This window comes from Vibrio genomosp. F10 str. ZF-129, assembly GCF_000287055.2.
Classification (GTDB): domain Bacteria; phylum Pseudomonadota; class Gammaproteobacteria; order Enterobacterales; family Vibrionaceae; genus Vibrio.
In genome coordinates this window covers 1-42,805 of the sequence record NZ_AJYQ02000114.1, presented here as the reverse complement: position 1 = coordinate 42,805, position 42,805 = coordinate 1, and the positions used below count along the sequence as shown (strand labels likewise).

At 41.7% G+C, this 42,805-nt stretch carries 29 protein-coding genes and 1 tRNA gene; 3 read left to right on the top strand and 27 right to left on the bottom strand.

Annotation, left to right across the window (positions count from 1 at the left end):
• Positions 1-173: 173 nt before the first annotated feature.
• The gene (locus A1QO_RS14660) at positions 174-956 is read left to right on the top strand and encodes a siderophore-interacting protein (RefSeq protein WP_017037095.1); all 783 of its coding nucleotides are present in this window, start codon (positions 174-176) and stop codon (positions 954-956) included.
• Positions 957-1,344: 388 nt separating this feature from the next.
• The gene (locus A1QO_RS14655; protein WP_017037096.1) at positions 1,345-2,088 is read left to right on the top strand and encodes a class I SAM-dependent DNA methyltransferase; all 744 of its coding nucleotides are present in this window, start codon (positions 1,345-1,347) and stop codon (positions 2,086-2,088) included.
• 490 nt (positions 2,089-2,578) lie between these two features.
• Here A1QO_RS14655 and A1QO_RS14650 read toward each other — a convergent pair whose 3' ends face one another.
• From A1QO_RS14650 to A1QO_RS14520, 26 genes are all read right to left on the bottom strand, one after another.
• Positions 2,579-4,429, bottom strand: coding sequence for a metallophosphoesterase (locus A1QO_RS14650; protein WP_017040495.1), 1,851 nt, complete (start codon positions 4,427-4,429; stop codon positions 2,579-2,581).
• 57 nt (positions 4,430-4,486) lie between these two features.
• Complete coding sequence (locus tag A1QO_RS14645; protein WP_017034450.1) at positions 4,487-4,858, bottom strand: DUF4236 domain-containing protein; 372 nt, start codon at positions 4,856-4,858, stop codon at positions 4,487-4,489.
• Between the two features lie 15 nt (positions 4,859-4,873).
• On the bottom strand, positions 4,874-5,185 hold the full coding sequence (locus A1QO_RS14640) for a hypothetical protein (RefSeq protein WP_017037099.1): 312 nt from the start codon (positions 5,183-5,185) through the stop codon (positions 4,874-4,876).
• Positions 5,186-5,285: 100 nt separating this feature from the next.
• Positions 5,286-6,578, bottom strand: a complete 1,293-nt coding sequence (locus A1QO_RS14635) for an McrC family protein (protein WP_017040497.1) — start codon at positions 6,576-6,578, stop codon at positions 5,286-5,288.
• A gap of 3 nt (positions 6,579-6,581) precedes the next feature.
• Positions 6,582-8,681, bottom strand: coding sequence for an McrB family protein (locus A1QO_RS14630; RefSeq protein ID WP_017040498.1), 2,100 nt, complete (start codon positions 8,679-8,681; stop codon positions 6,582-6,584).
• 84 nt (positions 8,682-8,765) lie between these two features.
• On the bottom strand, positions 8,766-9,104 hold the full coding sequence (locus A1QO_RS14625) for a DUF805 domain-containing protein (RefSeq protein ID WP_017040499.1): 339 nt from the start codon (positions 9,102-9,104) through the stop codon (positions 8,766-8,768).
• Positions 9,105-9,330: 226 nt separating this feature from the next.
• Entirely contained in the window at positions 9,331-9,681 is a 351-nt protein-coding gene (locus tag A1QO_RS14620; protein WP_017034445.1) for a hypothetical protein, read from the bottom strand.
• A 72-nt stretch (positions 9,682-9,753) separates the two neighbouring features.
• A complete protein-coding gene (locus A1QO_RS14615) occupies positions 9,754-10,167 on the bottom strand; it encodes a hypothetical protein (protein WP_017037103.1) in 414 nt (137 codons plus the stop codon).
• Positions 10,168-10,701: 534 nt separating this feature from the next.
• Positions 10,702-16,965 carry a DEAD/DEAH box helicase gene (locus A1QO_RS14610; protein ID WP_017041008.1) on the bottom strand — a complete coding sequence of 2,088 codons (6,264 nt, stop codon included), beginning with the start codon at positions 16,963-16,965 and terminating at the stop codon, positions 10,702-10,704.
• A gap of 9 nt (positions 16,966-16,974) precedes the next feature.
• Positions 16,975-20,529 carry an STY4851/ECs_5259 family protein gene (locus A1QO_RS14605; protein ID WP_241790468.1) on the bottom strand — a complete coding sequence of 1,185 codons (3,555 nt, stop codon included), beginning with the start codon at positions 20,527-20,529 and terminating at the stop codon, positions 16,975-16,977.
• A gap of 195 nt (positions 20,530-20,724) precedes the next feature.
• On the bottom strand, positions 20,725-21,072 hold the full coding sequence (locus A1QO_RS14595) for a hypothetical protein (protein ID WP_017041006.1): 348 nt from the start codon (positions 21,070-21,072) through the stop codon (positions 20,725-20,727).
• Between the two features lie 174 nt (positions 21,073-21,246).
• A complete protein-coding gene (locus tag A1QO_RS14590; protein ID WP_017039947.1) occupies positions 21,247-22,629 on the bottom strand; it encodes a restriction endonuclease subunit S in 1,383 nt (460 codons plus the stop codon).
• Positions 22,629-24,206, bottom strand: coding sequence for an N-6 DNA methylase (locus A1QO_RS14585; RefSeq protein ID WP_017039948.1), 1,578 nt, complete (start codon positions 24,204-24,206; stop codon positions 22,629-22,631). Before A1QO_RS14585 ends, A1QO_RS14590 begins: the two co-directional genes overlap by 1 nt.
• A gap of 134 nt (positions 24,207-24,340) precedes the next feature.
• Positions 24,341-27,913 (bottom strand): type I restriction-modification system endonuclease, encoded by a 3,573-nt coding sequence (gene hsdR, locus A1QO_RS14580; protein WP_017039949.1) that lies wholly within the window; start codon positions 27,911-27,913, stop codon positions 24,341-24,343.
• A gap of 118 nt (positions 27,914-28,031) precedes the next feature.
• Positions 28,032-29,150: a CRISPR-associated ring nuclease Csm6 gene (gene csm6 / locus A1QO_RS14575; protein WP_017039950.1), complete on the bottom strand. Its 1,119-nt coding sequence runs from the start codon at positions 29,148-29,150 to the stop codon at positions 28,032-28,034.
• Positions 29,151-29,353: 203 nt separating this feature from the next.
• Positions 29,354-29,920: a hypothetical protein gene (locus A1QO_RS14570; protein ID WP_017039951.1), complete on the bottom strand. Its 567-nt coding sequence runs from the start codon at positions 29,918-29,920 to the stop codon at positions 29,354-29,356.
• A 127-nt stretch (positions 29,921-30,047) separates the two neighbouring features.
• Positions 30,048-30,968, bottom strand: coding sequence for an OmpA family protein (locus A1QO_RS14565; RefSeq protein ID WP_017039953.1), 921 nt, complete (start codon positions 30,966-30,968; stop codon positions 30,048-30,050).
• A gap of 11 nt (positions 30,969-30,979) precedes the next feature.
• Positions 30,980-31,975, bottom strand: coding sequence for a hypothetical protein (locus A1QO_RS14560; RefSeq protein WP_017039954.1), 996 nt, complete (start codon positions 31,973-31,975; stop codon positions 30,980-30,982).
• Entirely contained in the window at positions 31,975-32,715 is a 741-nt protein-coding gene (locus tag A1QO_RS14555) for an OmpA/MotB family protein (RefSeq protein WP_241790466.1), read from the bottom strand. The genes A1QO_RS14560 and A1QO_RS14555 overlap by 1 nt, the downstream gene beginning before the upstream one ends.
• 38 nt (positions 32,716-32,753) lie before the next feature.
• Positions 32,754-34,586 carry a hypothetical protein gene (locus A1QO_RS14550; protein WP_017039956.1) on the bottom strand — a complete coding sequence of 611 codons (1,833 nt, stop codon included), beginning with the start codon at positions 34,584-34,586 and terminating at the stop codon, positions 32,754-32,756.
• A complete protein-coding gene (locus tag A1QO_RS14545; RefSeq protein WP_017039957.1) occupies positions 34,586-36,001 on the bottom strand; it encodes an EH signature domain-containing protein in 1,416 nt (471 codons plus the stop codon). The genes A1QO_RS14550 and A1QO_RS14545 overlap by 1 nt, the downstream gene beginning before the upstream one ends.
• Positions 36,001-36,654 carry an OmpA family protein gene (locus A1QO_RS14540; RefSeq protein WP_017039958.1) on the bottom strand — a complete coding sequence of 218 codons (654 nt, stop codon included), beginning with the start codon at positions 36,652-36,654 and terminating at the stop codon, positions 36,001-36,003. Before A1QO_RS14540 ends, A1QO_RS14545 begins: the two co-directional genes overlap by 1 nt.
• The gene (locus A1QO_RS14535) at positions 36,654-38,975 is read right to left on the bottom strand and encodes a MotA/TolQ/ExbB proton channel family protein (RefSeq protein ID WP_241790465.1); all 2,322 of its coding nucleotides are present in this window, start codon (positions 38,973-38,975) and stop codon (positions 36,654-36,656) included. Before A1QO_RS14535 ends, A1QO_RS14540 begins: the two co-directional genes overlap by 1 nt.
• 144 nt (positions 38,976-39,119) lie before the next feature.
• Entirely contained in the window at positions 39,120-39,470 is a 351-nt protein-coding gene (locus A1QO_RS14530) for a hypothetical protein (RefSeq protein WP_017039960.1), read from the bottom strand.
• 38 nt (positions 39,471-39,508) lie between these two features.
• Positions 39,509-39,676, bottom strand: a complete 168-nt coding sequence (locus A1QO_RS20100; protein WP_017039961.1) for a ribbon-helix-helix domain-containing protein — start codon at positions 39,674-39,676, stop codon at positions 39,509-39,511.
• Between the two features lie 671 nt (positions 39,677-40,347).
• Positions 40,348-41,334 carry a hypothetical protein gene (locus A1QO_RS14520; RefSeq protein ID WP_017041005.1) on the bottom strand — a complete coding sequence of 329 codons (987 nt, stop codon included), beginning with the start codon at positions 41,332-41,334 and terminating at the stop codon, positions 40,348-40,350.
• 115 nt (positions 41,335-41,449) lie between these two features.
• Between A1QO_RS14520 and A1QO_RS14510 the strand changes: the two genes are divergently transcribed.
• Positions 41,450-42,600, top strand: a protein-coding gene (locus tag A1QO_RS14510) for an IS3 family transposase (protein WP_139152148.1) whose coding sequence is annotated in 2 segments (ribosomal slippage) — positions 41,450-41,693 and positions 41,693-42,600 — 1,152 coding nt in all. Because the reading frame shifts where the segments join, the coding sequence is not laid out codon by codon here.
• A gap of 84 nt (positions 42,601-42,684) precedes the next feature.
• On the opposite strand, the gene A1QO_RS14505 is transcribed toward A1QO_RS14510, so the two are convergent.
• Positions 42,685-42,759: transfer RNA gene (locus A1QO_RS14505), tRNA-Gly, on the bottom strand.
• Positions 42,760-42,805 lie beyond the last annotated feature (46 nt).

The following is a 42,805-nucleotide window of genomic DNA, read 5'->3' as shown; positions in this document are numbered from 1 at the left end:
TACCCATCAAGTTGCTGCAAAAATCAGCTCAAAAGATCAACACGCCCTAATATAGGCGAAAGCATTCAAGTCACGTTGCATCTGTGTAAATAAAGGTAAATGATAACCATTAGCATTGATTGCACTGTGATTCAGGACTATGATGTGGAAATCAAAGTCTAAGAGAGCCTTATATGAGCAAGCCTAGCCCTATCACATTAACCGTTACTCAAACCTCAACAATTACACCGAATATGCAGCGTATAACGCTTAGTGGCGAAGGATTAAGTAAGTACCCAACAGAGTGTGCTGGCGGCTACATCAAGCTTTTGTTCTCGCCACTAGGCACGACTGACTTAAGCCAACTGAATGACGGTGAGCGCCCAACCATGCGCACTTACACCATTCGTCAATACAACCCAGTAGAAAAGTGGATTGAAGTTGATTTCGTACGCCACATAACTACAGATCTGCAATGTGGCTTCGCTGCAAGATGGGCGATGAACGCAAGAGTGGGTGACACAGTTTCAGTGGCTGGCCCAGGTTTAATTCAGGGGCTTAACTTAGAGTCAGACTGGTTCTTCTTAGTTGCAGACATGACGTCCCTACCTGCGCTTTCTGCAAAACTGAAAACGCTTCCAGAAACATCAATGGGTCACGCTGTCATTCAGATCAACTCAGCAGCAGACAAGCAACAACTTGAAGCACCCAAAGGCATCAAAGTCACTTGGCTAGTTGAAGAAGATACCTCAGAATCCCTGTCACAAACCGTTCGCAACACAGAATGGTTAAACGGTCAGGTTTCAGTGTGGACTGCATGTGAATTTGAAAGCATGCGCGAGCTAAGACAGTACTTCCGAAACGAGAAGGAAGTAGCCAAAGAGAGCATCTACATCAGCAGTTACTGGAAGCGTGGGGTCACAGAAGATGGTCACAAGGTGTTGAAACAACAGGATGCTCAAGCTTTAGCAAGTTAAGCCTGTTACTACATACATCTTTTTCTAGATAAATAGAAAGCGATCTTAACGACATCACGATCGTTAAGGACGTTTTTCTTGTTTGACGTGTTGTGATAGTTATGTGTGATATTACCGGTAATAGTGTATCCCACTGACTCGCATCGCCCATGTAACAGCCCGCAATAATAAAAACGACGCCGACACCGCGAGCCATGTGTTACTTTTCCTTTAAAAAGTAGATCCCCATCACTACACTTATGTAAATATAAGCAAAAATGCTAGGCATTGGCCGTTTGCTTGGTGCGTTTGCTATATTAATCACGGCTGCAGATAGTCATATCTGCTTCGTAATAGTTAGTATACAATGCGCCACCCAAAATATTTCAGCTCATGCCACCAGGATAACATGTCCGACAACGCCCTATATACCGACCTTTCAGGCTATTACGATTTAATGTGTGCAGACATCAACTACCAAGCTCAAAGCAACTGCATTCGCAGGCTACACCAACTTTTTGGTAACGATGGCAACACACACCTTGATTTGGCCTGTGGAACTGGTCCACATGTCCGTCATTTTATTGATTTCGGCTATCAAAGTAGTGGTCTTGATATTAATCAACCGATGCTTGATATAGCAACAGTTCGCTGTCCTGAGGCGCAATTTTCTTTGCAAGACATGAGTGCATTTAATGTAGTTGAACCACTGGATTTAATTACCTGTTTCTTATATTCCATCCACTACAGCGATGGGATTGGAAAATTAAGAGAATGCATCACAAGCGTACATCGCTCGTTAAAGTCTGGTGGGATTTTCTGCTTTAACGTGGTGGACAAAAACAAAATCGACAATAACTCATTTGTAAAGCACTCAGCGAAACAAGAAAACAATGTATTCACGTTCCGATCTGGCTGGAATTACTGCGGTCATGGTGATAAGCAGTCGCTAAAGCTCAGTATTGAAAAAGCAACCACTGAAGAAACCCAAATATGGAATGATGAGCATTCAATGGTTGCTTTCAGTTTTGATGAGTTGATAAAAATTCTTGAACCTTACTTCGAAGTCCATATCTTCGAGCATGATTATGAGAAAATAGTACCTTGGGATGAGGTCTCTGGAAACGCTATTTTAGCCTGTGTGAAGATTTAAACCCTGGTTTGTATCATTCAATGATTAGCGCACCTTGCATGATACAGCCACAAAACGTAAATTAGTCAGTGAGCAGTGCCTACTCCCTACACTGAACCATTGTACCAGAGCCACTTAAGCCAATTCACACCGAAAATGCCAAACGTCGGGAACCATTCTTGAACAATTTGTTAGACGTTTACTTGTGCTTACTATTTACTCAAGAGATAGCTGTTACTAGAGATATAGCTATTTCCCGCCTACTAAATAACGCCATTTAAGCACATTTTTCACCGAATTATGGTCGCATTTTTTGGCAGCTAAATTCGAACTAAAAAAGACAAGAAATTGTAGATTCGACAAATTTTCTGAGTTTTGATGTTGCATTAATGCTGCATTTCCAACCTTTAATTTAGAGCAGAAAACGCTCTAAATTTGAAAATGCAGCACTATGACGAACGAAGTATACACTCAAATAATCAGTATCACTTGTTCAAAACTGAGATTCACCTTAAAACAAAAAGTCATCTTCTTTCTCTTTCATACTGCTCCACTCAGCGATTAACTTGTATGCGACTTTAGCGCAGCGGTAATCAGCATCGTCTCTTTCAAGACCAATGACATTCTGTTCAGTAAGTTTTAGGTATGCAGCCGTTAACTCGATATCACCCGCCTGTGCAAATCGAGTGACACTTTCTTCATAGCCGCTGTACTCATCAGATAAATCTTTATCAAAATAATCTGGTTCATGAACTCCAATTGGATCCCACTCTTCTAACAGTACCTTAGATACATACGTTTCAAATTCACTGTTCTGAATGCGTTTAGGCAAGCTATTGACCTTATCATTCAGCATATTCATGATTCCTCGGCTAACTAAGTTGCTTGGAGCTGGTTCACCAACAAAGCAGAAGTCTGTATTTTCTTGAATATTTTCAGAGAAGTCACTCCACGTAGGAAGGCCAACCAATGGGTATCCGTTCTTAGCGGCATTGAAATCTACACAAACGACTTTGTCACTTAAAGTCTGAGGAAACTGTGTTGGCTCTAATGTGTAGTGACCGATAACAACAGGTACTAGTGGAGCCTGATTATACTTCATAGAATCATTTGCTAGCGCAACTGCCGGTATGCACTCTCTCTGCGCTTTCGATACGACGGCAAGATCTTGATAATTACCTACTGAGTAGGAATTCTTCCACCAAGCTACACGAACCTGGTTACGTTCAATACCATTCTTATCTAAAAATGAACTTCCCTCTGGTAGCGTTACTTCTGGCCCTTTTAACAAAACTTCAATAAGTTGGTATAACTCATGTTCACGATTGAACGCATCAGACCAATGCTCTTCTTTTAACGAATTATCAACGTTTAGATAAGGGCGCAATCGCTGAATAGATTCACTATGCCAGCAAGCATGAATAGTCGCCATATCACCAAAGTTTAAGAACAATGGTAACGTTTTAAACCACTCAATCCATTTCTCATGTTCAGCGCTGTCTTCACCAACTTGTTTAATAAACAGTTGGTGTTGTTTGATGTTGCCAGTCTTAGTGCGGTCACGACAATAGCTACCATCGTCCTTTTGTAAAGCCCATCCAATCGCATTGAACTCATGATTACCAAGAAGGCAAAACGCTTTCTTTTCATCCACCCACTTTTTTACTTTATTAAGAAGTGAACGATGGTCAGCATCACTCTCTAACGAGTTATCAATGAGATCACCTACAAACACCAGCTTCGCAGACTCATCATCCCAACCGTAATGAGAGAGCAATTCATCGAGCTTATTGACTTGCCCGTGGACATCCCCAATAAACAACAATTCGTCTATTTCATTCCTATGGCGAAATTCTAAACCTTCTTCTATTTGGCGGCAGCGATCTTTAATTGTTGGCAACATACTCAATTTCCAGCATTCTAAATTAAACCCGCCGCCGGACATGCCACCATGATTAAAAGCCTCTACATGAATATCATGTTCCACATCACCATTAGTGAGAAGAGTCTCTACAAACTCGTCTAACCAACTTAGCTCCATAATTTTGTTGTTACGGCAACCACCATCAAAATTATATAAGCCATGTAATGCTTCTAGTTTCCCTGTATATCCATATACTCCTATCACGTATTCATTAAGTGAATTGATACGCCTATCTTCAAACTCTGACCTCAAAGAAGCCACTACATGCTTCTTAGTAAAGTTATGTACCCAAGTAAAAAGACCGTCGCTCGTTAGATTTATCTCTACCTCACTTATCTCTTCCTTTAATAGCTGCCATAAGGCCGAATTGCCACGTAATCCATACTGCTTTAGATCTGTAAATATTAGGTCGATGTGTTTTGGTTCAATTAGTGCCATTGTTGGTGCTTCCGAATCGAGTTTACAAGGGACGGTTCTTATAGGTTTAGGTGGAGGCTATAAAGATGAGTGCTCGTTAGTTTCCAATTGAGCCTCTAATCTAGCGATTCTCTGGATTGCTTGTAAGTGCAAAGCTTCTAATTCTCGCCGGTTATACTTATGAGTACCAAAAGGACGAGCATCACATTTAGCCGATTGCTTATCAGTTAGTCCTTTGCTTGAGCGTGAGGTTTTACCGTTAGAAAGTGAAGTTGTTTTTCGATAGCTAAGCCCTTGAACAGGCGTATTGATGTTCTTTGTAATTTGACCTCTGCTATTCAATGTTGCCGTTGCTAACCCTTTTTTACCTAAGGTACACGACACTCCTCGTTTTGAAATGTTGAAGCGCAGCCATCTGCCACCAAACGAGCGAAAAAAACGAAATGACATATATCTCTTCTCTTTTTAGTTATCTACTGATTTTTGAAGCTTGTTTCGGCAATACTGCTGACTTGAGATTAGGCCTTCTACTTCACCCACACCCACACAACCCATGTACGGTTCTACGCCCATAGACTTACGGCGAAGATTCACTTCCTTTTGGTATTCTTCACTCATCGGGTTAATACCTTTTTCGCGTTGCTTAATTTCTACATTACTGTCGTAGTGAAAGTCATACTCTTCAGGGAATAGCTGTACATGAAGCTGATTAATTGGATCAATAGTCTCTTCATAACGCTTGAGAATAGCTTTGTTGGCACTCTTTTTATTACTCATCGCTTACTCCTAGGAAAATAATCAAATTTATAGAACACTTAGATCCAAATGGTATCCTAGCTACAGCTTTGTAATGATTTCATAAGCTTAAGAATTCTAATCAACAAGGGGACAATGACTCAGGCCAGATAACCCTGCATTTTCCATATACATCAATTTTAAATGGCACAACCCACAACTTTAACGACTCACTAAAGTCAAAGCTATGCTCAACCGGTTTTTCAAACTCATCATGAGCTGGGTAAATGAGGATTAAATCGCCCCCCTCTTTTGGTAGGTATTTATGACCATATGCAAACATCTGGTAAAAATCAGACTGAGATAACCCATAATTGTGTGCGTTCACATCGACCAACTTCCACTTGGTATCAAGCACGATTTGAACTTTGTCCGGCTTAGTGAAAATGAGATCTGGCTTTAACATGAACTGGGAGCGCTTGTTGTGTGAAACTAGGTACTCAGATCTTGCTTGCGTTGATAATTCAAACCCATCTGGAAGTGAATCACGAAGCACAGAGGCGACGTAACTCTCAAACACCGCTTCCATAGGAAAAAGCAGTGACAACGCCTCCGAATCACCTTTCATACTTAATGGAGAAAGACCATCTAGAATGATCTTGGACCATGCTAAAGGAGCTTGATAATAGCTCATACCCCGGTCCACTTTAATACGCATAAAATCCTGCTTTATTGAGGTACTAAAAGGAACATCTGCAAAAGTAAACTCTAGCTCTCTCAATAAACGTTGATTTTGCGACGCTAAGGTTAGAGAGCTGAGTTTTCGGAGGGCTGTTCGAATAAGCCGATTCGCGGGCCGGTCTTGTAAAAACTCATCATACTCAACATAAAACTTGTGCTTATTGACAACGTTATGACGTAATTGCTTAGAGACTAACAACTTACCCTTCTGGTACGCTAGGTTATCTTGAACTGATACATAGTCACTTTTTAATCCACGTTTAACGAGATCATTAACGGCACCTAAAAACTGAGCAATAAATACGTCAAGGAGAGGCATTTTTCGAGACTGAACACTCGAGTTCGACGACTCCAAAAATCGGAAATCGGCCAAGCGCTTTAACATTGTTAACAGCATATCTCGAGACTCGTCAACGCCCTTTACGATGCAGTCTGATCGCTTGCCTACCTTTGGTAAAACCTCAATTTGTTCTCCTGTTGGTGTATGTAATACACCAACATAGTTATTCACCTGTAAAACTTTCATTCCATGTCGAACACGAAGCTGTAAAAGCTGAGCTATCTCTCTTTCTTTGGGGCCAAGGCAAAGCTGTTCCAAATACTCGAAGCTCTCTGGGGAAATAAGGGTAAAACCATAAACCTTCCCTTCTGCTTCACTACACAAACAGCCATATTCAAATACAGTTGCATGCATGAGTTACATTTCACCTGAATCAGTAGAACTAGGCTCTTCATCGTTTTTTTCTAAAGTCTCTGAAACTAAAGAGTCTCCTTCATATACGCCGATATAGCTATTAGGCTGACTCCATACCGTTTCACCTGGTTTAGCAAGTAAATAGCGTTCTTGCGTTTGTCCATACTGATCTAGTTGGTGATTCTGACCAAACAAGTCATTTAAATCCGAATTCTTCAATTCAATTTTCTTCACAAACTGTAATTGTGGATGTGACTGTTTTTGGTTGTCGGCCAACACTAAACGAATTTTCTCCCAATCTTCAAAAAAGTACTCTTCTAGTAGTGGGATAATCTTGTTTTTAAATACTAATTCTAGGGCTTCAAATGCCTGCTCTTCGCCCTGCTCTTCAAGTGTTTTCTTTACTGGCATAAAGAAAGCATGCCCAAGCATGTGCTCACGATCGTAAAGTATTTCGATACGCTGGTTTAAAACAATCAAAAGTCGCTCTAGATTGATGCCTTTCACATCGCAGCCTTCAAGTAACTCCGGTTTTGGCATCATTTCAACAAAATCAAAACGACGGCGTAATGCTGTGTCCATCATCGCTAACGAACGGTCAGCTGTGTTCATAGTACCGATAATGTCAACGTTGGCAGGTACACTAAATTCTTTTCCGCTATAAGTCAGCTTAATAGACATTGCATTGTCACAGCCTGAGCGCTTATCAAGCTCAATTAGTGAAATAAGTTCACCAAAGATTTTAGAGATATTTCCTCGATTAATTTCATCAATAAAAATTGCATATCGGTGGTTAGGGTCTTTTTCGGCACGTTGGCATAGCTTAAGGAATACCCCAGGAGAAACAGAATAACTAATGTTACCGTTCTCATCTGTCTCAGCCTTTATCCCCTCAATAAACTCTTCATAACCATAACTCTGATGGAACGTTGTCATGCTATAACGTCTATTCAACGGCTCGTCGTGAGGAGTATCGCTGATATATGTTTTTTCTATCTGTTGTAAATGATAAGTTTTACCCGTTCCAGGTGGCCCATAAAGAATTTGATTCATTGGCAATAAAAGCTCATTTGCTATGCTATCCATGCGTTCAACCTCTCCGCTTTCTGTTTTCAAAGATAGTTCCTCTTGCCCATAATCAGATGGCCAATAACCAAGTCGTTCAGTTGGATTATCCTCTGAGAACTCAGACATCATTTGCTCTAAGTCTTCCATCAACGCTAGTGTGAGATTTTCTCTTCGCTCACCAATAGCAATTTTAATATTTCTCTTTGAGAAGTTGATAATGGCGAAAGAGGCAGTCGCTTTGTCTTGAATCGGCTTCTCTTGACGGCCAATTTTAAGTTGATCACTCTTTGCTGTTGGGTAGATATCAAGTGACAACTCGTTAGCAAGTTCAGTTAACTTATGAAGGAGCTCAAGCTTCTCATTGTTCATTCCTTCAAGAATATCCAATGTTAAATGCTCTTTTAATTGCTCAATAATTTCATTTTTCGGCGGTTGATTTGAATACCACACATGATAGCTATAACTTGCAGCATCAACGTTGTCAGGCTTTTTGGACATTAATTCGCGATTTGCTTGAGCTACCGTAACTGTTGAGCTTCTACATGCCCGCTGGAAAACTGCTTCCTTAAAGATAGCAAGCACACTAGGTGCACTTTGGTCTTGATATAAAAACGCTGTCTTCCATTTGATCGTATTAGGTAGCGGTGACTGCTGTATAACATCGAGGTCGCCAGACTTTACAGCTACTATTACCTCAATTAGCTGAGATTTAATACGCTGAAACACCTCCTCTTCACTATTCCCAAGGTTCTTTTTCCAGCTATATTCCTCTCCATGGATGATATGACTGCGCTCACCTTTTGGTTCGTTTTTTCGGCGATAAATACCGAATTTACTAGAGTCTCCACCTTTAATTGAGCCCAAGTTTGTTGTGCCAAATTCAATCCAATAACTAAACGAATTATTGCCCCCTGGGTTGCTATATTCCTCAAGGGTCATTGTTTTCACTCGTTCAAATGGCCAAGCTTCTAAGAATTCATTCCATGTTGCTTGGCTAGCTTTTAGTTCTTCAATATCAATTTCAGTATTTGGCATATATAACTTTCTTTTCTAATTCGTTGTTCGTTGTATTTAAAGAAGTCTCAACTCTAGATTTCTAACACATATTTCGATTAGTGTTTAGATATCACTCACTAATGTCTTTGAGTGAGACGGAACACACATCAAAATCAGAGTACCAACAACACCTGTAAAGCTATTTAAAGCAATAACAATAACAAAAATCACTACGCCCATGCCCGTGTTCTCAGTGATATCTCTAGATCGTTTCCACATAGCCATAATGCTAAGAACGGTTACAGCAATACCCACTGGAAGCCATAGAAGCAAGATACCCTCATTAACAATAACGAGTGATATAAACGCGACAGCAAGTAATATTAGGCTAAACAAGGTAAACAGGTTGTAGGTTGTACGGGTGATCGTTGAATCTTTCCAAATCGATTTAATGGTGTTCATATTGAATCTCTTTTGTAAAATTTTTGAGCTATGAAAATGACTCTAATTAACTGCTTTTTTATATGCTCTAGCAGTTTCACTAAAATAAAAGTCTAGTTCGTCATTATGTGCACATTTGTCATGGTAGATCATGTAGGCTAGCTACATATCATAACCTCTGCCTTGTACAAAGAACCCACAAACTACTGCAAAAATCATCTCGAAAGATCAACAGGGCCTAGTGACGTTACTTCTTAGCTGGTGCGAACAATAGGTACAAACCAAACAGAACATTAAAAAGCATGACCATGCCATTTAGTGCTTCGTGTCCATACCACAAGGCGTAGAATGTTATAGATGATACAATCGCCCCAAATAGCATGGTAGAAACGTTACGTTCCCCGTTAATAGAATTACATCTCCATAGGACATTCAAACCAGAGAAAGCACTCATCGCAGCACCCATAACAACGATAGATAATACTTGTCCCTGCATTTCATTCATTATGTAAAGCGAGCCAAAAGCTACTATAAATCCATCTACAAAACGTAGGCCAAGGTGGGCAAGACGATTAATTTTAAGGTCTAATATTTTCATTATGTTTTTCTCTTACTTAATTTCACATTGAATGTGACAGGCTTGTTAAAACAGTGAGTTTAAATTATCTGATTATTTACAGTTGGCGATGGTAAAGCTGTATTGCCCAAGAAACTCTCCTTGAACTGTTGAGTATGTGTACTTGGTAGCCATACCAAAAGTCAGTCCTTTTAGCACATCCGGGTTAGTGCAAGCATTCTTTAGATCAATTGCGTACATCTCAGGGACAAAGGTCTTGATTTGTTCAATAGTGTTACCGTAATAGTCCTTATCAATAACCATCTTATAGTGAATGGTATTGCTGGCCATAAATACTGCCCCTACAGTTGTTATCTCATCAATCTTCATACCGTTAAGTGATGACAATTGTAGTGTTACTTCACGTGCGACATCCGCTTGCTCTCTGGGCGTTAAATTGTCCCAATCTGATGCAAAGGCAGTAATAGATGTAAAGGAAATTAGCCCAGCTATTAACAGCTTTTTCATATTAGTTCTCTTTAATAATCAAGAGTGTCCGTACTCATTGTTCAAGAGCTCCTAACTCTTATTGGTTATCTAACCCCGAATTAATACTTTATTTCCTACATCCCTGTTCAATTAGCATCCCCTATAACTCCATAGGCAGAATTTATTACTAGAGCCCGTTTGGATTATCTAGCGCTGGACAATTAGACTCTCACCCACGCAGGTAGATACACACCTTGAATGAATAGGAACCAAGCAATCCGCTCAGGGAATATTGCCATTCCTATTCCTGGTTCTCTAGGAATATGGTTTATTCCAAACTAGATATTCCTTTCAGTACATATCTAATAGGGCTTCGTTAGTGAGGCGATAATAAACTCGAAAGAAACTGATATGAGGTTTATAAGCTTGTGATAAAGACGTACGAAATTCGATAAATGGCTACGATTGGCTTAAGCTCATCATATAACGGAACATCAGACGTTTGATTAATGAATTATTAATGAACTGACGAAGAAGTGCGCACCAGGTTGGTATGCGCACTAAAGAGTGAACTTATCTAATTTGATAAGTTACATCGGTAGACCAAGATTCGCTGTTTTTAACAATCAACGTCTTTTCTAAAGAATCGAGTGCTGCCAGCTGAGGAACTACATCAGAATGGAAATTATGTTTAACGGTAGAGAACTTTGAGTTTTCTTCACGTAATTGCCAATAGCCAACACCTTGATCAAGCTTAAATACCAGCTCTTTACCTGATTCTAATTCCAGCGTTAGCAATCGTCTATGAGCGATATCAGAACGCTTGTCATGGCAGGTAACCTTAGGCTTTATAGAGACTTTATGTTCGATCCACTTTTCGTAAGCTTCAATAAACTCATCTTTATCTTGCCAGTCATGGTGCAGGTAATTTCCCATCGTTTGCTTTTCATGATAGAGCGTCTCAATGACCAGTGACGTGATTGTTTTTGTTCCTTGGCAAATAAACCCTAACAGTTGAGTAATCATCAACATTGATGAAGGGCTTTGAATATAACGGTCGCTATATTTAACTGCCACTATCTCTTCATTAGATAAGAAGTTTCCTAGATCAAAATTACTACCCAGGATTCTCTTCCAAAAGGCAGCGCCAAATGAACTAAGCTTGCCATTGAATTGGCTTACTATTTCAATTGTATCGGCTAAATTCGATGCTACGCCAACAGAAGTGGACTCTAGTACGACTTTAAACGTTTCACTTGTTTCTAATGGCTCTTGTTTAGTCAAAACCACAATGCCATTCGCAGTATGCCATTGCTGACCTGGCTCAGAGTTTTCGATCTCTGAACTTGCGATGGTCACTATATTTTCGCCATTGTTCAATTGAGCAACAATTTGGGGCTTGGTTTGTTTGCCAATAGCAATTCGAGCACCAAGTGTTTGTAACGTCCACAAATCTTCTTTCGTTTCCTCTGCAATGTCTTCATGAGGAATAACTATCGTTACATTTAATTCATCTGAAGTTAGATAGGTAATGATCGAACGTTTGAAATTAGGATGGGTAAGATCCCACTCCGATTCATCTTCACTCAGCCATACAGTTAACCCATCTGCACCATGGTTGATTTGGTTTCTGATTGCAGCTGATACCGACGTGGGTTGATAAACCGCCCCTACAAAAGATCTTAACGCTTCTGGCACTTCATTGTGCAGAGTGAAATCGGTACCTAACCAATCTCTAGCTAACTGTGTATCTATATTGTCAATGTCATAACGGGTATCAGACTCTAAAAGGCAGTCACTACAACCACTTTCACAGTGATCACAATTTAACCCTTCGACCATTTTATTCAGAATCGCCTGAATATATTGATTAGCTGAGCTAGAAAAGCCTGCTCCACCTGATATCGAATCATACAGCTGTATGACAAGCGCTGAGGTACTTCCTTCAATAATAGCCGGCCTAATCGCATAACCTATTTCCGAAGTTGAAATCCCTAACTGATTAGCCAATGCCGAGCGAAGAGAGATTGCCAACGTTGTCGCGATTATGCGCCCTTCAGTGGTGTCGTCAATATACTCATTTCTTTCAGGGTGCGTTAACACAAGCTCGAAGACGTCCGTTTTTGAATGACACCCAAGATGAATACCTTTCATTACCGTAGCAGAGCCATCGCAGTTAATCTTCCCGTCCCCTTTCTTATCTTTCTTCACCGCTTTTAAAGGGCGATGAGGCTCGCTAGGATTGAGTAACTTCGGATAATCACCGTTTTTAGTGAGAGATTCAGCGCGCCCACACGTCATACAAAGAGCATACCCTTTACCCTGCTCTCCCGATGAATGGTTGAACACAGTACCATCAGCGGTGGAGGTCATATATCCCATTGCGCTATTAGGTAGATCGATATGATTGGCGTCTCCTGTCGATACCCATGCATCTTCAACTGGGATGTATTTTTGCATCGAAATATCATTTGAAGGCCCATGATAAAAGTCTGTTGCAAAACCTGTTGGCTGTAATACCTGCCTAATGTGCTTACTTTTTATCGGTGCGCCACACAAAGAGTTCGTACACTTCATATCTAAAGAAGAGGCTGACACCGTCTCTTCATAACCCGTTTGACCACAAGCATCACAACGCCACGCCATGTCAAATTTTTGCGCTTCATTGACGCCCGAATCAGAGGCATTATGCCAATGCAGTGTCACGCCTCCAGAACGGAACACGCGTCCATCTAATACAATTTCTGAACCTGGGGAGTATTCACGAATCGCAACAGCTAGGTTACGACTTGGTAAACCTCTAAATCGAGAAACGTTATCCTCACGCTCATTGCCTTTTTTCTCTTTTCTTTGCTTTTCTCGAATGAAGTCTTCAATATTATTATTATCAAAGTTCACCACATCCGTTGGGAAACCGTAACCTGGTAGAAATGCTTTTGAAGCAAGCTCTCTTAATAAGTACTCTTGCCCTAGTCTAACTTTTTCAATATTTAGGCGATAAGCGTAAGGGATATCACTATCAATGCCCTTCAACTCACTCGTAATATAGTTGTAATCAACAAACCATGTTTCTCTTAGCTTCTTGATAACCTCAGCGGCATTAGATCGTAAAATGCTAGGTTGAGTTCCCGCAAGCCCAGTCCCTCTAATCAAAGCCGATACGTCACTATCAAACAAAGCTCCATCGCTCTCTAGCCAAGTTAACAGCGCATCACAGATAGAACTTCCTTGTGGTAAGTAGAACCACTCCAAATTCAAGGATGTTGTCTCCTTAGTCGTTGAGCCTATTTGAGTTTTCAAAAACAGAGACAGTAATAATGAATTGACATGACGCTGTATCAATCGCTGAGAGTTAAACGCCACATATGGTGCTGGAATTTGCGTGACAAACGGCCAATCTGGTTGCTGAAACACTTGTTGGTCATGTGGATTTCCTTTACACAAAGTATAAGAAATTGCTCGTGACTCCTTGCTTCGGCCTGCACGCCCTGCTCGTTGCAAATAGTTTGCAGGATGGGGTGGTACGTTATTCATCACGACCGCACTAATACCGCCGATATCAACCCCCATCTCCATTGTGGTCGAACAGTTTAGAACGTTAATCTTCCCTAATTTAAATAACTTTTCGTACTCATTCAGGCGATCGGCACTTTGCTGCGCCGAGTGTTCAGCGGTTCGATAATACAGCCCGCCTTCTATTGCTCGGTCATTAATATCCGTCCACAAATTGTGTTCACGTAAATACTGAACCTTTGGGTCATCCGCTATAGTACTACGAATATGTTTTAAGCCTTTTTGGAAATCGAATTGCTTAGCATCGACTTCCCACACACAGGGAAAATCAACCTCAATACATTGGTACTGACTAATGTCTTCGACTTTACGAGGCAAGTATGGAGAGATGCCTTTGAACGTCGTGTCGATTAACTTGTTGGTAACGGGGCAAACAAACACTTTATCGATGAACGAGAAGGTGAATTTTTTACGATCCAGAGCAAATCGGTTGTTATCCGCCGACAAAATACGAGCATTAATGGTTAAGTCACGCCATACAGCGGTGAGCCATGCGTTAATGATGTCTCGACCCTTTGATGAGCTTGCATCAATCGTCGAAGTCGCGGTGAGCAGTTTAACCAGTCGATTATGATTAGCACTGCGGATCTGCGGCCATTTTTTCACACGGCCTTCATTCGCTTCATCTGAATCTGGATTGCGCAGCGCTTTCGAGGCAAAACGGCTCCCCACCCATTTAAGCCAGCCACCTTCTTCGAGTCGCAAGTAGTTATTTTCTCGAACAAAGAAATCGAGTGACACTTTCACAAAATCTAACCAATCTTCTAGCGTGTAGCCGTAGTCTTCCCAATGTGCCGGGCTGCTTTTGATCTTATCAAGACCAAAATAATTGACTTTAACCATGCCCTGAGTCTCTGAGTTATTTTGTCTTTTAGGGCGACGAGAAAACTCTCTAAAAAGCAGCATATCGGCAAGTTTGGTACTGCCATCAGAGGTCTTAAAGATTTCCGGTGATAGGTACTGGTTGTATTGGAACATCGCGCCATTGAAATCACTCATTTTGGCTAATTCGGTGACCATTTCATCCCAAGGAATTTCCACGAGTTTGAGCGCAGCCCCACCACTGCTAAGGGCCTTTGCTTTTAGCTCTAGTAACTCGGCTGGGTCATTCATACCCATTGCGCGAAGTGTCGCTGCTTGAGCAAGTAAATCTTCGCTTGTGACGCCTTCTGCAGGTTGGTCATTACTGACAGGCTGATCAAGTTGCCTTTCACGTAATACCTCTACCACAGAACCACGTAACTTTGAGCGTTCGGCCTCTTGCTGCATACGAACCGATAAACGCGCTGTGCCCTGCCTGCTGTCGGTAAACGTGATCAAACGTCGGCCTCGTGCAGGTAGTGACTGTGGCCCTTCAGCACCGGAAGTGGAAATATCTGGGCAGAACTCCAATAAGGTAGGAACAACGTTAGCAATGTAAAATGGTGCACCCAACATCGCTCTACGAAATGGAGAACCTTGGTTATAACCTTCAAAATTACAACCACAGCACGACTGCTGTTTAGCATAATCAAACATCAGAGAATAGCCAGGTTCTACTGACCCAATTACCCCATCTTTACTGATATTAATTGAGCTATAAAAACCCTCTTCATCTTGTTTAGAGCCAAACATCTCAGGAAAGCGAGCACTGTCATCAAGCTGCTGAATTTCAACATCCTGTTCTTCGGATAAGTCTTGCTGAAGAGAAAACTCATCACCCGCACTGCCGTTCCACTGTAGTAACTTACCTTTTTTGTCTAAGCCCATTAGGTGAGGCTCATTACACTCTAAGCAGAAGCTCAGCTCCAATACAGGCGCACCACAATCACACTTTTGCCTCTGTACTGAATACACATAACCAAACGGCCAGCCTTTTTCCAGCTCCGTACCTGTTTTGCAGCGACAATTACTATCAATGCAAGACCATAAGCCATTGGTCATACGCTGAAAAAAGTGTGCACGTAGCTTCAAGAACGCTTCAGACTTCGGGTCTTTTTTTGTTCCTGTAAGCAGATCGAGCCAACGTAATAATTCGTGCTGACTAATCGTTGGATTGCCCGACTTCTGTGCCGTTTTCTTATTGATTTCTAATAACGTTAAAGGTGATGCGCTACTGACGATGGTCTCACGAAGTGCATGAGCATACCGACTCCCTTGAAGCGCCAAATAACGATCTTTAGAGACTTCAGGATCGCGTTTTTTAGCCACTTCACCTTCAGGCTCCATCGCTTCAAGCTCGTTAAGCGTTAATGGCTCGTTTTCAACAAAATCAAGCTCTGGTATGACTCGACGACCACCGATCACCTTTATCTGCTCTTTCGGTACATCCGCAAGTTTTGATAAATACTCTTGAAGTTGTTCGTTTGCATTAGCATCAGCAATGGTCGCTGACGTGGCGACAAAGCGGACGTTTTTAGCTTCCACACCAAACGCTTGTAATACTCGGCGAAGTTGCAAAGATAACTCGGCAGCTTGTGAGCCCACATAAGTATGCGCTTCATCGAGCACTATCCAACGCAGTGATTTTTCCTGTTTTGAGCGCTCAATGATTGGCGCATCAATTTGCCTCACTAGCATGTACTCAAGCATTGTTCCGTTTGTTACGATAATCGGTGCAGGCTCTTTACGCATTAGCTCTCGAGAATGAACCTCATTGCCTCTTTCACTTTGCGCTTTACGCATCTTATTTTCGCTGTTCTCTGTATTGCCGTTATACAGACAATAGCGAATGTTGTTACCGAAGTGCTTCGTCCAAGCGTCTAAACGTTCTTGTTGAGAGTTAATCAGGGCATTTAAAGGATAAAGAAACAGCGCTCTTACCCCCACCAACGGAGCTTGCGTTCGCTGCTGTTCACGGTAGAGATCTTCCAGTACTGGCACCATAAAACACTCGGTTTTACCAGAGCCCGTACCTGAAGTTACAATGGCTGAGTGTGGTTTTTCATCAAGCAACGTTTGCCACGCGGTTAACTGGTGCTTGAAAGGGTTGAAACCAGCTTCAAAGCGGTAGCGATCATTGGATTTATCATCCAAAGCGTTAATGACCGCTTTTGACAATAAGCTTCCTTCTAGATCTTTGACTTTTGGTGTCGCATATTCCCAACCGAACGTGTGCTCAAACAATGGTGGAGCAAGAAACGCGTTCTCTTGCCCACACTCTGAAGACATAATCTCGCTTAAATGATTACGTAAAATAGGATCGGTAATGCCTAAAACGCTGAGGGTAGACTCTTTCGCTCGTGAGATAGACTGCTCTACCAAATCAGTAAAATAACGCGTCATAACAGATCCTTATTTAGCGAGATTAGAAAAAATAGTGACAAACAAACGGTATACTGGCTCAAACCAGTCACGATCAAAGTCGCGTAATTTTCGAAGATGAAACACCGCTTCCACAGGGAAATGCTCTAAAAGCTCTTTGGGTACTTTTCCACAAGCAATCGCTGCTGCAAAAATAGGCCAATAAACCACACCTGATTGAAACCCTGCATTGGGTTTAAAGTCAAATGGAAGCAGTTTTAAGTTCTGGCACCACATACTAAGCTCTTGTCCAAACTCCGTTGGCCACTCATCGTCTTCGCTGTGGGTATGCAATAGATCTTGATACCACCCCTGCAACATAATTTGAATGATTGGCGCAGGAATGTTGTTTACTTTGCCCGTGAGCAGTAGATCTTTAATTGAAGCATCATTTAAAATAGGAACGACATCGCCAAGCTTTTCTACTTGCTGCTTAACCAACTGCTCAACCATAGAAGTGTCAATACCAACCGCAGTCAGTGTCGATTTAGACAGCGAGATCGCATGCTGCCAATCTGCTATCGAAATCTGCTCCCACAACAGCGGCAACTCAGACTCTAGTTGCGATACCCACTTCTGATTAAATTCCAAACGGAACAGTGCGACAGCAAGGGCACGATAATCACGAACTAAATGACGCCACACCTCAAAGGTCGACATCGGTAAGTAGCCATAGTTTTTATTTGTGGCGTCGAGATAAGCCCAACCACTGTGTGTCCAGTCGTTCGCCATCTGCGTAATCACGTCAGCAATGACATTTGGCTCAAAGCGTGGGTGAAACAGCTGAGATGCTTTTTGAAGGGTGGTGACCTCGCCTACTCGTTCATTCGATTTACCCGCAAAAAACTTAGCGCGGAAGGCGACATCAGACGACCCGTCCACCGATTCATTCGGTATCACTAGCCACGGCCCCTGGTTATCCGGATCAGATAAAAGAGAGTCCGTTAATAGAAAATCAGGTAAATCAAATTCTCCTGTTTCTACCCCTTCACTCACTCGGCTTACCAAAGGCAATACCTTTTGTTCAGGGTTCGACAGCGACATAAGCACGGGGCTCACTTGGCTAGCATCGGTGACGACCGTTGAGCGAATTCCGACCGTATTTTCACCGCGATCATGCTCTAAGTTAGTAGAGAAATGGCTCACCACATAACTCAAGCTTCGCCCAGGCCCCGTGACTCTCAATTCCACTTCGCTGTCTAAACTTTCAGTCATTGAAAGCAGCTCTAATATCGACCCTTTGATGCTGTATAGGCTCACTTCAATAGGTTGATTTGTCACTTTGTAGTTCCAACGAAAATAAGGAGATAGCTGTCGATTTGCATTTCTGCGTCCTTTCGCGCTTAACACCGCTTCAAGCTGAAAAGTGGCTGGCATACCGTGCGTAGAGAATAAAAACAATCGGCTACCCAATAGATCATCAACCGCTAGCCTTGGTGCTAGAGAGCGGCCTGATTGGCTGTAAGCCACCGCCCCTTTTGCAGGGAAAGGCACTTCAATGACTATCGGTTTGGATAGCAAGCTGGCCTGTACTTCTAATTTTATTTTTGCGGGTGGTTTACCTGCCGCCATAACATGAAGCTCTTTCGCTCCATTTTTACTCTTCATTGATACAAGCTCAACGCCTTCACTCAGTAGCTTACAAGTACAAGGGGATACTGTATGTAATCGGATAAACCCTTCATTAGGTTTATCGCCATTTTGAATCTCGATATCAAAGTCTTTCGGTAAAATACCGATGCGCTTTTTCAGCTGTACTAAACCCGTGTTATCTTTAGCGGTCAGTAATTGGCGTCCATAGCACTCGCCCAAACTCATAGCGCTTAACGAGGCGTTATTGAGAAATATGTCTACTGTTGATTCACTGCATAATTCACTAAGTTCGTTAGCTTGCGTTCTGTTTGCAACCACAGATGGGACGCCCTTAAACACCAATGGCGGAACCGTTTTATATTTCAGCTGTTCGCCTCTTAGGGTGTGGTCTCCTGCATCAAAGTCGTTAGAGCTGGAGGTAAGAACATATCGCTCTGATTCACCAGAAACCACCTCACACTGGCCTTCAAACAAGTGCACAGGCAAAGTGCCAAAGGTAAATTCGGCTTGCTTTAACTGACCATACACTGAGGCGATCGTGGCTCCCTCAGGTAAGATGACCGCAAGATTTGATTTATTGGTGGTGAACGTCGATTGACTCAGTATCGCCCACTTATCTCCACTTTCAACCAAGGTTAACGGTGACTCACCAACATCGACAGAGCTGTTCGATAAGCGAATTTCACCTAATCGACAACCCGCCTGCATAGCAACGATATACAGTTCACTGCTTGGATTATTTCGGCGAATCTCAACCATAGGGTTACGCATGCGAACACGCATTCCGCGTTCTAACTCGTTCGCATCACCGCGTGCAGATTGACTATCACTTACATCAGAAAACTGAGCAAAGCCCGTTCCTAACGACGCTATCTGGTTGTCGCCTTCGTACACAGCAAGATCAACACGACTTGATGTCACGTTCTCTTTTGAAATATCGAAACGACATTGATGCGGTAACGTGATCCGAGAATAGATGGCTTGGTTAGCAAAAGAAGCAAAGTGATGACACTGTAGCTGCTTTCGAACACGGGCAACTTTGCTCACCTCTTTCGACGCTGTAGATAACAGTTGGCTTAAAAATGCCGAGCCAGTTTCATCTTCCAACGGCAGTGGAAAGCTCTCACGCCAACGAGGAAACTGCTCATCCAAATATTGCGCTGGGTTAGCTTGGCTGTCTAATTCAAATTGATACACCAATGCATCGAGCTTATCCGCCATGTTGGCGATGAGCGTGACTGTCGTATCCGATTGCAGGTTTTCTGGAAAACTGGTGATTCGGGTACGAATGAGACTATCAATAGCGCGTCGACCAAAGGACTTAACCTCTTGAAAACGCTCAAAAATAGTAAAGAAAGCATCTTGATAGTGATTAGATTGCTGGGAATAAACATCTAGTGAGAGCAAGTTGGATGGTAAGCCACCTTGCCTAAACACTGATCCAACATAATCGTTATGGTTAGCACCAAAGCGAGCCAACGGTTTTTTCCAATAAACCGTCACGCCCTTTGTTACCACATCACTCACTTGTGCCGGGGTCAGCTCAAAACCTAAGCTTTCAAAAATCGGCTGCCAACTCCAATCACGGGTATACTCGCGGCGAAACCACTCTGCGCCATACAATACAAAGGCGCCACACCACTCTTTTGAGAACGTATTTTTCACTGCAAAATTTGTACTGCTACTGAGCAGATCTTTTAGTGATACATACTCTTGGCCTGTCATGTGGTATTGGTACAACCCATCAGCAGAGTTAGGTGTTTGCAAATTAGCGCTGCGTTTCGATATAAAATCAGTCAGCCATCGGCCTACAGAGAGAGCACCACTTGAAGAGAAGGTGTCACTTGAAGAGAAGTTGCCTTTTGGGGAGAGCGCCTTTTTTGAAGAACGAGTGCTTTTTAAAGAAAGCGTTCCCTTGATTGACGAAGAGCGTGCGTGGTCTGATGGTGTCATAATTCTACCTATTGAAACAATGAGCTTACTTAAATAAGCGTCACTGAAATCCTACCTTAAGTCGGTAGTTCTAAACGGTTAATAAGCTTATAAAAATAGAGTTTATTGAGTTGCATTGAGAAAACGTGAAGACAAAACCTTTATATGGGCGGCTAGCGACTCTTTTTGAACCAAGAATTGCCAACAAAATCGCCACTAATCGCTGTTTAGCCCTACGTTAAATTGAGTCGCAAAGTTAAGGCACTCATTGCTAATGTTCTCTTGATTGCGTGCCGATTGCTCCCAACTTTTCACCTTTGCAGAGAAAAACTCAGAGTAGAGGAAACGACCATATTCTTGTTCACCATGCTCTAATAGAGCCTCAATCATAAATTCAGTGACGTAGAGGCCCCTTTCTTCACACACGCCAGACAATCCAATAAGAGCCGCCATAGCATTAATGGCGGAATTGTCTGGCCCAGTAATGCGCGATTCCGTCGGGTCTTCTGCCAAAGCTAACGTGCTGAACATAGCGATTAGGGCGGTGAATATTACTTTTTTCATTCATCATTTCCGATTTCAATATACGACGGCGCTAAGTATAAATAATCGTTATCTGAGTTTTGGAATAATCGTTATTACCATTGCTCCATGAATCGATTCTAAATGAGCGAGCATTGGATAAAACAACGGCTAAGGCAGTGAACCTACCTTAGCCGCTTATCAAGTTTTAAACGCTTAGCCTTTTGCTTTGGCTTTTTCAGCCTTCTTTCTCGCTGCCTCGGCTTTTTTGGCTGCCTTGGCTAGAGCTTCGGCCTCTTTACGGGCTTCGGCAATACGCGCTAGCAGTTTGTCGGCAGGCTCATCGGTTGGGTCTTGCGCCACCAGCTCACCACGGAAGGCTTTGGCCAAGATGCTTTGGGTGAGGTTATCTACCCTCGCCTGCGCTTTTTTTACTTGCGCTTCGATGGTGTCAGCGAAAGCGAAATATTGGTCGACGAGGCGGACGATTTCTTTTTGTTCTTCTATCTTAGGTAATTGTAACAAGCAATTTTTCACATCAGTTTGATTGATACTTGCCTGATTCACTGCCAATTTCGCATTTTTCCTCAGCTCTTGAAGACCAACAATACTTCTCAAAAAAGTAGTTGCGAATGCTGGTAAGGCTTTTTCTGTATCAATTGACATGCGCATAATGTTGCTTTCAAAAACAGCGTTTTCTGGTAACTCTCGCACTAAAGCGCACTTACCTAAATACTCGATACTATTTACACGGTTAACTAAAACATCATCAACATTAACTCTGTATTTATCAGCTTCTTGATCTTCTAGGTCGACACGCTTAATTGTTTCCCAATCAACTAGCTCTCCATCATAAAAACTATCAATTCGGAAGATTTTTGTACCGTTACCATAGAAACGAGAAGGTTTGTAAAGCCCATTTTGTGGGCCATCTTTCAATAACTCACCTAATTTCACCTGATTGCCGAAAGGCTCAGACCCGGCAACACGCCACTCTTCCGTCAACTTCCCCGACACCGCAGAAGCAAGTACCGATTGGCGGAAGCGTTTTAGCAAATCTGGGATGCCATCTAGGCGGGCTTTGATGGTGTCGACCTGTGCCAATACCTCATCGAGTTTTTCAACGATGCGTTTTTGCTCGGCTAGTGGGGCAAGTGGAAATTCTAGAGCATTGATGACTTCTAGCCTAACCCCTTTGACTGTAGTTCCAGTACCCAACGACTCAATTTTCAATCCTTGAGAACGGTACCAATATTCGAAATAGTAATCGTCTACTTCTCTATTAACGAACAAGGCCTTCAAATCTTGATTAATCGCAGAATCAAAACTTGCACGGACTATTTTCCCTAAACTCATACGAGTAGCAATAATCGGAGTTCCAGCAGGAATAACATTGGTACTACTATTATCGATAGCTTCTTGGGTAATATGATCGATGGTGTCCGTAAGATACGACTTGTTCATATCCTTCACTGTCATCCATGGGATATTACCTTCATAGTAAGAAGGAACCGATTTACTTGGTGTCCCTCCTCCTACAATCTTGTCTACTACTCCATTTAAAAGAGTTCCTCTCCAACCCTTCGGCAATTCACTCATTACTCTGCCTCCGGCTTTTCTGCCAAACCAAAGGCTTCTTCAAGTAACTGTTTTTGCCCTTCCGCTTCATCATTCGCGCCAAGTGCTTGCATTAACTGGTAAATTTCAGACATGGCTTCCGTCAGCTCTGCCATTGCTTCACCAGCTAGCACTTCTGGTTCTGGCAGGTTTTCTGCGCTGGTGGCTGCTAGGTCTTTTAACCAAGAGATATCTAGGCTGTCGCCTTTTTGGTCACGAATGTAGTCACGACTGAACTTGCGGAAGCGAGCGTTTTCGATTACGTGTTCTACCGCTTCTTCACCTTCGGCAAAGATGTTGCCCAGAGTCTCGTAAACACCTTCTTCACGAGCTGATTGGCCGTTTTTATCTGCGCCATAAGCATTGATGAATGCTTCAAAGTGCTTTTCGGTCAGTGGTGTGCGCTTACCAAAGCTGTTCATGTTGGTACGCATATCGAATACCCACGTCTCTTTAGTACAGCCTTTGTCCTGAGCTGGATTCTCTGGTGTGCCTTTTTGGAAAAACAACACGTTGGTTTTCACGCCCTGCGCGTAGAAAATACCCGTTGGCAAGCGCAAGATAGTGTGCAGGTTACACTTGTCCATTAAGTCTTGGCGTATGCGCGTGCCTGCGCCTGATTCAAACAACACGTTATCAGGAATAACAACTGCCGCACGGCCACCCGGTTTTAGGTTGGTATAGATGTGCTGCATAAAGGCGAGCTGTTTATTTTGTGTCATGTGGGTGAATTCACGGCTCACCCCTGCCCCTTTCGCGCTACCAAACGGAGGGTTTGTTAGAATAACATCCGCAGGCGCTAAGGTTTCACCATCGCCACTTAGGGTGTTACCGAGCATGATTGGCCCTTCACTGTTTTCTGGCCCTTCAATGTCGTGCAATAAACAGTTCATTAGGGCAAGACGGCGTGTGCCTGAAACCAATTCAATACCTTGGAATGCTTGGCGCTGTTGGAATTCGATTTGTGGCTGGCTGAGATCATCGAGATCATCTGTTTCGTGTTTAATGAAGCGGTCTGCCGAAATCAAGAAACCCGCCGTACCTGAGGCTGGATCTTGAATGACTTCGCCAAATGTTGGTTGAAGTAACGCGGTCATGGTGTCGATAAGCGGACGTGGCGTAAAGTACTGGCCTGCGCCAGATTTGGTTTCGCCTGCGTTTTTCTCTAGCAAGCCTTCATACATGTCACCGAAGTCTTCACGGCTAGAGCCGTACCAATCAAGTTTATCCATACCTGCAATCAGCTCTTGCAGATGTTTTGGTTTGTCAATGTTGGTGTTCACGTTGGCGAAAATCGCGCGAACGATTGAGTGCTCATCTTCGCCTAATTCTACCAACATACGGCGGTAGAACTGTAACTGATCCAAACCGTTTTTGGCTTTCAGGTCGTGCCAACGCATCCCTTCTGGTAGCAGCTCTTGCTTGTCTTCTAGCTCATCACACATTTTTATGAATAATAGCGATGCCAGCTCGGTGACGTAATCTTGATAGGTGATGCCATCATCACGCAGTACGTTACATAAATTCCACAGTTTGCTGACAATTTCATTGGTATTCATAATCTTGTTCCTACTGGCTAACACGGTATTGACAGCCGTGTTAGCAAAAATAAAAGGATTGGCACAGTGCCAATCCCAAAAATAGTTGTAAAGCTTTTTCTTGTTTAATTAAGCCTTGCTTAGCCCGAACCTTATTAAGCCGATTCACCCCAGGTCGCATCGATCAGATCTTTCATAATCACTTCTAATTGACCATCAAGATCTTTATCTGCGCGGCTTTTGCCGCCTTTGGTTCGCAAGGTGCCTACTTTAAACGAATCGTCGTTTAATACTAGATCTTCTCGCATTTGGTTCACTATACGCTTTAGCCACTTCTGTTGGGGTTTCGTAAGCTTATAACGTTCGCTGATCACTTGTTGTGCGTGAGTTAAACGCTCTTCAAATGGAATCAGTGGGCTACCGATGGCGGCTTGGCGAATTAAGCCGATAATGCGCGCAGCAACGTCTTCTTGTTTGGCGGCTTTACGGGCTTGTAACAAGGTTTGCTCGTTAAACTGTTTGGTTTCCATTTTGCTTAGCAGTGAAACCAAATCAGCTTTAGTCAGATCACGTGGGCGATTCACTACGGTGTCTAACGCGGTCACTTTGTTTTGATTCTCTTGTACAAAGCGTTCAAACGCGGCTAAATACTCTTCTGGTTTTTCATAGCCGCCCCAGTTTTGCGTAACCGTTACTTCACCTACATCACCTGAGTAGATGAGCGGTGCTCTTTCACCAAAGTTTATCGCTTGGCGCATCGCTGGCTCGCGGTTAAGTATCCACGGGTTGCTCTTTATCGCCTCTGCTGCGGCTTTTGGCCCTAGCTGATACAGATGCTTAGGCAGTTGTTTGGCACTTTCTAACTCTGGGAAATTATCCGTTACGAGCGCATCTAATTGGTTCAGCTCTGCGGCGACGCCCTCTTTTTCAAGCTTGAGCTTGTCGGCCTTTTTCAGTGTTCGGCTCAGTTTCACGGTAAACGCATCTAACGATTGCTGAGCAAAGCTGTTGCCATCATCTTGAGTGTGATCGTTCGCGTCTGGATTTGCCATCTCTTCCACTAACTGTTCTAAGCTCAGGTTTGGCTTTGTCACTACGGGCTTCATTAGGTTATCAGCCCCAAGGCGCTCTATGGTTTCAGTGAGATTCACCGCATCAAATATTCTGAATGTCTGTTTATTGATTTCATCACAGGTACGCGTGGCGCGGCCTTTCATCTGCTCGTAGAGGATTCGGCTTTTCACTTGGCGCAGGAATACGAGGTTGCTGATTGGGCGAACATCGATACCCGTGGTTAACAGGTCAACCGTGACTACGATATTGGGTAGCCTCTCTTTACGATAGCGCGTAATAAGTGATTCTATCTGTTTGCTGTCACCACTGGCGGATTTACCGGTGATCTTAATAATTGCGTCATCGACCTCGTCACCAAGCTTATCTCGGTAGGTGTCACGTAGCATGTTCACTACTTCGTCAGCGTGAATGTCGTTGACACAAAAGACCAGTGTTTTAGCCGCCTGCGTGGGATCGATATATTCTGGTAGTGCGTTACATACCGCTCGATTAAATTCAGGAACCAGCACTTTTCGGTTAAAGCCTGAGATATCAATATTGAGCTCTTCTGGCAGTACGCCTTCTATGATCTCTCCATCCACTAGCTGCTCGACGGTTGTGCCTTTATCAAATTGAACGCCCTGTTGCGTCAATTCAGTATCGATAATGATTGGCGGCTCTTGGTCGACTAAGCGTCCATCTAATACCGCTTGGTTGAAGCGATACTCGTAAATAGGTTTGCCAAAGATTTTCATGGTGTTAGTGGCAGGCGTTGCGGTTAAGCCTATCTTCAATGCATCAAAGTAGTCGATCACTTGGCGGTATTTCGATTGATATTCTGCTTGATCTCTAAACAGCATTTCACCTTCGGTTTGTTCAGCGTCTTCATTGTAGCCACGGTGTGCTTCATCAACAATGATGCAGTCGTACATGCCTGGAGTGAGCGGGTTATTCTCACTTTGTAGCATTAGTGAAAGCGATTGAACGGTCGCAATTTGGATCCACGGTTTATCGCCTGCTTGGTCGGTTTTTTCACCCAACTCATAGAGGTTATAGTGGTCTGCCAGTGGCATTTGGCGAATGCGGTACTCTTTAAACGAGTTTACCGCTTGTGTGCCTAGTGAACGTCTATCAACTAAGAATAGCGCGTTGCGGCACAAACCAGAGGTGAGCAAACGGTACATGGTCGCCCCTGCGACACGGGTTTTACCTGTACCTGTTGCCATGGCGACGAGTAGGTTCTCTTGCCCGGCTTCGATTGCATCTTCAATGGCATCAACGGCAAGCTCAGAGGGTTTGAATAGATCGAGCTCTTTTTTGTCGTGAGTTTCCAGCCATTCAAGCGATTTCTTGCGGTTTTTGCACAGCTTAGCTTGAATGTCTTGCGGTGAATGGAAGGCGCTTAATACGTGCTGTTTCGTACCGTCTGCATTGGCACACCAAATTCCGCTCTGGCTTTTAATTTGTTGTAAGTATTCACGGCCATTAGCGCTGTAGATATAAGGGATAGGTTTGAGTTTATCTTGTTCTCTAAGTTCACTATTGGCGGCTTGATACGTCGCTTTGGTCTCTTCTGCGACTTTATTTAAACTTAACGTTGGGCGTTTTTTAACAGCTGGTTTTGCTGTTGCTGATGCACCACCAACAAACACCAGTTCGTTTTCTTCAGCATGTTCTTGGTAGTTAAAGTTTTCAGCGTAGTATTTCGCCTGTGGCAGTGCGTCTTGCACACTAAGCGCTTTTTTCTTAGCTTCGACGATAGCAACAGGTTGCAAGCCGATAAACAGTACGTAATCAGCCTTGTGCTGTGCAGAGTCGATAACCCATTCTGAGATAGCTCTGTTTTTTCCAGCCTCTGGGCGAGCGCCCTTGCTGTATTTCAACTTTTCGCTGTCAGCTTCCCAGCCAGCTTGTCGGAGTTGACCATCAATAATGAAGCGGGTTTCGGCTTCAGTCAGCTCAAATTTGTTCTTTTTGGCTTGTTCTGTAAATTCATGAACTTTCGCAGTTTGTTGTTCTTTGTTAAGGCCTTCAAATTGTTCACGCTGCTTTGCTAATTCTGCTTCTAAGGCGGCTATTCTAACTTTCGCTTGCTGTTCAGATTCTGTTTGGCGACTTTCAAGAACGGCAATATAGCCCTTAAAATCGACGACTTTGTTCTCTTTAATTTTAAGCGCTTCATCTGTCGTCGCTGATTTTTTACGCAATGCCGTTAACTCATCACGTAATGCTTCTAGCTCTTTATTTGCGAGCTGATTATCGATTTGTGGCAATTCAATAAAGTTAGGCTTTTCAAGGTCAAATTGACCAGAATCTAGTTTGTAGTACCAAAAGGCAATATGGTGAGCGAGTCTGATTGCGAGTTTGGCATCGTTGGCATCATCGTGATTGTCATGTGCGGCTTTATTGCCAAGTACTCGAATTCGATGAAACGCACTGATCAATTCAGCGTTAATTTTATTGGTAAACTTTAGGGCATCAATTAAGTCGATTTGCTGCTTGGGAATAGATAGGTTCATACGTGTTGCTAGCGATTGAGCACACATCTCACCAAACATTCTCAGCTTTACTAGGGTGATGTTGGGATCGTTATGAAGATTTTGCTCTGCAGATAACAGGGCGTTGAACATATTTGGGCTAGTAGTTCGTAAAAATTCGAAATTCGACTTTTGCATAGTGACACCTAACAGTTTGACTTTACGCAGTATACAGTACTCTGTTTCTAGTATGCTTTAATCCCTTTGGAATATCACCAACTCCATTAATATTATTGATACCTATCAACCTATTACATCACTCAATTGCTACTTCGTTGGGTTTCAGTGCAATTGAATAACGCTGGTCATTCCTTTCTGAGATTGACTGAATTTCTAGCTTATCTGAAGTTTGCGAAGGCAGTGCGTTTTTAAGCTTACGATTTATTGTCGAACAGATTGGTTGTAAGAATTCACGTTCCATTCCTGATAGTTGATTGTAATCACCCTCTTTAAAATCTTCTGGAGTGGTTTTGAAGGTAGAGAAGACACGCGGATCTTTGGCTAACTCTAGATAGGTATTCAAAAACTCTTTGCTGTAGGTTGCATCGGAATCAAAGTCTCTATCGACTAAAACGCCTGAATCTTCTTTTTCCAGTAACCATAGATAAAAGGCACACTCTTTTGCCGTGAGTTTGATGTCTACGCCAACAACCGAGATCAACTTGGCTTCCTTTCGAATAGTAACGCTTAGCTCTTCGTTATGACTGGCATTGAGCATTCCCACAGTTTGACTAAACGAGAACTTTTCCATTGAAGAGATTAAGCTTGGATCAACAGAGCTTCGCATACGTACAAACGGAATTTCAGCAAGGGTTATACTGGCTTTACTAACATCCACTTCACCCTGCCCGTTCTTACCTGTTACCCATTTAGGCTGCTTGGTTGGGTACCAAAAATCACGTACGAATTCGTATTCATCATCCACAAAAACGTGACTTAACGTGTCTTGCTCTCGTCCAAACAGCGACATTGCGTAGCCAAAGTAGAATGCCATTGTTTTTCGGCCACCAGCGAGTGACGCGTGAATAGCGACATTATCATCTTGAGTCAGTTCATACACTTTGTGAGTGATGAAATCGGCCATGTAGGTTTGATCGTCAATGGATTTGGCGTCATCAATGCTGTTACCGTTATCATCTTCTATGAGCCAGATGTGCCTTTCATCAAACTTAACCGCTGGCATATTGTATTCATCAAGTAATGCCTGGAAATGCCCGTCTCTAAATAGGCCATTTTCTAATACGGGCTTGCTACTACGTGTTGTGATTACGTAGATTTCATCTGGGAATGGTCGGCCACTTTGGTGAATGGCAAACAGCGTTTCTGTAAGAACTTGCGGGCTTGTGCCTGTTGTAGCGAGTAGGATGTTTTTCATTATTTTTCTAAACCCTTCATGCAAGAACTTATCTCTAATTCACTTACTTGTTTTCGCAATTTTTTTATCTCTTCACCATCATTTGTTGAGTTCGCGGTGTGTTGATTTCGTGATTTAAGCAGGTATAAACATAACAGTAATATCGTAAATAAAATGAACACTATGGATAGGGTTTTGTATTTATCTTTTTCTGCGCTGACATATTATAAATCAAAGTCACTATTGGCTTTAAAATTCACCATCCTTTTATTGAACTGATGCTCAAGATCCGCTTCTATCTCTGACACCTGTTTAGCGTGCTGGTTTTTAAGACTTGAAAGGTTTCTCTTGTTTTCTTTATGAGCATCCATCCAACCACGTTCATAAATATCTTTATTTTTGAGTTCACTATATCTCGTTTGACCAGACTCAATAGAGCGATATAGCGCTACTAACTCACTCTCGGTTTCTTTTCGCTTACTTAACCAAGCACCATATTGTTCGATATCGAAAACTAGAAAGCCAAAGTTCATAAAGTGGGTACTCTGTTTAAGCTCTTCCAAAAATGATCTTTTTTCTAAATCTAATATTGGAGTAAGCGTATAACCATCACCGTAGCAGTTGCTTAACATACTAACTGTACTGCCTTTCGTGTACTCGATACTCACAATACTTTGGCTATTGTTTGAACACTCTTTTCTTACATCGATCCACCAATCTAGATACTTTAGACCAGCTTGTGCATCTACAAATAGGGTTGCATTATTTTCTACGTCATTAGTTTCGTACATATTCTCGGCCGTAAGCGATTCAAAACTAAAGATTAGAGCTATAAAGCAACTATTTGATTCAAAAATTTATAACGTTTCACTAGGTTGTTAGCCACAGAAAATAATGCAAAAAAATTAATAGTGCCCATTAGATATTACCTTCTAGTGCACGTTGGGCTTCCGTTACAGTAGGTGGTGTCATTATAAACCTGAAATCAATACGTCTATTGCGAGCATCCGAAGTAGGCGTTTGATGATCATGGCCTGCTAAAGGTCTACCCTCACCATAACCACTAACACTAAATATTGGTTGATCATTAGTGTTTTTCATTTCAGCTAAATAGTGGTTATCAACGACCAGGTTTTTAAATGTATAGTTCGCACGAGCTGTAGATAGATCCCAGTTATCAAAATACCTATTTTGCAAGGCTCCCCGAATTGGCACGTTATCGGTGTGCCCTTCAATAAAAATTGAATCCAATTTACCCGCGGTTTCTGGCAAGCAATGCTTATTTTTCGGAGGTGCTATTGAGTAACATGGTAAAATCTCTTCCATCACTCTACCAACTTGCATTAATCGCTTCATGTAAAGGTCATTTAATGATGCTTCCCCTGTTGAGAATTGGATGGCATTTTCATCTAGCCTAACAATCCCATGCTCTTCATCAACAATCACAGCGATGTCCGCTTTAACTAACGCTGATTGTATATTGTCTAATAGATCAGCACGTAAACGTTGGTTTTCTGAAAGATCACCTAGTATCCCTCTTGCTATATTGCGTTCATGTTGTAACTTACTATTCTCTATTTTAATCGCTGCTCTTTCTTCCTGAAGTCTTTTGTTTTCTTCTCTTATTTTTTGTTCTTCTAGTTTTAGAGTTTCATTTATTTTCCGTTGTAGCTCTCTATCGACTTCAAGTTCAGCAATGATTTTTTCGTGTTTGATTGACGCATTTAAAAAGTCCACGACAAAAACGGCTAACACGATAATAAAGATAAACATTAGCCCTGACATTATGTCTGATATCGACATAAAGTAATTGGTCTCTTCTTTCTTTGAACCTATCATCGGGTATGCTCTTACTTTAAATACTCAGAACGGCGAGGCATAAACTGTGTCGACTTCTTTAGGTAGCTAGATGTACGATATTGCCAATAACCATGTCCTGAAAACTTATGCTTAATTAGCGGTGATTCGTTGTACATTGTTTTGATTGCCTGTTTAATATCTTCACTACCTTTAGGAAGGTCACTCACTATTACACCATTCAGAACAGATTTTTCCATTACCAAGTAATCTCCTACCTGGAAACACAGTGCCATCCCTTTTTCTAGTGGCTCGTTAATCGAAATTACGTTTCCATACTTGCTTGTCACATCGCCTTCAGAAGGCACGACTAGCCAGGCATAGGGTACCTTGCCATTAATGAAGTATTGCCTCCAAAACTCATTTCTTTCAGAGTTTAATGATTTTGACTTTTGGTCATCTGCATTCTGTTCATGAGTCGCTGACCTAAAAATACTGAACGTGGTTAATATGGCATTAGCTCTTGATGCAAGCACTACCCTGGACCACCCCCCAGTAATATTAGAGTCGTCTTGACGTTTTTCCATCATTAGTCTTATTTGCGACCAACGCTGAGGGTGAACATTTGATGTTAACTTTTCAATATCGTTAACAATTTTCGCAAATGAATCGCCTGTTAATCCATATGAGTTGCTTTGAACCTCGCTCACCAAAATGTGGATGGTTAACGCATCCATTCGAGCTAGCAGCATTTGATAAATCTGCGACCAGGCACCTTCGATTGTTAGTAACCCTTCCCAAAAATAGCTCTTCGTTTTTCTTTCAAAAAGCATCCAAGGTAAGTATCGTTGATAGATCAAAGGCGTCGTATCAACGATCAAATTATTATTGATAATCTTCTGCTCGATAATTGGATAAAGGCTATTTAACAAACTTTCATCCGGTGCCGAGGTTCTGTGAAACAGCTTTTCTTCAACATTATCTAAAGTGCGCTTGAGATGGCAATCTTCTACCGTTAAAGAAAACAAATTATTAGTTACGCCACCCATTAGAGATTTCCTTCTAGCGCTGCTTGCGTTTCTGTCAAACTCGGCGGCTTCATGATAAAGCGAAAGTCAATTCTTCGGTTTATTGGATCATTAGTTGGTACTTTATAACTATGCCCAGGTACAGGCCTACCCTCACCGTAGCCACTGACACTTATAACAGGTTGACCGTTGCTATTTAGCATTTCTGCTAATAATGGGTGTTCTTTGGTCATCGCTCGGTATGTAAACATTGCTCGATGTGCAGACAGCTCCCAATTGTCACGGTACGTTTGTCTCAATCGCCCCGTAATTGGCACATTGTCGGTATGACCTTCTACAAAAACAGAGTCTATCTTACCTCTTGTTTCTGGTAAGCATTTTCCATTATCTGGTTGATTCTCACCATAACAAGGTAGTATCTCTGACAGTACATCCGCGACAACTGACAGACGATTCATCTGCTCATCACTCAACCTTGACGCCCCCGTATCAAAGCGTACCGAGTTTTCGTTTAGCCTTAACACGCCATGTTCTTGATCAATTTCAACTTCAACACTCTTTTTTGCCATCGCATCTTGCATATCACTCAGCATTTGACCGCGCATAATGTTGTTTTCATCTAGTTGATTCAAAATCTGGGTAAGCTGGCTCATTTTTTCTTCTTGCTCTTTCGAAGCGACGAGGAAGTCAACAACAAAAATAGCGAGAGTTATGATAAAAATGAACATCAATCCTGACATGATGTCAGCTACTGACATCATGTAATTGGACTCTTCTTTTTTTGAGCCGAAAAATGCCACTACACTGCCTCTTTAACACGAAGGGCTGCAATATCCTCTACAGTACTTCGTAATTCATTTGTCGCCGTGACTAGGTTTCCAGTCACTTCAGCAGAGTAATAGTCTAATGATTTCAAGTGTGTGTTAGCTTGCTCTGCGTAGTCGCTTAGTCCACCTTTAAGCCCTTCAAAGACATTGTTTAAACGTCCTTCGAACTCTGCACTTTGTGATGCTTGTTGCGATATCGCTTCTTTAATAGATTTCATAGCTATATTCATAGCCTGTGCATTTTCTATATTCTTATTAGTAGCTGAATTAACAGAATCTAATGTCATTGAATAGAGCTGAGCTGTTTCTGAAGCTTTACTATTCGCATCCAGTAGTTTGTTGCTGGACTCATTTAACTGTCCGAGCATATTACTTACATGCTCCAATGAACCGTTACTCTGAGATTGTAAACGCCCCATTACTTCAATATTGCCTGATACTTCTTTAGTCATCACGCGTTGCATTTCAATTGTCTTGTAAAATTGGTCAACAAGGTTATTCATACTGCTATCTGCAGCCTGAACTTTTCCTAACATTCCGTCTAAAGAGTGCTCTAGAGTCGCTGAGATACCAGATATCATGCTTGGTAAAGCTTCAGAAGAAAGTTTCTCTACTTGTGCGAAAGTGGAAGCTGTAGCTTGCTCTGCTGATCTTTGAATCTGTTCACTTGAACTTTGATGAGCTGATTCGATTTCGATCATCACCTCACGGAAACTATCAATAACTTGTTGAACACGTTCTCCTTCACGTGCGCCCATACTGTTTACACTTTCAACCAATTGGCCTGTTACTTTGCCAAACGACTCTTCAATCGACGTTGTTAAAGACTCTGTCACTGACTGCATTCTTTCTTGGCTATCAGTAAAGCGTGTGATATTCGACTCGAGTTTTTCATTCATCTCAGAAAGCAATGAGCCCAGCTCTTTAATTTCAGAACCTGCTGACTGTAATAACGTTTCTCTAAATTCTTTCGATACGCGGGTGATTGTTTCATCGGTAATACGTTGTTGATCTAGCTGAAAATCAGAAAGCGCTTTAGTTTGAGACTCTGTCGCATGTAATTGCATAGCGGCCAGTTTGTCAGCATCAACTATATCGATATGAGTTGCTAAGTAGTCAGAGAACTCTTTAACTGCTTTTTCTAATTTATAAAATTGCGACTTCTCAAATACCGAAAAAATCATTGATAGTAGAAGGCCAACAACTGAAGTGGTAAAAGCAATACTAGCACCGCTCAAAAGGGGGTTAAGTGATTGTTTGGCATCATCAATGTCACTAGAACTAAGTCCAACCGATGCTTCACCAATACCAATCATTAAACCAACAAATGTAAATAGAAGGCCTAGTCCTGTAAGAATATTTGGAGCGGATGTATAAAGACGTACGTTTAGGTAAGGTTCTACGATATTTGAAATATCAAATAGGGACTTTACCTGGATAGTATTGCGTAGGGCTGGTGCTTCATCGCTATCCAATACATAATCTTTGTTCGGTAATTGCATGCTGCGTTGAAACTCCTCCCAAGGAGACTTCAAACAGTTTGCACTAACAATTGCATTACTCATTTTATCGTAGTTTTGGTAAGCAATTGTCGTTGAATTTGGTTTCCAGTTTGTTTCAATCAACTCTCCTTCATCATCATATTCGTGTTGATGAGTTAGGCCTTTTAACGTTGTATTAACTTCATTTAACTGGGTTAATAGCCCTTTCGTCGCAGCGTGTAAGTTTTTCGCTGCTAGTAAGGCTATTATGACAATAATTAAGCTAAATGTTATTGTCATAGGATCTTGGAAGATTGTGTTCATTAATTTCTCACACTTGTTTTAAAGTATTTTCGTTTGTCTAAAGTGTTACCATAACGCCGTTGAAGCATCATATTAACTTGTTCTTTTTCCTCAATTCTAAGTGTCCTTGCCCACCTAGACTTCCCGTTATTGCTAGTAATATTTAACTGTTTTAAAAAACTAACCAAACGCCATTGCCAATAGTCCCTATGATCATGAATCCAATTTGGCTTTAGCTTGTCTATGTCATGCGCATCTAATGTTTCAGAGTTAAACAAGAAACTCTCTAACTGCTCTGTTTTATGAAAAACACCCAAATCGATATCAGATCCTCGAAAGCGCTCAATTAGTAAGTAATTTTCTATATCAAAGATACATATTTCACTTACATCATTAACCACTGAACTTGGCATTAAGGTTACCCGTTCCAGGTCACAAGTGGTTTTAAGAAGGTTAAAAGAACGCTGAGTTAATAGAAATCTAACTCTATGAAATGATTCACTATAAGAAGCCCAAAACTCGGTACGCATACGCAAGTTTTTTGCCGGCGTTGGATGTAAGCTAGGATCAATAGACGTTTCACTTAATTTTTTAAATAGGAAATCTACAGATTGATAGTCAATTACATTATAAAAACTCTTTAGTTTTTTCTGTGAATCTGTTGATAACGAATACCAATAGGTGTCAATTGAGTCGGGTAAACAATGCTCATTCAACCAGTTATCAAACTGCGTTCCGCTTTCTACATAGGTAGTTTTAACTAGTAGAACCTCTAATTGCTCAAGAGTCATATCTCGGCTCATTTTTCTCTGACAAGCTAGCCACCATTTAAGTTGCTTTTCATCAGGAGAGGTCGGTAAAACATTAGCCGCGAGGTTTACCACTTTATTTAAGTATTCCCCCGTAACAGAAAAACCGAGTAACTCTACAAAATCGTGTATTGAGCACCCTCTATTCATGCATATTCGGGCACATGTTAGGTAATCATCGGTAGTTACAGCCTTTACCCAAGCAAAGCGCTGCTTATCTTTTATTGAACCAATTTGTGAGACATTCGATGGCATACTGCCAACAAGTGAAGACGCCATTGATAGATACCCTCTATCCTGGCCTTGCATCAACCGATTCAGCGTTCGATTAAGTAAACGACCACTTTTTAATAGATGCGTCCATATTAGCTTCGTTGCATTTAATAAATCATTAGCTGACATCGCTTTAAACTCTTCATCTCGCGTGAAGATTATCATCCATTCAATATCTCTCAACTCGCCTTGGAGTTTGAGGCGCTCTAATAACTCAAATAAGGTCTTATCACTAAAGGTATTTAGTTTTTTATCACCTTCATTTCTTATTCCACCTAATGGTGGTGTTACGTTTTGAATGGCTAGCCTTTCAGGTAATGCTGGTGTTGGGAACCAAGGTGATTTATGACTCATTACTTAGTTACCTCAGACGTAATAAGTTCTTTCAGGTCATGACTTTGAAACTCGAATCGGAACACTACTTTTCTATTCTCTTCAGGCTCTAGACTTGAATCCGCATCAAGGTTTCCCCTACCTGCTGGTAAGATCTTATTGAGAAATTGCCCTCTGTAATGAAAGATCATCGAATCAAGATGGTTAATTACTGCTTCCGAGCGTCTTACACTTAAAGATAAGCCTCGACCTTTAACTTCACTCTTATCTGCATGTCCTTCTATTACTAAATGAAGTACTTCTTCGGAGATATCTTGTGACTGGAATATCACCTGACTATAGATTGGGATTAGCTTATCAAGAAACTCTTTGCCTTTTGGTTTTAAGCTGTATTGTCCTGCATCAAACTCTAGTCCTTCAGTTAATGAAAGACTTCCAGTCAAAGGATCAATTCGAGATTCAATCCCTGCTTTTTCTAAGCCTTCTTGAAGTCCTTCAATTATGATGACTCGGTTATTCCTCGACTGCTCCTCGTAGTCAAGTAGTTGTGCTAACGTTGCTATTAATAGCAACGTAAACACCATAAGAATGCCAGCCATTAAATCACTGATAGATAACCAAGTTCCTGTCTGGTCAATTTCATCCGTGTCTGGAATACTATTTGACATTTGCATTAGTTAACCTCAACAACCGATCTCTCTTTTTCTGCCAACAAGGCAGCTTCATCCGCTTCCTCTTTTGCTGTAATAAAGAGTTCAGCAGCTCGATCAAGTCGGGTATATATTCTTGAAGATACTTCATCAAACGAAGTAAAGTACTCTGCTACACCTTTATTCGCTCGCGTAAAGTAATCATCCATTTCTGGCTTCATATTTGCTGCGACCTTAATGAATTCTTCCGATGCTTTAGTGAACGACGTATTCAATTCGCGAACCTGGCGGCCTAACGTTTGTTCATGTAATTGCAACTCGCTCAATGAATTTGCACGGTCTAAACCTATCGCTTTCGCCATCGATTGAATGCGAGTTGTCGAATCTACCAACTGTGCGTATTGAGTATTTAGATCAGTAATTAACTGGCTACGTTTGTCATACTCTTCTTTAAATACTCCAGCAAAGTTTTGTACGACTTGATTTAATCCATCTTTTTGACTCTCTAATGATTTCTCAAGAGCATTATTTTGTTCTTCAAAGTACGTAGTTAAGTTCTGTTGGTATTCATCTCTGAACGTCGCCAATTCTGTTTGAATCGTTCTAGACATACCTAATACTTTATTATCAATATCACCAAGTCCTTCAACCAACTCATGCTTGGCTGAACTCATTAATGATGCAGACTCTTTACCTACATTGGATAGCGTAGCTGCCTGGTCTTTAAAGATAATTTCTGAATCTGAAACCATTGAACTAAATGCTTGGGTTTGTTCTTTAATGGATTCATTTCCTAGCTTAACAATGCCTTGTACTTCGGAAGTAATCGAATTGAGCGCTTTAGTACTATTCACTGCGAACTCATTTAAGGACTTGTCCATTGACCCTGCAAAGTCATTCAATTTAGCTAATGTTTCCTGCTCAAAGTTCTCAATGGTGCTCGTTGCTTTTGCCATCTCTTCAACAGTTTTCGCCACACTATTATTTAACTTATCACTCACCTGTGCGAACTCGTGTACCACTTTATTCGTTTGACTAAGCTCAGCAGTAATAGGTTTAACTATTTGTTCACGCATTGCATATACCAGAACGTCAAACTCTTTATCACGGGATTTAGAGAGTTCTACAATGCCATGCGATACCGCTTTTATTCCACTAACTACATCAGTTACTTGTGCCGTATTTTTATCAATTGTAATAAGTGATTTTTGTACGTTCTCTTGCGCTTCAATTGCCGTTGATTTGATGCTGTCTAACGTCATGTTGGTTGTTGAAGTTTGTAGAACCAATTGTTCTAGGCCATGATCGACCTTGTTGATGCCCGAAGTTGCGTCCACTAAATGCTGATTACTTTCGAATGTAGATGCTGCAATCGAACTCAGTACGCCATTTGACTTATTCGTAACCGTTACTAAAGGTTCTGTAACTTCAACCAATACTTGCTTTATGTCTTCTAATGTCGGTACTTGAATTTCGGACTGTAAACTTTCGTGTTGTTCTTCCATCATTTGAGCGATAGTAGTCAATGCACTGTTAGATTGTTCAAGTTCTCTACCCATACCCATTAATTGACTATTTATAGGTTGCGTAACTAGAGAATTAAGCTGAGCACTCAGCTCTTTTGGAATCTGATTTATTGAGTTAGTTTGAGCCTTTTCTAATGACACCAATTTATTTTCAACGGTTGACTCTAAAGCATTAATTTTGTTTTCAACACCTGCGCTAATTCGCTGAGATATTGCTTCAAACTCGGTTGCGGTTATAGCATCTGGTTTTTCAGTTATTGCTAGAAGTGCTTGAGTCAGCTCCGTAAAATCAGTTTGTACCGATTCAGATGATTTTGCTTGATCTAAGATACTATGGAGAAGCTCATTTGGAGAGGTGGTCTGTACATGCCCTTCTAGTCTAGCAATTGACTCTTGTCTCATTTTGTTAAACTTTGATTGCACTAGCGTGAGACAGAGCATAATGATGCCACTTGCTCCCATACCCGCTATCGAAGTAAAGAAGGCTGTTTTCATACCCGCTAGGAGTTTTTTTGCTTGATTAGCGAGTTGCGATACTTCATCCCAACCACTGCCTAATTCATATAAACCAACGCTGATGCCAGTAAATGTACCCAAAATACCCAATGTTGTTAGCATGGCAGGAACGGACTTTAGGTCAGTGAGGCTTGCGAGTGGTACTGCTTGCTCAAGTGGTTTCTTTATTAATACACGGTCATACTTTACCGCTGCGAACTGCCCATTTTTTTTAGACTCAAGAACGCACAATTTATACGCTAACTTTTGAGCTGTATTGTCTAGTTGATCGATTCTTGTCGAAGCAGAACCCTTTATCGTCATACAAGAGGCTTCGAATTCCGTTAGAATTTGGCTATATCCGCCTCTGATTTTGTATAATTTATAGCCAGAAACACCTAAAAGTAAAGCTATCAAAGTATAAAAAGTTACGTCTATTAATGTCATTTAAATTATCTACATTGAAGATTAATATTTAGGGTGTAATGCTCTAGTGAGCTCTACTTCAGTTAAGTGTTCTTTTGCAATGCGTGCCGGTAAGTGTTCTGCATTCCACTTAGCATCGCCATCCGATGTTAATACTGTTTCATCGCCGAAACGGACGCTATACACTTCTTCACTAGCTTCTATTTCGTGATCGGGTTTAAGCCATACCTTGTTAGGGTAAGCTCTCAAAAACTCGAGTTGCCAATTTGCTTTTTGTAACTTAAGTCTTTCCGACAATTGATTTTTTATAACTAAGTTTTCATCTTGCTGGGCAATCTTCCAAGCTCGATTAATAGTAGTTATTCGGTCTACAAATTGCTCTACGGTATACATTTTTTTACCTTCAACACGAGTCGAATATAAATAGACAATTAATTTGAGGGATCGATTAAACTAATCTCATCACTATTGTTCTTCAGTGCTTGTTGCAATAAGTTGTTCACTACCCAGTTGATACTTCGATCTTGCTCTTCTGCTTGGGTTTGAACTAATTCATATACTTCTTCGTCGAAGCGTATTGTGATACGGGGCTTACTCATCTCTACCTTTCAATACAATGGTGCTATGTGGTGCAATATAGTGCTTCTAGCGATTCATTTTGGAATATCAGATATTCCATAATGAAGTCTCAAATGGTATCGCCTTAGCCAGTCTCAATGTTGATGCTTAAACATCTCAAACATTGTCAACTAAACATGCAGCCAATAGATTATTTGGTTGACGTTAACTAGCAACGAAAACAAAGAGAAGTATTAGCAGCGCTACAGCTCCATACCAAGCTACCATTCCAACAGCAATAGCGAGTAAAAATGGTATTGCGGCCAAAAGTATTGCACCTCCAACTACATAAGTGAGTACTGCCGGTTTGATGTAGATAGTTACAACGGCAACAAAAAAATCAGACCATAGAAAACAGTTCAACTTCCCGAGTTCATATCGTGTCTCCATGTTCATGATCGGTAGGAAACCCAGTTAAGGTATTCATAGTAATCGGTAATAACATTTAATCTTGTCACCTACGATTGCTTCCAATAACGGTGACATAGCGTAGTTAAAGTTTATGCAAAGATAATGTTCACAAGCTTACGAACGGGTGCTCCGCGTCAACCGTTTAGACACTGACGTAAGTGAGATCACCCAATTCAGACTTGAATGAACAATTTTGATGACCATTGTCTTAAGTCCGCGATAATAATGCTGGTCTCGTTCCCTAAGCCGCTTCCATTCGTGAAATGATCGCCTCTAGAGGTAGATCTTTATCGCGAATTAACGAGATGACGCTTTCAATATCCTGCTCTCGGTTTAATGCTAACGCCTGGTTGATATCATCAATTAGAGTTAACGCTTGTGACTTGTTTAGACCACGTAATAGGCTCACTCGGTCTGTACTATTCATTACAGCCAATTGCTGAGCGGAGTTTTTGGTTTCTTTCACTGGCTCAATCTTCGAAACTGCGGGCACGCAATTACCATGCAACATGGTTTTAAGGATCGGCTGCTCTTGTTGTGTATCTTTGAGTAATAGTTCAGGAGCGCTGATTAGGCTTTGTTCTTTACTTGCCGGGTAAGTATCTTGCTCAACATTGGAATACTCTCGCTCTGTTTTCACATACTTCTCTTTGCCTTGGAGCAGTTCAGAGTAATAAGCGGGTGTGGGCAACATAAAGTTCACATGCTTTAAAATAGCTGACTCAATCCCTTTCATTTCTTTTGGTTTGATGTAACCGCCCTGCTTTCTTTTTTGCAGTGCAATAGAGATGGCATGTTTTACTGCATCTATTCTTAATGGTTTTACACAACTCACATCAAGCTCCCCAAGCACGCGTACTTCTTCCTGTGTTTTCATGGTTGGAATTCTTACACGCAGAGACTTAATACAGGTGTCAATTAGCTTATCGTTTGAATCTAAGGCAAATGGCTTTTTAACTGGAGTTTGATCTTCATTATCTAACTCTTTTTCATCATCCATTTTAGCTAAGCGAATTTCTCTCTTCACTTCGGCCATAAAGTTGTTTATTGATTTGCAATCAGATGGCGTCGAACCGGTGTAGATAGGCTTGGAGACACCGTCTATTAACACCTTTAGATGATTAGTTTGTGTTCGCTCGTATGAGAAAGGCGTATGAGTGCCGAGTAGATCATTAAGAAATTTGATCGCACGTTTTTGATATTTGCTGTAGCTCGCTTGCTTGCACATAGTATTACCTCTCTAGTGAACGATGTGTCGTTGTTGAGAGGCATGGTAAAGAGTGATCCGCACCAATAGTTTTGGACACTGAGTTAAGTGAGTACAATCACTAACGAGGTGAACAATGACAACTAAGAAAACAAGAATTAAACATGCTCCTGAATTTAAAGCAGAAGCACTCAAACTAGCCGAGAAAGTGGGCGTCGCTGCTGCGGCAAGACAACTATCGTTATATGAATCTCAAATCTATGGGTGGCGAAAAGCCGTCAAAAAAGACACAAATACCAGCGATAGAGAGAAAGAGTTAGCAATTGAAAATGCCAAACTCAAACGATTATTAGCCGAGCAAGCCGAAGAGTTAGACATCGTAAAAAAGGCCGCCACCTACTTCGCGAAAAATCTCAAGTAGATTGCTATGAGTTCATGCTTGAACACCTGATGCGATATAGGGTTATCCGTATGGCTAAGGTGTTTGGGGTTTCTCGAAGTGGGTTTTATTATTGGATTGAAAATCACCATAAAGTCACTCAACGCAAGGAGCACCGTAAGCTGCTTGATAGCAAAGTTCGAGAGGTCTTTGACGATAAAAAAGAACGTGATGGGGCAAGGCGTATTCAAAAAGAACTTGAAGAAAGTGGTAGTAAACACGATGTGAAAACCATTGCGGCGAGTATGAAGCGACAGAACTTGGTGGCGAAAGCCGCTCGTAAGTTTAAGTGTACGAGCGACAGTAAGCATAAGCTTCCAGTTGCTCTAAACTTGCTTGAGCAAGATTTTAATGCGACAGCACCAAACCAAAAATGGGCTGGAGATATCACCTACCTAGCGACCAGCGAAGGCTGGATGTATTTAGCGGTGATTATCGACCTGTACTCACGGCAAGTAGTTGGTTGGTCAATGAGCACTAGAATGACAGCTACTTTGGTCTGTGATGCACTATCAATGGCACTGTTCCGTAGAGGCATGCCAGAAGGGGTGATTATCCATAGTGATAGAGGTAGCCAATATTGTTCAAAAGACTATCGAGACTTAATCACAGCCCATAAGCTAAAACAAAGTATGAGTAGGAAGGGAAATTGCTGGGATAACGCCTGTGTTGAGAGCTTCTTCCATTCGATGAAAGTAGAAGCCGTCCAATACGAGCCGATAATGACGCGAGAAGAGATGCGTCAAGCACTCTTCGAATACATCGAGGTTGATTATAACCGAACAAGAAGGCACAGTGCACTTGGGTACCTAAGCCCTGTTAACTTTGAAAAACAATATGTCGCTTAACAAAGTGTCCAGTCTATCTGGTGCAGATCAAAAATTTAATTGGATTTAATTTGGACTATAAAATAAAGCAGGAATTTAGCTATATGGAGCGTACAGCGGGAATCGAACCCGCATCATCAGCTTGGAAGGCTGAGGTAATAGCCATTATACGATGTACGCATTTTGCGAAAGAGATTGGAGCGTGCAGCGGGAATCGAACCCGCAT

Bases quoted from the DNA above. Each gene is read 5' to 3' on its own strand.
- A1QO_RS14660 (WP_017037095.1), top strand. From the start codon at position 174: ATGAGCAAGCCTAGCCCTATCACATTAACCGTTACTCAAACCTCAACA.
- A1QO_RS14655 (WP_017037096.1), top strand. From the start codon at position 1,345: ATGTCCGACAACGCCCTATATACCGACCTTTCAGGCTATTACGATTTA.
- A1QO_RS14650 (WP_017040495.1), bottom strand. From the start codon at position 4,429: ATGGCACTAATTGAACCAAAACACATCGACCTAATATTTACAGATCTA.
- A1QO_RS14645 (WP_017034450.1), bottom strand. From the start codon at position 4,858: ATGTCATTTCGTTTTTTTCGCTCGTTTGGTGGCAGATGGCTGCGCTTC.
- A1QO_RS14640 (WP_017037099.1), bottom strand. From the start codon at position 5,185: ATGAGTAATAAAAAGAGTGCCAACAAAGCTATTCTCAAGCGTTATGAA.
- A1QO_RS14635 (WP_017040497.1), bottom strand. From the start codon at position 6,578: ATGCATGCAACTGTATTTGAATATGGCTGTTTGTGTAGTGAAGCAGAA.
- A1QO_RS14630 (WP_017040498.1), bottom strand. From the start codon at position 8,681: ATGCCAAATACTGAAATTGATATTGAAGAACTAAAAGCTAGCCAAGCA.
- A1QO_RS14625 (WP_017040499.1), bottom strand. From the start codon at position 9,104: ATGAACACCATTAAATCGATTTGGAAAGATTCAACGATCACCCGTACA.
- A1QO_RS14620 (WP_017034445.1), bottom strand. From the start codon at position 9,681: ATGAAAATATTAGACCTTAAAATTAATCGTCTTGCCCACCTTGGCCTA.
- A1QO_RS14615 (WP_017037103.1), bottom strand. From the start codon at position 10,167: ATGAAAAAGCTGTTAATAGCTGGGCTAATTTCCTTTACATCTATTACT.
- A1QO_RS14610 (WP_017041008.1), bottom strand. From the start codon at position 16,965: ATGACGCGTTATTTTACTGATTTGGTAGAGCAGTCTATCTCACGAGCG.
- A1QO_RS14605 (WP_241790468.1), bottom strand. From the start codon at position 20,529: ATGACACCATCAGACCACGCACGCTCTTCGTCAATCAAGGGAACGCTT.
- A1QO_RS14595 (WP_017041006.1), bottom strand. From the start codon at position 21,072: ATGAAAAAAGTAATATTCACCGCCCTAATCGCTATGTTCAGCACGTTA.
- A1QO_RS14590 (WP_017039947.1), bottom strand. From the start codon at position 22,629: ATGAGTGAATTGCCGAAGGGTTGGAGAGGAACTCTTTTAAATGGAGTA.
- A1QO_RS14585 (WP_017039948.1), bottom strand. From the start codon at position 24,206: ATGAATACCAATGAAATTGTCAGCAAACTGTGGAATTTATGTAACGTA.
- hsdR (WP_017039949.1), bottom strand. From the start codon at position 27,913: ATGCAAAAGTCGAATTTCGAATTTTTACGAACTACTAGCCCAAATATG.
- csm6 (WP_017039950.1), bottom strand. From the start codon at position 29,150: ATGAAAAACATCCTACTCGCTACAACAGGCACAAGCCCGCAAGTTCTT.
- A1QO_RS14570 (WP_017039951.1), bottom strand. From the start codon at position 29,920: ATGTACGAAACTAATGACGTAGAAAATAATGCAACCCTATTTGTAGAT.
- A1QO_RS14565 (WP_017039953.1), bottom strand. From the start codon at position 30,968: ATGATAGGTTCAAAGAAAGAAGAGACCAATTACTTTATGTCGATATCA.
- A1QO_RS14560 (WP_017039954.1), bottom strand. From the start codon at position 31,975: ATGGGTGGCGTAACTAATAATTTGTTTTCTTTAACGGTAGAAGATTGC.
- A1QO_RS14555 (WP_241790466.1), bottom strand. From the start codon at position 32,715: ATGATGTCAGTAGCTGACATCATGTCAGGATTGATGTTCATTTTTATC.
- A1QO_RS14550 (WP_017039956.1), bottom strand. From the start codon at position 34,586: ATGAACACAATCTTCCAAGATCCTATGACAATAACATTTAGCTTAATT.
- A1QO_RS14545 (WP_017039957.1), bottom strand. From the start codon at position 36,001: ATGAGTCATAAATCACCTTGGTTCCCAACACCAGCATTACCTGAAAGG.
- A1QO_RS14540 (WP_017039958.1), bottom strand. From the start codon at position 36,654: ATGCAAATGTCAAATAGTATTCCAGACACGGATGAAATTGACCAGACA.
- A1QO_RS14535 (WP_241790465.1), bottom strand. From the start codon at position 38,975: ATGACGATAAAGGGTTCTGCTTCGACAAGAATCGATCAACTAGACAAT.
- A1QO_RS14530 (WP_017039960.1), bottom strand. From the start codon at position 39,470: ATGTATACCGTAGAGCAATTTGTAGACCGAATAACTACTATTAATCGA.
- A1QO_RS20100 (WP_017039961.1), bottom strand. From the start codon at position 39,676: ATGAGTAAGCCCCGTATCACAATACGCTTCGACGAAGAAGTATATGAA.
- A1QO_RS14520 (WP_017041005.1), bottom strand. From the start codon at position 41,334: ATGTGCAAGCAAGCGAGCTACAGCAAATATCAAAAACGTGCGATCAAA.